Origin of the sequence: Gilliamella bombi, assembly GCF_900103255.1 — a bacterium.
In the GTDB taxonomy this organism is placed as follows: Bacteria; Pseudomonadota; Gammaproteobacteria; order Enterobacterales; family Orbaceae; genus Gilliamella; species Gilliamella bombi.
On the sequence record NZ_FMWS01000014.1, the window covers coordinates 57,672 to 115,342 of the forward strand.

Below are 57,671 nucleotides of genomic sequence, written 5' to 3' on the forward strand. Positions count from 1 at the left end.
TTAAATTATCCACTTTTTGCCAATTGAGTTGTTGTAATTCTAATTGGGTATTGCAATTTTGCGTTAACATAATCGAATATTTACTCCATGTTGTGCCAAATATTGTTTAAGTTCACCAATATTAATAATTTGTTTATGAAAAACTGAGGCAGCTAATGCTCCATCAACTTGTGCTTGATTAAATGCCTGTAAAAAATGCTCAATAGTACCAGCACCGCCTGAAGCAATTAGTGGCACGTTGCATACTTCTCGAACAGCGTTTAGTTGAATAATATCATATCCATTACGAACACCATCTTGGTTCATCATATTAAGAACAATTTCACCTGCACCACGTTTTTGTACCTCTTGTACCCAGTCAAGAGTGTTCCATTTTGTGGCAACGGTACGTTTTTCGTCACCAGTAAATTGATAAACATGATAATTGTTTGACTGTTTGTCATACCAGCTATCAATGCCAACTACAATGCACTGTACTCCGTAACGATCTGCAAGCCGTGTAATTAAACTAGGATCAGCAAGGGCAGGGGAATTAATCGAAATTTTATCAGCTCCAAAGGTTAATATTTGACCTGCATCTTCAACCGTTTTAATACCACCAGCAACACAAAAAGGGATATCAATCACTTCGGCAACTTTTGCGATCCAACTTTTATCGACAACACGGCCATCTGACGAAGCGGTGATATCATAAAAAACGAGCTCATCTGCGCCTTCTTCTGCATATCTTTTTGCTAAGGGGACTATGTCTCCAATAATTTCATGATTACGAAATTGTACACCTTTAACCACTTGTCCATCGCGAACATCTAAACAGGGAATTATTCTTTTGGCCAACATGAAATTGCCTCCTGAACTGTAAATTTTTCTTCAAGTAAAGCACGGCCAACAATGACACCTTTAACACCACTGTCTTTCAGTGCTTTGACATCACTCAATTGACCAATTCCGCCAGACGCTTGAAAAGCAATCTGTGGGTATTTACGACTAATTTCCTGATACAACTTAACGTTTGAGCCACTGAGTGTGCCATCTTTGGAAATATCTGTACACAATACATGCCTTAAGCCATAAGGAAGGTAATCATCAATCACTTGTTCTAGTGTCTGACAGGAATCTTCTTGCCATCCATGAATAGCGACATATTTATTTCCTTGGTTGTCAATGCGGACATCAAGAGCCAATACTAGCCTTTCTGCACCATATTTTGAAAACCACTGTTTGACCAATTCGGGTTGCTTAATAGCTGTCGAACCAATTACTATGCGAGCAGCGCCGGCAGATAGCAATGATTGTATATCTTTTTCAGTACGAATTCCTCCACCAACTTGAACTGGTATTTGCACACCATTAATCAGATTTTGTATTAGTAAAATTTGGCGTTTTTGGGGATCTTTCGCACCTGTTAAATCAACAAGATGTAACAGTTTAGCACCTTGTTTTTCATAATCCTGTAAGCGTAAAAGTGGATCGTTGCCATAATCACGTTTTTGCTTATAATCACCTTGATGTAATCGCACAACGGAACCATCGATTAAATCAAGTGCAGGAATGATTATTGGAAAAGCTGTCATAGTTACATCTCCAAAAAGTTTTTTAGCAATTTTGCACCGGCTAAGCCAGAACGCTCGGGATGAAATTGCACGCCGTAAAAGTTTTCTTTTTGTACGGCTGCGGTAAAGCTTTCGCCGTAATTGGTTTCTGCTATTGTTGCTGAGCATAATGGCATCGCGTATCCATGTACAAAGTAAAAATAAGCATCATCAGGAATATCTCGAAATAGATGATGACCGGCTTTAGGTGAAACCTGATTCCACCCCATATGTGGTAGAGGTAAACCACAATCAGGAATTTCTCTAACTTTTTCGTGAATAATTCCCAATGTGTTAACATTTCCTTCGGTACTATAATCGGCTAGAAGTTGCATACCAAGGCAGATCCCTAATACAGGTTGAGTACAGACTTTGATAAGTTCAATTAAATGACGCTCTTTTAATTTTTCCATTGCTGAACTTGCGGATCCTACTCCAGGTAAAAACAACTTATCTGAGCTGAGCACGATATCAGGGTCAAGGCTAATTATTGGATCATAACCTAATCGTTGCACGGCATATTTGACCGAAGATAGATTAGCACAGCCAGTATCGAGGATGACAATCTTCATTTATAGCACTCCTTTTGAGCTTGGTAATCGGTCACTTTCAATTTTGATGGCTTGTTTTAATGTTCTAGCAAAAGATTTAAATAAACTTTCTACTTTATGATGATCATTATCGCCTTCTGTTTCAATATGCAATGTAATAGCCATAGCATAACTTATTGAGTAAAAGAAATGTTCTACCATTTGCGTGCTCATATCGCCAACTTTAGGGTGAGTAAACTCTGCTTTAAATTTTAGATAAGGGCGTCCTGAAATATCTATTGCACATCTGGCCAAACACTCGTCCATAGGGATAACAGAGGCATAACGGGTAATACCACGTTTATCACCGAGTGCTATTTTTAGTGCCTCTCCTAAAGCTAGTCCAGTATCTTCTATGGTATGATGATCATCAATATGTAAATCACCATCAACTTGGATATTGAGTTTAATTCCACCATGAGTCGCAATTTGATCGAGCATATGATCAAAAAAACCAATTCCAGTATTAATTTGACTGTCACCTTGGCGATCAAGCCACACTTCAACAAGTATTTTAGTTTCTTTGGTATTGCGTTCAACTTTTGCATAACGATCTTTAGTGGTTAATCGTTGGGCGATTTCGCTCCAATTTAAATTTTCAGGATGATATCGTAATCCTTGGATTTGCATGTTTTCAGCCAATTGAATATCTGTGACCCTGTCACCAATAACATAACTGTTTTGTTTATCTAATTTGCCACTAGTAAGATATGGCAAAACTAATTGGATTTTCGGCTTACGACACTCACAATTATCTTCTGGAAAGTGTGGGCAAATTAAGACATCCTCAAAATTAATACCTTGCGATTTAAAAATCTGCATCATCAAATTGTGTGGACCATCAAAATCAGCCTGTGGATAGCTACTAGTCCCGAGCCCATCTTGATTGGTGACCATCACTAAATGGTATCCCGCAGTTTGTAGCTTGAGTAGGGCTGGGATCACATTAGGTTCAAAAGCCAATTTTTCAAACTGATCAACCTGAAAATCAACTGGAGGTTCAGTAATTAGTGTGCCATCTCGATCAATAAATAAGTACTTTTGTAACATTTTTGCTCCTATTTAATTGTTTTGAGCGCAGAAATGACTGCCTCGCACTCGGCTTGGGTTCCAATGGTAATACGAATAATATTTTGTTGCCCAATAGATCTACTTTGATCTCGTAAAATAATACCTTGGCGCCATAAAATATTAAATACATCTTTATCATGTTGAAATTTAACACACAAATAGTTGGAATAACTTGGATAAACTTTTTCGACAATTGGCAATTGTCGAAGTAAATTGGCAAATTTTTCCTTTTGATTATTTAAATTTATCACATGTAGCTTCATGGTATTCACACCATCTTTACTCAATGCTTGAGCTGCAATATCAGCAACAGGGGTTGCTAGAGGGTATGGTGCAATAACCTTCTGTAAGGCTTCGATCACAGGTTTATTAGCAATGGTGAAACCGCAACGTAATCCAGCCAAAGCAAAGGCTTTGGATAATGTTCGTAAAATCACCAAGTGAGGATAGTCATTAAGCCAATTAACGACACTAGATTCAGGCGAAAACTCAATATAAGCCTCGTCAATAATGACCAAAGCACGATTTTTAGCAATATCAAGTAAAGCTTTGATATCATCAGAATCGATTAAATTACCGGTCGGATTATTTGGTGAACAGACATAAATTAGTTTTACAGTATCAATATTTTGTTTTATACCCTCAAGATCAAGCTGCCAATCAGAAGTGGTTGGCACAGTTTTGGTTTTAATACCTAATGTCTCAGCACTTACTTGGTACATACCATAAGTTGGTGGACAGTACAAAATGCTGTCTTTTTCAGGCTCACAAAATGCACGCATTAAAAGCTCAATGGCCTCATCAGCTCCTCGGCTAACAATCACTTGTTCAGTTTTAACCCCTGCATATTGTGCATAACGCTGAATTACTTTTTCAGGCTGTGGTTCTGGATAACGGTTTAAGGTTTGATCGGTCAAGTCAAAATGTGGAGCAACGGGGTACTCGTTGGCATTTAGCCACACATCGCCTTGACCACCTATTCGCCGAGCAGATTGATAAGGTGTTAATTGCTGAACATTTTTTCGAACTAATTGATTGATATCCATTTAAGCCACCTATTTTTGATTTGTTGAATTTAATACCGATAGACGAAGACTAACTGCTTGTTTATGAGCGGTTAGTTGTTCAGCCTCTGCCATAAGCTCAACGGCATTACCTATTGCTTTTAATCCTTCTGGTGATAATTTTTGCACCGTCATACGTTTTTGAAAATCTGCAAGCCCAAGGCTAGAATATGTGGCTGTATAACCATAAGTTGGTAATACATGATTGGTTCCTGAAGCATAATCGCCTGCTGACTCTGGTGACCAATCGCCTAAAAATATAGAGCCAGCACTAGTAATTTGTTCAACTAATTCATCCGCATTCGCAGTTTGAATAATTAAGTGTTCGGGACCATAGCGATTGCTAATAGCAACACATTCATCCAAATCTTTAGTTACAATAAGGCGACTTTCTTGTAATGCTTTTTTAGCGATATTTTGGCGCGATAGTTGCGTAAGTTGCTTATCGACTTCAATCGATACTGCTTGTGCTATTTTTTCATCAGGTGTTAACAAAATAACTTGTGAATCAGGACCATGTTCAGCTTGCGACAAAAGATCGGCAGCAATAAAAGCAGGATTTGCTGAACTATCTGCAATCACTAATACTTCAGACGGACCAGCTGGCATATCAATGGCTGCGCCATCAAGTCGCTGACTGACTTGTCGTTTGGCTTCGGTAACGTAGGCATTTCCTGGACCAAAAATCTTATCGACTTTAGGAACCGACTTGGTGCCAAGCGCCATTGCGCCAATGGCTTGTGCACCGCCTAATTGATAAACCTCGCTAACACCACATAATTGTGCCGCATATAAAATTTCGTCAGCAATGGGCGGTGGTGAACATAAAATAACTTGACGACAACCAGCAATTTTAGCAGGTGTTGCAAGCATTAACACAGTAGATAATAAAGGGGCAGAACCACCCGGAATATAAAGCCCAACTGAATCAATAGGGCGCGTTACTAACTGACATTTTACGCCCGGCATTGTTTCGACCATAATGGATTGATAGGCTTGTGCTTGGTGGAATTTTTCAATGTTGGTAACCCCTAATTGCATGGCTTGTTTTAATTCAGGATTAACACGATTTGCGGCGGCTTTTATGTCTTCTTTTGTAAGCTTTATTTGCTCAATTTGGACTTTATCAAATTTGCGACTTAAAACCTTTAAAGCCTCATCGCCGTGCTGTTTTACTTGTGCCAAAATATCGGCTACTGCCTTGCTAATCGAATCCGAAGCATTAATTGCTGGGCGAGTAAGTAGTTTCCTGCGTTGATCGTCATCACATTGTTGCCAATAAGAGAGTTTCATATTATTACTCCATCATTTTTTCAATTGGTAATACAAGAATTGAACTTGCGCCTAATGTTTTTAATTTTTCCATGGTTTCCCAAAAAAGAGATTCACTACTCACCATATGTAGCGCAACTCGATTTTGCTCGCCTGTTAACGGTAAAATGGTTGGATTTTCGGCACCCGGCAATAGCGCAACAATATCATCTAACACCTCAGTAGGGGCGTGGAGCATAATATATTTGGATTCACGAGCTTGAATAACGCCTTGAATGCGTGTCATGATTTTATCGATTAACGCCTGTTTTATTGGTGACATTTCGCCTTGACGTTGAATTAAGCAGGCTTTTGATTTATAGATAACTTCGATCTCTTTTAGTCCATTGGCCTCAAGCGTTGCACCACTCGAAACCAAATCACAAATTACATCGGCAAGCCCAGCACGGGGGGCAACCTCGACCGAACCATTAAGCAAACATGTTTTAAAAGTAACATTATATTGAGCAAGATAACGGCGGAGCAGGTGAGGGTAAGTGGTGGCAATACGCAAATCATTTAAACATTCTGGTCCTGTATACTCAAAATCACGAGGTGCTGCGATCGACAACCGACAGCCACCAAAATCTAAACTGCGCAATTTTTTAAATTGTGGATCTTCGCCTTCGGCCTGCCTATCTAATACTTCCTCTTCTAAAACATTTTCGCCGACAATCCCAATATCGACAACGCCATCAATAACCAATCCGGGGATATCATCGTCACGAACACGCAAGATATCAATGGGCATATTTTCAGCAAAAGCAATCAAACGCTGTTCTTGAAGATTAATTTTAATACCACATTGGGCAAGTAACTTTTTTGATTCGTCACTTAATCGACCTGACTTTTGCATAGCAATGCGTAAACGCGAATTATCCAACATATCTTTCTCCAAAGTTATCTAAAAATTTATAAACTACAAACAAAAAACCCTCGGAAGTTTGATCTTCCGAGGGTTTCTGCTTGCTTTTGCGACATCACCGGAAGACCAAAGTCTTCCAGCACCAATTGCCCGAAGACTATTCAGGAATGATGGTGATGATGTGTACTAATAGCATTAGTAATAAAAACGCAAAAACAATTCATAAAAATAAAAAACCTTTAACTGAGTTGATAATTAAAGCTACTGAACAAAATATAACAGAATTTATTTGCTCGCAACTTTTTTTTGTTTTTTATGTAAAAAAATCTTTATACAAAAAATAGTCAACAAGTTTAGGTGTAAATTTTTAAAATAGCGTTATTTAATCACTTTTGACTGATGACTAACTTTATAACGGCAATAGAGCTCAAGTTTGTCTAAAAAATGTGGTAAGTTTTGGTCTGTAAATTCACTTTTTATAAAATAACACCCATCGCCTGTGATTTTATAAAATTCGATGATTTCTTTAAACGACATGACCATGTTTTCGAACGAGGTGAATTGATTTGAATTCATATAAATCGTTATAAACTGAAGCTGATTTGTTTTTTCTTTAATAGTAAATTTTTCAATAATATGATTATCATACAATTCTTGAACTCGCTGTCCAACAGCCTGTCCTGACAAATATACTTTTTCGCCAATTTCTTTCCATGATTGACGACTATTTTTTTTAAGTTCATCTAAAATAGCGCGATCTTTTTTATCCATACTTGTTTAGCTTTTTCATTTTGAAAGTAGGTAAGTAATAATACTTTCAATTCATTATGTAACAGATAGCGTAATTATCGCATAATTATCAACTCAAACATAATTTAAGGACAAAACAATGAAACAAGGGTTAATAATTATCGACGTACAAAATGACTATTTCCCAACGGGTAAATTTACTTTAAACAATACAGAATTAACTTTACAAAATACCTTAAAACTACAAAAACACTTTAGAGCACAACAATTACCGATCTTTTATATTCAGCATATAAAGTCTGATCCACATGCGGATTTTTTTGCTAACGGAAGTTTAGGCGCTGAAATTCATCCAAGTTTGTTACCGCTTGGTAACTTGCATGAGTATCTTGTCAAAAAAACATTCCCTAATAGTTTTTATCAAACTGAGCTACAAAAAAAATTACAACAAGAACAGATCCATCAGATGGTTATTTGTGGAATGATGAGCCATATGTGTGTTGACTCAACAACACGTCACGCATCCGAACTAGGTTATCAACCGATATTAATCCACGATGCTTGTACAACTTGTGATCTCGAATTTGATGGTAAAACGATTCCATCCCAAGTGGTACATAACAACTTTATGTCTGCCTTAACCAATTTTGCATCGGTTGTAAGTTGTGAAATGTTTGTTCAAACCAAACTGGCTATTTTATAAATTATAGCATTGTAATTAAATGATTATGGATAATGGATGCCAAAAAAGCGATAACATAATTATAAACAATCTAAATTGGCTCGATCACAAACCGAGCCTTTTACTCTTCTAACCCACTCAACCCTAAGTAAAGATCAGTCAGAAAAAGTATTTATTTTATTGAGGTTTTTATTCAACTGTTTTGTCAAAAAAACAACTAATATCTCCCACTCTAATACGCCAAATATTTAGCTAATACACTAAAGCGACCACTTCCTAGCAATGCTAAACTGAGTGCTGTTAGCGCCATAAAGGCAGGATATTCCCAACCGCCACCTGCGTTACTAAATGACCAACCATTCACTGAGTGAATAAATGTAATAACAATCATTTGAATCACTGCCAATAAACTAACAATGCGGGTTAAAATACCTAAAAGCAATAACAAACCGCCGCCAATTTCAAACATAATGGCTAAATAACCAATGAACCAAGGAAAGCCAAGTGATTGAAAATATTGCGCATTACCTGAGGGAGTAAAGACGAGTAGTTTAGTAAAACCATGCGCCAAGAACATGACACCCAAGGCAATTCGTAACATGAGTGAAGCTAGATCTGTTTGATATTGTTTCATTTTATTTTTCCTGTAAGTTAATTATTGTGATTGGTTAGCACCATTTGTTTATGATAATGGTTATTATTTTGTAGATAAATAAGCTATTATGTGACTTATTGTCAAAATAAGTGGGACAATTGTTTGGTGTTGGTGAAAGGCAGATGGATAGATCTAATAAATTACTAGAAATGATGGTTTTTGTGGCGGTAGTTGATTGTAATAGTTTTGTTGATGCGTCAGTTAAGTTAAATATGTCTAAGCAGGCAGTGTCACGTTATATTCAAGCATTAGAAAATCGCTTGCAAGTTCGGTTGTTACAACGTACAACTCGCAAAATGGTCATTACCCATGAGGGGCAAATTTTTTATTTGCAAGCTAAAGCCATTATTAATGCTACTACAGAAGCAGAAAATAGCCTCACTTTAGATCATGCAAGTCCACAAGGTATTCTTCGGGTTAATGTGCCTGTTAGTTTTGGTATTTTGCATTTGGCGCCTTTATGGCAAAAATTTATCAATAAATACCCTAAAATTGAGCTAGATATTACATTGTCAGATCGTGTGGTTGATCTGCTTGAGGAGGGCTACGATCTTGCTGTTCGAATTGGTCGGCTAGAAAGTTCGTCGCTGATTAGCCGTAAGTTGGCAACTACGCAAATCATAGCCGCCGCGTCGCCTGATTATATTGCTAAATATGGCATGCCGAATGATCCTGATGATTTGTTGAATCATAAAATTGTGATGTATAGTCAGTGGGCTAAAAAAGAGCAATGGCATTTTTATAAAGACAATGCCCATTACTCGGTGAATTTAAAAGCGAATATCTATTGTAATAATGGCGATACTTGCCGCCAAATTATGTTACAAGGAGGTGGTATTTCGTTGCAACCTGATTTTATTATTGGTAAAGATATTAAAATAGGCCGTTTAGTTCGTGTTTTGTTGAATTATAAAGTCGAGGATTTGAATATTTATGCCGTTTATCCAAGTCGTAAATTATTACCGCTCCGAACTCGATGTTTAATCGATTTTTTAGTTAGCGAACTAAAAAATTATCAATGATCAGTTAGTTAAAACATAACAGTTATTATTTGATATGTAAAAAATCTTTAGACAAAAAATAGTCAAATGTATTACTGATTTTACAATAACACAGAAATGATTTACATTATGCTAGTTATTAATTGATTATTCAGAAACAATCTTTACTATATATTGTTTTCAAGATTTATTGTCATTATATGAATATCAATAATAAGGCTTTGTGGCAGCAATTCTATATAAATAAAGTAAATCAAATTATTATCTATAATAGGTATGTTTTTTTATAATGAATAACACGTTATAAAAAAACATCATTTAAGAAATTTTAGTGCAATATTAATTTTTACTATAATTTAACACTCATGTTTTATATTTTCTTATTGATTGTTTTTTAAAGAAATAAAACTCTATTATTAACAAGCTTAGAGCAAAGTTTTAATGTTTTTTTGAGTTTTTAAGACAGTTAGTAGATCTTGATTTACACAAGATCGAAAAGAATAAGTATAATAATACCTAAGTTACTATATTTTACATTTGAATATAACAAAGGTTTTCATTAAAGAATGTCTTTAATTAAACATAATGAGTGCGAAATCGCATTTAATAATATCAAGTTTCAACAACGAAGAATATCGTTTTACATGTAATAAATATATTCGATTTTGTTACCCACTTATTTTAGCTAGGTCTATAAATATAATATCTAATCTGAAGTTACCGACCATTTACCGAATTTGTATTTTTAGTAATATTATTTTAGGAGTTTTAAAAAATGAATCTGATCTGGTCAGCAGTTGGGCAAGTTGTTAGTTCTTGTCTTCCGGTTTTTTTGTTAATTTTTCTTGGTTGGTTATGTGTGCAGCAAGGGATCTTTTCGAAGGATTCTAAAAAATTATTATCAGGACTGGTATCAAACTTTGTCTTTCCTGCTTTACTTTTTGTGCATACGTCTCATGCTAAGCCATCGCAAATATTCAATGGCATTTGGATGATTGCATTTTTCTGTACTATGTCATTTTTATGGATAATTTGTTTTTTAACCAATAAATACATTTTGCATAAAGAGTTAAAGTCAACAGCTATGAATGCAATGCTATGCTGTTTTCCAAACATGGGCGGGATGGGTGTTCCTTTCTTGACGTTAATGTTAGGAGCCGCATCAACTATTTCCGTTGCGATTGCTAATTTTGTTGTTGCATTATCATTGATTCCAATGACAATATTTTTATTAGAACTTTGTGATACTAAATTGTCTGGTGGTAAAGTCACCGGTGGTATGATTTTTAGTGCAGTAAAAAATTCACTTATGAAGCCAATGTTTTTAGCCGTTATTTTAGGGTTAATTGTGAGCGTTACCGATGGAACTAAATGGCTACCACATTTTGTGTTTAACACTTTTGATATTATGTCAAATGCCTGTAACTTCATTTCACTTATTGCGGTCGGTGTTGGTATTCATGGTGTTAAATTGAAATTATCTAAACCATTAATGATTAATGTTGTGTTGAAAAGTTTTATTACACCAATTGTTGCACTTATTTCCGTATATCTATTTGGCATAACAGGTATGGAAGCAGAAGAATTAGTTTTCTTATTGGCAATGCCAACGGCATCAACAGCGGTTATTTTGGCTTACAATTGGGATGTTGAGCAAGAACAAGCATCAAGCATTTTCTTTGCATCAACAGTTTTATCTATCTTCATTTTACCAACCTTATTGCTTATTATGGACTTCACCATTCCAGGTGTTGCTTAATTAAAAGCTAAATATAAATGCTCTCATTTAATTTTAGATGAGAGCTTTTATTATCAATTACACGTTTCTTTGGCAAGCCATGCTGGAATTACTCGGGTTGTTTACAGTAATAATAACCACCGTATTTCAAAAATCAACTAAACTTGCTGCTTACAAATGAATGGAAAAGTAAAAAGAGTAATACCAACTTTGGATTAAAATACGGCATAATCAACAAGTATATAGTGATTCAAAAGGTGAAGACTAAGTCTTAATTGATTAATTATTATAATTTTGTTAACCCCCATAAGGTGATTTTAGAAAAAACGCCTTATGGGGTTTTGGAGTGGTTACTTAACCATGAAGTGTAAATAACCCAGTTTTTTTCTACATATTAACAGTAGCAAGAAATGTAGCGATAATATTGGTAACTAAACTAAAAAGAGCCATTGTTTTTTTAGTTTATTAATTAGAAGCTATAGCGAACACCAGCTAATAAATCAATTGAACTTAGCTCAGCACTAGCATTAGTTCGATAGTATTCATTATGTTTTTTGATGTTTACTTTCCCTGCATCCACATAACGAGCAGTGAAATCAACAACCATATTATTATTCAACTTATAAGCTACGCCAGCAGCAACATTCCATGCAAACTTTGTTTTTGTTTTTGATAATGAACGTTCATAATCAACGCCATCAACAGAAACGTTATATTTTTCCTTATGGCTATTTCCTAGTTTAGTGAAGGCAACACCAAATCCCGCACCAATAAATGGAGTAATTGGTGAGTCAATATCAATATCATAATAACCATTTAACATTAATGTATTCATGCGGGCTTTGACTTTTTGAGTAGTACGAAGACGATATTCTTCATAATCAGTGTATCTATTTTCTTTTTTATCTGTATTGCCACGTAAGGTAAGAGATAATTCTACACGTGCAGGAATATCATAATTAGAAAAGTTGTAACCTAAATTTAAAGCGCCTGCTAATTTAGTTTTATGCATTGAGTCAAAAATACCATCGTTGATAACAGTGCCGCGACTATGATGTAAGGTATCCTTAATATTTTTCACTTTTATTATAGAAGCTCCTAATTGACCTCCTAGGTAAAGTTCATTTGTTTCAGCATAAGCAAAATTTGAAAAACAAGCAAAAGTTGTTAATGCAATTAATGTCTTCTTCATTTTTATTTCCTTTATTATGGTTGTTTAAAACTTGCTGATTATAAAGCAAATAAATTAAAAATCAATTTTAGGTATTAGGGAATTATTTCAACGAAAAACAAAAGCCGTAATTGTAACTATCCCTTAAAATAGTACAGTAAGAAAGTAGAAAATTCTCTATAGTAACAGATACTTGCCGAGTTAAATCTAAAATCGCAGCCTCAGGGAGAAATCATAAAAAAGCTGTAGTGCCCACAATGCAACGAAAAACATGGGCAAGAGAGCTACAAGCCACTAAATTAATCTCAATTGCCATTAGCTGTCACATTGTGTAATTAAGTCGTTGTGTCTGTTATTATCAATCTCACACAGTATCACCATATTTTATACTTGAATCTTGTACTAAATTTGGGGTATTCACAATAGTTACAAACTTACAAATATACAAAATTTAGGGTGGGTTTAGTTTACTATGAAGTGTAAACAACACGTTTTTTTCTACATATAAATTGATTTACAGGGGCTTTTATAATTAACAGACTACAATCGATAGTTTCCAATCCTCAATTTCTTTCCAATATTTTTTTTCTTGTTCTAAATCAAATAATATCAATTTATTATTTTCAACAAATTCCCGATTAATTTCTATAGTCACTTTAGTTAGTTTATTTTTTATTAATTTTAAACGAAATGCTTGTAAATTAATTTCTGTATTTCGCTGATTATTGATGAGTATAGATAATCTTAGGATTTGCATTAGCGGTATTATATGTTTGTATTCGAACAAACTAAAATAGGGTAGTGTATCTATATTGATAGTCTTTCTATGGTAACGTACAAGAGTAGACAAAAGTAATTGCTGTTCTTCGTTAAATCCGGGTAAATTACTATTTTGTAAAATATAGCTTGAATGTTTATGAACTGAAGAAAAGTTAATTTTTAACCCTACCTCATGTAACAAAGCAGCCCAATATAAAATAGATTCAAGGCTTGCCGGAATAGATGTTGGTGCTTGTTGTTGCCATTGAGAAAATAAATATTTTGCAGTTTTAACAACTTGCGTAGCATGGCGTTGGTCTATATTGTAATGTTCAGAAAGAGTTTGCGCGGTATTTTGTCTAATATCTCGGAAATTAAGACCTCCAACCAACTCATAAAGCACCCCTTCACGTAATGCGCATGGGCTAAATTGTAAAGTATTTAACCCAAATGCGTTAAAAACCCCACTAAATATAGCTAGTCCGCTGACAAATACACTTTTTCTTTCACTAGAAAGTGAAGGGTAGTCAATATCTTGAAAAGAGTTGAATTCTAAAACATAACTAATTAAATCATCGAGCCTTTTTTGGGTAATAATTCCATCACAAACCCCAATATCTAATAAGATACGATAAATAGACTTGATGGTTCCTGATGTACCAAATGCAACAGTAATATTTTGTTTTTTTATAATATTAATCAAGCTTTCAATTTGTTGTTCGGCGGCAAGCTTTGCTTGTTCGAATGAAATAGCGTTAATTTTTTTTTCATGAAAAAACTGTTTAGCATAAGTTATGCATCCCATAGGGCGACTAGCAACAATCAACGGTTTTAGATCATTTCCTCTACCTATTGCAATTTCTGTAGATCCTCCACCGATATCTATTACAAATTTAGTATCATTTGACGATGTTGGTTCTGATGTCATAGTACCTAAATAAATAAGACGTGCTTCTTCTTGTCCCGATATGATTTCTATAGGAAATGGAAATACTTTAGCCGCAGCCATTAAAAATTTATATCTATTTTTTGCAACCCGTAATGTATGAGTTGCTACAACACGAACATTTTCGGGAGGAAAGCCAATTAATCTTTCGGAAAATAGTGTAAGACATTCCAGACCTCGCATAATGCTTGATTCACTTAGATGGTTATTAGCATTAAGCCCTGTGGCAAGATGAATATTTTTTTTATTTTTATAAATGATCTGTATAGCACCATCTATAATACGAGCAATAACCATGTGAAAACTATTTGAACCAAGATCAACTACCGCATATTCATTGAATTTATTCACTTTAAATCCCTTATTCAACCGTTTCTAACTGATTCAAATAATCATAAATGGCATATTGTGCTCTAATTTTTTTCTTATTACCTCTTTGTACATAATTATTAGTTGCATCTTTATCAATAATACGAGCCTTTACATTATCATTGCATTGAATATTAAAAATATTATGGATAGTTGATTTTATTATTGGATCGAAGATTTTTACACCTACTTCAATACGATTATCTAGGTTACGAGGCATCCAATCAGCAGAAGAAATATAAGTATCTTTTTTTCCATCATTTTCAAAAATATACACACGAGCATGTTCTAAAAACTGATCAACAATACTTGTGACAGTAATATTTTCGCTTAAATTAGGAATTTGTGGTACCAAGACACAAGTTCCTCTTACTACAATTCTGATTTTTACGCCAGTGCAAGATGCACGATATAATTGATCTATCATATCTTTGTCGGTTATTGCATTAAGCTTTAAATAGATACCTGCTACTTTACCTGCTTTGGCATTATTTATTTCTCGTTGAATAAATTCATAAAATCTCAATCGGGTATTTTGTGGAGAAACAAGTAAATGATGGAATGAAACTGGTTTAAATGGGTTTTCAATGAAATTAAATACATTTTTAACTTCATCTGTAATTACAGGATCTGCAGTTAATAACGAAAAATCGGTATAAATTCTTGCAGTCCTTTCATTAAAATTACCTGAACCAATATGGGCGTAACGAACAATTTCATTATTCTCTTTACGATCAATCAAAAATAATTTAGCGTGGATCTTTAGTTTTGGTTGTGAATAGATAACTTTAATTCCACTACTAATTAATCGTTTTGCCCATTTTATATTTGCCTCTTCATCAAACCTTGCTTGCAATTCAACAACTACAGTGACCTTTTTACCATTATTGGCAGCATTAATGGCCGCATGAATAAAGCGGGAATCTTTTGCAACTCTGTAGATATTCATGCGAATATGCGTAACAGATGGATCAAACGAAGCTTGGCGCATAATCTCTAATACATGTCCAAAAGAGTAATAGGGATAATAAAGCAATACATCTCGATCTTTAATCGCATCAAACGAATTACGAAATTGTTTAAATCGATTATAGCTTAGGCTTGGAATTTTTTTATTTAATAGCTTTTTTTGACCAAAATCAGGAAATTTCACAAGATCTTTAAAATTAGGATAGCGTCCACTTGGCATTGCGTCTTGTTCAGTTAATAACAATTTATTAATCAATAACTCAAATAATGCTTTTGGCATATCTTTTTGGTAAGTAAAACGAACTGGCTGAGCAGTCAAACGTTGTTTTAAACCTTGTGACATAAGTTCAAGCAAACTGTCTAATTCTGTGTTTAATTCGTATTCAGCATCTCTATTAATATTAATAGAATAGGCATTTAATTCTTTGGCATCAAAAAACACTTTAAAAATATCGGGTAAACAGTAACGTAATATGTTATCCAAAAAAATGATCGATTTATTTTTAGTTGAAACTTCTGACGGTAATAAAACAAAACGAGAAATATTATCCGTCGGTAACTCAAGTAACGCATAATTGGTTTTATCTTCACAAATAATTTCTACAGCCAAATAGGCATGATCATCTTTTAAAAATTGAATAAGTTCGGTATGACTATCGAGTAAAATAGGGGTAATATATTGTCTAAGATTTTGTTTATAATAGTTTTTTATCCAACCTTCTTGATAAGAAGAAAGTTGTCTTTCGTTAATCAAAAAGATTTGATTTCTCGCCATTTCTAATAATAGTTCATTATAAAGCTGGTCAAACTGTAATTCTAGTTGAATAACTTTTTGGTTTACTTGGCGTAATAAGTTTTTAGAGTTAGAAGATGAGTTGGCTTGTTCTTGTTCAATAAGTACATATTTTTTTAAGTTGGCAAACTGTACTTTATAAAATTCATCAAGATTACTTGAGTATATACCTAAAAAATGTATCCTCTCTATAAGTGGATTACTTTTATCAGCAGCTTCTTGTAAAACTCGCTGATTGAAAGATAACCAACTTAGTTCCTTAGGTAAATATACTTTTTCTTCAATCATTTTAATCTTTCAAATTCTATTAATAGTATTTTATACAGGATATCTTATGTAAAAAAAAAAGCTAGCATGTAGCTAACTTTTTTATTTCAGGACAAATAATAAGTATGCCGTTTTAAATACGGTGAACAGATGTTGTGTTAGTAGTTCCACTTGGTACTAAAGCACCAGATACCATCACAATGATATCACCTTGTTGTAAACCGCATACTTTCACAGCCATCTCTTTACCTAAACGATAAAAATCGTCAGTTGAGTTAATTGAATCAATTAAAATAGGCTCTACACCTTTTGTCACGGCTAACTGATTAACTGTCTTTTGACTTGAAGATAATGCTAAAATACGAGCTCTAGGAAAATAATGACGAACTTCCCTAGCTGATTTACCGCTACGAGTTGCTACAACAATTAATGGAGCATTTAAACGCTCAGCAATTTCTACAGCACCACAGCAAACAGCTGAAGTTATACTCAACTTTTCTTCTTTTGATGTCAATTCTAACGATGCTGGAATTGTGTTATCAGTTCGGTTACAGATAGTTGCCATAACATTCACAGTTTCGAGCGGATATTTACCTTTAGCACTTTCACCCGAAAGCATAACTGCATCTGTACCATCAATAATTGCATTAGCTACATCACCAGCTTCCGCACGAGTTGGACGTGGGTTTTTAATCATTGAATCAAGCATTTGTGTTGCTGTTATGACTGGTTTAGATGCTTTATTACATTTTTTGATCATCATTTTTTGAGCAAAAATAACTTCTTCAACAGCGATCTCAACCCCTAAATCACCACGTGCAACCATAATACCGTCAGAAGCATCAAGAATTTCATCAAAATTATCTAAACCTTCTTGGTTTTCAATTTTAGATATAATTTTAATGTTTTCACCACCATGAGCTTTTAAGTGAGTACGAATATCATCTACATCAGAACGTTTCCGAATGAATGATGCAGCAATAAAGTCAACACCTTGTTCACAACCAAAAATCAGGTCATTTTTATCTTTTTCTGCTAGTGCTGGCAATTTAATTGAAACTCCAGGTAAATTAATACCTTTATTTTCACCAAGTTCACCGTTATTTAAAACAGTACAAATAACCTCATTACCTTTAATTTCTTTAACGTCCATAGCAATTAAGCCATCATCAACTAAAACACGATTACCTGGTTTAAGGTCATGCGCAAAACCATCGTAAGTTACGGCTACACGGTCTTTGTTTCCGATAACATTTTTGTCTGTAGTAAACGTGAATGTTTGACCTGCAACTAGGGATACATCATTACCGCCTTCTAATTTAATAGTGCGAATTTCAGGGCCTTTGGTGTCTAGCATAATAGCTGCTTTTAAACCTGTTTCTTGCATTACTTCACGTAAATTTTTGATACGGTTGCCATGTTCTTCGTAATCACCATGCGAAAAATTTAAACGCATAACATTCATGCCTGCATTTAATAATTTTGCTAACATTTCTTTTGATTCAGATTTTGGTCCGATCGTACAAACAATTTTTGTCTTTTTCATAATAGTATCTACTTAGTAATTTATTTAATGTTAAGGTTAATGTTTTAATTCAATTTAAAAAATTCGATAAACCAACTTTTTGCAAAAAAAAAAAACCAATGGCAACGCATTGGTAGTTTTGTTGGTTAAAAAAGGTATTTGTAGCTCAATATGGCTACCAAAATCACATAAAATCTTTGAAGAATATAATAATTTCATCAATAAGTTAAACCCTTTAAAATTCTTCTTATTATATTCTTAACAGTATTTTAAATAAAGTATTTTATCTTTAATATATTTTGTTATTTATAATAACATACTAAATTATAGCAACTAAACATTTGGCTTACATTAAGTCTTTAAGTTGATAAATTAGTTCATTATTGTTATTTTTTAAGGTTAGTTGATTATTTTTTAAATTGATTTTTGTACCTTCAGTAATTAAGTTCTCAATAATATAATCTAATTGATTTAATTGATCATCATTACAAAGCATTTTAGTCATCACAATACCACTACCTTTTATGCTACCGTTGTCTAAAGTAACTTTACCAGAAAAATGGTTACACATTTTACCTGTAATTGTCATATTTTCCCCAAATATAAGCTCTGCTTGATCATCTAACGGAATATCTTGACCATTTACTTTTGTGAGTACAAAACGGTGGTGCATGAGATCGGTCTCTTGTAAAGTACTTGAGTCACTACATCCTGATAAAGCCAGTGAAGCCGTAAATAGAGCAGTTAACAAAAACGTTTTTTTCATTTGAACTCCTAATAATAGATTAAATTTGTTATAATCGTGTATTAATGTAACTTTAATTGAAATATCTGACACGCTATGCTATCTCAACAGCAATTAAAAAATCTTGATTCAACGACTTTCTTAAATAAGCATAAAATAATTAAATTAGCTAAGAAAAGTCAAACTATAGCTGATATAGATTCCGCCATACAAGATGCTAACTTACATTATCAAAGCAGACTAGAATCGTTACCGAAGTATATTGTTTTTCCCCAAAATTTGCCTGTAACTGAAAAAAAACAAGAAATTTATGATGCTATTAAAAATAATCAAGTAGTTATAGTTGCAGGTGAAACTGGCTCGGGAAAAACAACACAGATTCCCAAAATCTGTTTAGAATTAGGCTTAGGTGTCAAAGGCTATATTGGTCATACCCAACCAAGACGATTAGCAGCACGTTCAGTAGCTAATCGTATCGCTGAAGAGCTAAAAACAGAAATAGGGCAGTTAGTTGGTTTTAAAGTAAGATTTTCCGATCATGTCAGTGACACAACCCTGATTAAATTAATGACTGACGGTATATTGCTTGCTGAAATTCAGAAAGATAAACTTTTACTACAATATGATACTATTATTATTGACGAAGCTCATGAACGCAGTTTGAATATTGATTTTATTTTAGGCTATCTTAAGCAATTATTATCTAAACGCCCAGACTTAAAAGTCATAATAACATCAGCGACTATTGATGTAGAACGTTTTTCTAAACACTTCAATGAGGCTCCAATTATTGAAGTATCGGGTCGTACCTATCCAGTTGAGGTTAGATATCGTCCCCCAATCCTGAAAGAAGATGATAATAATGATAAAAGTTGTGATTTTCAACCGATTATAGATGCCATTGATGAATTATCAACTGAAAGTCTTGGGGATATATTAATCTTTTTAACAGGAGAACGAGAAATTCGAGATCTTGCCGATACACTTAATAAGTTAGAACTTCGTCATACGGATATTTTGCCATTATATGCAAGGTTATCAGCATCAGAACAAAATCGAATTTTTCAATCACATACTAAACGTCGAATTGTCCTTGCTACTAATGTGGCAGAAACATCATTAACTGTTCCAGGCATTAAATATGTGATCGATTCGGGATTAGCCAGAATTAGTCGTTATAGTTACCGAACTAAAGTTCAACGTTTACCTATTGAACCAATATCACAAGCCTCTGCCAATCAGCGTAAAGGACGTTGTGGACGAACATCTAATGGTATCTGCATACGTTTATATGATGAACAAGATTTTTTATCTCGCCCCAAATTTACCGAACCCGAAATATTGCGGACCAATTTGGCTTCAGTAATATTACAAATGACATCATTAGGCTTAGGAGATATTGCCGCTTTTCCTTTTGTTGAAAAACCTAATTCAAAATATATTCGTGATGGACTTCGCTTATTAGAGGAACTTGGGGCAATTCATACCATACAGAATAGATATCATTTAACTGAAATAGGTAAAATTTTAGCACAATTACCAATTGATCCAAGATTAGCTAGGATGCTGGTTGAAGCAAGGCGCCTAGGGTGCATTAAAGAAATAATGATAATTACTGCTGCTTTATCGATTCAAGATCCAAGAGAAAGACCTTTTGATAAACAGCAAGCTTCGGATGAGAAACATCGTCGTTTTGTTGATAAGGAGTCAGATTTTATTTCTTTAATTAATTTATGGAACTACATTAAAGAACAACAGAACGTATTATCAGGGAATCAATTTAGACGATTATGCCAAAAAGAGTTTTTAAATTATCTTCGAATCCGTGAATGGCAAGATGTCTATACGCAAATTAGACAAACAATTAAGCAATTAGCGTTTCCGATTAATAGTAAAGAAGCTGATTATAATTCATTACATATTTCGTTACTAAGCGGTTTACTATCTCATATTGGAATAAAAGAGCTTGAAAAGCGTGAGTATATAGGTGCACGTAATATAAAATTTGCAATTTTTCCTAATTCAGCACTTTTCAAAAACCAACCCAAATGGTGTATAGCTAGTGAACTTGTTGAAACAAATAGATTATGGGGAAGAACAGCAGCAAAAATTGAAGCTGAATGGATTGAACCTATAGCTAAACATTTAGTGAAATATGACCATAACGAACCTAGGTGGTCTAAAAAGCAGGGCACAACAATAGCAAACGAAAAAGTAACTTTATTTGGGTTACCAATTGTTACTAATAGAATAGTAAATTACAGTAAAATTGATCCTATTCTAAGTCGCACTCTGTTTATTCGACATGCATTAGTTGAAGGTGATTGGTTCACAAGTCATAAATTTTACAAGCAAAATCAAAAATTGATTAATGAAGTTGAAGATTTAGAACATAAATCACGTCGTCAGGATATTTTAATTGATGATGATGAATTATTTGATTTCTATGATAAACGCATAGATAAATCCGTTATTTCATCTAGACATTTTGATAAATGGTGGATGCAGAAACAAAAATCTGATCCTGATTATCTTAATGTACAAAAAGAGATGCTGATCAGGCAATCAGCACAATTAATTAACTTAAATGATTTTCCTGATTTCTGGTATCAAGATCATTTTAAGCTAGCACTTAGTTATCACTTTGATATTGGTCATAACCGTGACGGCGTCACTATAAAAATTCCACTTGATATCTTAAACCAAATTAAAAACAAGGGATTCGATTGGCAAGTGCCAGGTTTTAGAAAAGATTTAATAATTGCATTAATCAAATCATTGCCTAAATCTTTACGACGAAACCTTGTCCCTGCACCAAGTTATGCAGATGCATTTTTAGATAGGGTAGATACTACAGAAAAACCGCTTCTTGAATGCTTAGAAAATGAATTTCATAAAATGACTGGTGTGAAAATTACATCAGAAAATTGGCAATTAGAACAAGTCCCTGAACATTTAAAAATGAATTTTAGTATTATTGATAGTAATAATAAGGAAATTGCTTCGAGTAAAGATCTTGATATGCTAAAACAGCAACTCAAAACTCAACTTCAACAAGCTTTATCATCTATTACTATTAATAAAAAAGATAACTCAATTGAGCAAAATAATTTGACAGATTGGACATTTGGAAAACTTCCTGATGTTTATGAAGAAAAACAAAAAAACTATACTGTTAAGGCTTATCCAGCAATTATTGATAATCAAAATTCCGTAAGTATAAAGTTAGTTGATAATCAATCAGAACAACAAAGATTAACTAAATTAGGTTTAAGACGCTTATTAATGCTTAATATTCCCTCTCCAATCAAGTACTTACATGAAAAATTACCCAATAAATCGAAATTAAATTTATATTTTAATTCATTTGGTAACGTGTTAATGCTTATTGATGATTGTATAGCTTGTGGTATTGATTATTTAATTGAAACAAATAATAAAGCAATACATTCAACTGATGATTATCAGCAATTACTTAATTATACTAAAACTCATATTAATGAAATAGTTGTTGATATTGCTAAGCAAGTCGAATCAATACTAACTTTGCATTTTAGCATTAATAAAAAGTTAAAAGGGCGCGTTGATTTATCTTTAGCATTTGCCTTGTCAGATATCAAACATCAACTTAATAGATTAGTTTATAAAGGATTTGTTACTCAATCAAGTTATAGAAGATTGAATGATATCTCTCGATATTTATCGGCAATTGAGAAAAGAATTGAAAAATTATTTCAAAATATGGCAAGAAATAGGCAATCAATGAGTATTATAGAAGATGTTCAGAATCAGTATGATAATTGGATTAATAGTTTACCAAACAATCAACGATCGGACACTAAAGTGACAGATATCCGTTGGATGATTGAAGAATTAAGAGTAAATTTATTTGCGCAACAGCTTGGTACATCATATCCAATTTCAGCAAAACGCATCAAGCAGCAAATTGATGTAGTTAAATCACAACTATAGCTTCATACAAAAAAATAGGGCGCTTATGCGCCCGATTGTCTATATAAACTATCGATACAGATCTACAAAAACAGTTATATTTGGACCATTTGAATCATGGGCAATTCTAGCAATATGATAATACTTGGCCCCAGCATCAATAGCTCGTTTACCCGCTTGATAAGAAATTTCCTGATCAGTTACATAGTAACCTCTGAATTTAATTGTATCAAACGCAACCATTTTTGCTGCAGTTGCATCATTCAATTCTTGGATCTTTCGTCCATCGGGTAGAGTGACAGTGTAACGTGTAATGCGTTGTGGCTCAGTTGTTATCGTCGTAACTTGAGATGCAGAAGCATTAGTTGTTGCAGAAGTTGTTGCTTTTTGTGTGGCTTGATTAATGACTTTTACTTTATTATTAAATTTATCGGCATAAAATTTTTCATTAAAAGCTGAAGGAGAATAATAGCCAGGTTTTTCTACCTGCATAGCCGCATCACCACCTTGTGCAAGAGCTTGTTGACCAGCTTCAGAGTCATATGGAATTGCATCCTCAGGTTGAAGTTTACGTTCAGGTGCATCTTTCTTAAACAAATAAGCAGCAACTTGTATATTACTACCTAATTCACTACGTGAATCAATATAATAAGCATAAGCACCTTTTGCTGATGCTTCTCTAGCAATTGCTTGGTTAATATCATATTCACTGGGAAAATAACCACGAATACGCACAATGTTGAAAGGCTCTAAACGTATGGCTTTAGATTTTGGATATTCATAAATACCTTCAAACTTGCGAAGGCTTTCAGCTTGTTCTTCTGCTTTAGGAGCATCGGCTTTATATAATTTCGCATAAACAATCCTTAAAGTATCATTAGAAGGACTGATATTAGTTGTGGTTATATAAAAAGAAGCAGCTCCTTCTTTATCCGCAGCTCTCGACATTGCCATGATATAATCACTATCAGTATAAAAAGCTCCGCGGATAGTTATACTTTTAAATGACTGTAAACCTTTAGCTTGTTGCTCCGTTAATTGTTGAGCAGCAAACGAAGAAAAAGAGGTTAGGGACATAGCAACTACAATAAGCGTGTTCTTTAAACTTGCCATATATTAAGACCTTACGAAATTTATTCTGATTATTTTAACATAAATAAATCTAATTACCTAAATCTATTAAACCGTTTAAATTTTTGATAAATAAATATTTTCCTCTAGCTAATAAAATATTTTGTTCTTGCAACTTTGATAAATTTCTGCTAACTGTTTCAATTGTTAAACCTAAATAATTAGCGATATCGGCTCGGCTCATCATGAGCTTAATATTCAATGAAGAATGACCTTTCTTTTCATAACGCTGATAAAGTGAATAAATAAAAGTTGCTACTCGTTCATCAGCCTTTTTTTGAGAATAGCATAATACTAATTTTTGGTAATTATAAATATCAGAGCTTAACAAATTAAACACAAGTTCTCTAATATTTTTTTGGGTATCAACTAACGACATCAGCTCATCATAATAAAGCTCACAAACCAATGTATTACTAAGAGCTTGAATATTATTATTATACACTTGAGTTGCAATTGAATCTAAACCAACAATATCTCCTGGTAAATAAAAGCCATTAACTCGTTGATGATTATCAGAAGTTGTAACAAAAGTTTTTAATGCACCCGAATGAATAATATAAAATTTAGTAAAGGGCGTATTAGATTTTGCTAGGATTTCATTTTTAGCATAAGATATTTTTCTTTCTAATATACTGTTTAATTTATTGTTAAGCAACATGGGAATGCAGAAAGATCCCATACTACATAATTCACATGGAACGGAATAACTTTTTGAACGTAATGTCTTAAAAATATTTTGCATATTAACGAAAGGAAATAATTAAAATTTATTAATTTATTAGAGTAGCATATTTTATAATAAAACAACAATTGCTCATTAATTAATATTTATATTTATTCGTTATAAAATATTATGTTAAATAATATTTGGTATTATGAACTTAAACCACCATTTTTAAATACCTTATTTTTTTGCCATAAATATAATCTCACTTCCAGGAAGTGGCTTTTTTAAAATGTGTTTTTTTATTTTACCCCATACTTGCATTTCGCAAGCTTTACAATTGAACTTTAGCAATAATTCTTCATTATTTTGAATTAACTTCATTGGCGTAACTTTAGTTTTAACACCTTGAATTCCTTTTGCTTGTTTTGGACATAAATTAAACGCAAACCGTAAACAATGTTTGGTTATCATTAAGGGCGCTTCTTCTTTAACTTCATGTGCTTCATAAGCACTTTCAATTAATTCAACTCCATGTTGTGTATAAAATTCTCTTGCTTTATGATTATAAACATTTGCCAAAAAGCTCAAATGATTTTCAGGATAAAACGGAACTGGGTTTTGTTCTGGTTTACGTTTTTGGCGACAATAACTTGTTAATCTTTTAGCCGTCAATTCATTAGTGGCATTCCTTCGAAGCTGATTTAGTTGACTACTTGGAATAAAATAAATTTTTGATAAATTTAAATCAAAATCAGTAAGATAATATATAGTTTTTCCTAATTTAGATAAATTATCTCTAATATTTTTTAATGATTTATCTGGTTGTTCCGCAAGTTCGAATTCCCCATTAAGTTCTACCTTGACACAAACGCCCTCTTCGCTTTTTGCAATTAGCTCTATACCTTTTTCAATATTATATAGTTTAAATGACACACCAATTCTGCGATTACTTGATGCTTTCAATAAATTTTGTTGCCACACATGATCAAGATTTCGATTCACTATATAAGGTAATTTAACTGAAAAAAGCGGCTTAGGAATTTCATTTGGATAAATTCGATATTGATTAGCCGAAAGTTTCTCCACCTTATCAGCTCTAAACCCAAAGATCTCTCGTTTTATTAGTACATTTAAGCCATCTCCATTAGTTAATATTTTCTCAGATTTAATATCGATAGTTTTAGGTGTAATTTGAGTTATCTCACCAATTTGCAAACCAATGAATTTAGGTGAATCGAATGCACCTATATTGGATTTTCTTCCATGTACAAAATAATCTGTACTTCCTCGATGAAATGTTTGGTGAGGATCTGGTATAAAAAAGTGCTCAGTTCGACCACTTGACGCTGATTGTAAATTAGACGAATTTGACAAAATAGTATCTAATTTTTGACGATAAAAGGCTGTAATGTTTTTAACATAACTTAGATCTTTATAACGTCCTTCTATTTTAAAGGAGCGTACACCTGCTTGAATTAATTCGTTCAAATTATCTGATTGGTTATTATCTTTCATTGATAATAAATGTTTTTCATAAGCAACAATGCGCCCTTGATCATCTTTTAAGGTAAAAGGAAGTCGACAAGCTTGAGAGCAATCTCCTCGATTTGCACTACGCCCTGTCTGTGCATGTGAGATATAACACTGTCCTGAAAATGCCACACAAAGCGCACCATGTATAAAAAATTCTATTTTTGCATCAATTTGCTCATGAATTTTAGCTATCTCAGTTAAATTAAGCTCACGAGCTAATACTATTTGTGAAAAACCAACATCAGATAAAAATTTGGCTTTTTCAGGTGTCCTTATATCCATTTGAGTGCTAGCATGTAAATCAATAGGAGGAATATCCATCCTCAAAATGCCCATATCTTGCACAATTAATGCATCAACACCTGCATCATAAAATTGCCATATAAGTTGTCTTGCTGGTTCAAGTTCATTATCGTGAAGAATGGTATTTAAGGTTACAAATACTTTTGCATAATAATGATGAGCAAATTCAACTAACTGGGCAATATCACTAACCGAATTACCAGCATTATGCCTAGCACCAAAATTTGGCCCGCCAATGTATACAGCATCTGCGCCATGTAAAATAGCCTGTTGTGCAATCTCAATATTTTTAGCGGGACTAAGCAATTCTAATTTATTATTGGTGACAAGATTTGACATTATAAACTCTTTGAAAATCTAACTAGTGAATAATTTGGTTTTTATTTTACAAGCATTATTATAAAATTAATAATACTTGTAAAAAACTTTCAGGAAAGTATGTGTTTGAATATAAATTTGATATAGATCATCTAGCCTTAGTTGCGATAAGTTTCATTCCTTAAAGCTTCTATACGTTTTTCTAATGGCGGATGAGACATAAACAATTCAGAAAATTTTGCTTTTTTAGCTCCATTAATGCAGAATGCTAAAATTGAAGTATCTTCACTTGGTTCATGGCTAGTTTTTAGTTTTTCTAACGCGGCAATCATCTTTGTACTGCCTACTAATTTAGCCGAACCAGCATCAGCGTGAAATTCTCGATAACGAGAAAACCACATAGCTATAAGGCTTGCTAAAATACCAAATACGGTTTCAAAAACCATAACTATCAAGAAATAGGTTAACTGTGATAAACCACGATTACGATCATCCAATGCTTGAGCTACAACGGATGCTAACATTCTTGAAATAAAAATAACAAAAGTATTAAGAACTCCTTGTAATAGAGTCATTGTGACCATATCACCATTAGCAACATGACTCATTTCATGACCGATTACTGCTTCAGCTTCATCTTGAGTCATAGTATTTAATAAACCAGAACTTACTGCAACAAGAGAACTATTTTTAGTTGCGCCGGTTGCAAAAGCATTAACATCTTGAGCATGATAGATGGCAACATCTGGCATTTTTATATTAAGTTCCGTTGACAATCGACGAACAACATCAAGTAACCATTGTTCTTGACTATTACTAGGTTGAGTAATGATTTGTCCCCCTACTGACCTCAAAGCCATTCTCTTAGATAATAGAAGAGATATAAAAGATCCTCCAAAACCGAAGATTGCTGCAAATATGAGTAATCCTAAAGTACTATGCGCATCAACGCCTAAAATACTTAGAATGATTCCAAATACAAACATAACGGCTAAGTTAGTTAAAATAAATAATCCAATTCGCATCATTATCTCCTCTCTTTATTTATACTAATTTTCAAATGATTAAATTAAGTGAAATCGCAATATCCCGATTGTTAAATGCGTATGATCGCAAAAATAATATATATATACAACTATCAATAGATAGTATATTTAATATATTATTTGATATGCGCTCATTTATTAAACAAAAATATTAATAATATATGTTTATAAGACATTTGATAATAAATTGGTGAGGCTGGTGGAGACCCTATCAGCTACATCCCACACACATGTATTTTACTTTGGCTGCTTCCTTCCGGACCTGACCTAGTGAGCAAAAAAATGTTGCAAGAGAACTCATAGAGCCTCCATTGAAGCGGAGGTATCATACTTGAATTATTAATTTTTTACAACTACTTTTTAGTATAACACAACTGTTCGGCTTTTCTTTAGATGCTATATCAAAAGAAAAGCCATTATTTGAAATGATAGTATGTAATTCAGGAATTAGATTACTAGATTTTTCTCAACACGCTCTCTAAATTTTATACCTGGTCTAAATGTAACAACTCTACGAGCTGAAATATCAACACTTTCACCTGTTTTTGGGTTTCTACCTGGGCGTGAATTTTTATCTCGTACTGTAAAATTACCGAATCCAGATAATTTAACTGGTTCACCTTTTTCTAAAGCCACCCGAATCTCTTCAAAAAATAGCTCTACAAGGATTTTAGATTCTTGTCGATCAATATTAAATTTTTCGGCAAGACGATCTGCAATATCTGCTTTAGTTAATGTCATATTATTATTCTCTTAATAGGGCTTTAAAACGATATTGTAAGGCAGTAACACATTTGCTTACAATGTTAGTTATATCTTCTTCTTCAAGCGTACGTGATTTATCTTGTAAAACCAAACTAATAGCAATGCTTTTTTGATCTTCTTTGATATTTTCACCTTGATACACATCAAAAAGAGTAACTTTAATAAGTTGCTCACCACCCGCTTTTTTACACTCTAAAATAATATCCGCTGCTGGTATTGTATTTGAAACAATAATAGCTATATCACGTTTATTTGACGGGTACTTGGATAAATCCTGAGCTACAGGTACCTCTTTTTTACTAATTTTAGCTAAATTTATTTCAAAAACAAGCGTTTTACTATTTAAAGACAATTTTTTTTCAATTTCTGGATGCAAGACTCCTAAATGACCTAATAACTCATCATTTAAATAAATCGCAGCACTTTGTCCAGGATGTAAAGCTGGGAGTTCAGATTTTTTAAATTGTATTTGATCACCACACCTTAAAAGAGAAAAAATTGACTCAAGATCACCTTTAAGATCATAAAAATCTACATTCTTTTTAGGGAGTTGCCAGTGTTCTTCGTATAAATTACCAGTAACAATACCAGCTAACATTAACTCCTGACGTACACCAAATTCACAATTTTCATCAGGAATAAAACGCAAACCAGTTTCAAATAATCGGGCACGCGTTTGCTGACGATTTTGGTTATATAGTATCACATCTAATAACCCAGACCAAAGTGATAAACGCATAACTGACATTTCACTTGAAATTGGGTTAGGTAATTTGATTTCTGAATGTTCAGGATATAATATTTGCTGAACTTTTGGATCGACAAAGCTGTATGTTATCGCTTCTTGATACCCTCTATCGACCAATAAATCCTTTACTCTACGTAATGGGATTTGACTTTCTGGTTTTGGTTTCATTACTGATTCAATTTTCAAATTAGCATTTGGGATATTGTTATATCCATAAATGCGGGCAATTTCTTCAACTAAATCCTCTTCAATTTGCAAATCAAAACGCCAACTTGGTGATTTTACAATCCAAACATTGTCTTTATATTCAACTTTACAACCAAGTCTAATTAAAATGTCGGTGATCTTTTGTGTTTCGATTGTATAACCAATAATGCGATCAATTTTACTACGCCGCAATTGGATAGTTGCTTGTGCAGGAAGTTCAGCCTCATGTGTCACATCAATAATTGGACCTGCTTCTCCACCGCAAATATCAATTAATAATTGGCTTGCTCGTTCCATTGCTGTAAATTGTAATGAAGGATCAACTCCTCGTTCATAGCGGTGTGATGCTTCTGTATGTAAACCGTATTCACGTGCTTTACCTGTTATAACTAATGGATTAAAGAATGCTGCTTCAAGAAATACATCTTTAGTTGTTTGTGTTACACCAGATTTTTCACCACCCATAATCCCCGCTAGCGCTAAGATTTTTTTGTGATCGGCAATTACTAAAGTTTTATCATTAAGTTTAACTTCATTACCATTAAGTAAAGTCAGTTTTTCATCTTTGTTTGCATAACGAACAATTATGCCCTTTTCAATCTGCGATAAATCAAATGCATGCATTGGGTGGCCAATTTCTAATAATACAAAATTAGTTATATCAACAACGGCATCGATTGAACGAATTCCACCACGACGCAATTTTTCTTTCATCCATAGTGGCGTTTGAGCATTAACATTAATATTTTTAATTACCCTACCCAAATAGCGAGGTGATGCTGTGGGTTCATCTATTTTTATTGATACTGTATCGGAAATTGTTGCCTGTACACTGTTAACTTTAAGTGCTTGCATTGGAATATTGTTAACTGCAGAAATATCTCTAGCAATCCCAACAATACCAAAACAATCTGCACGGTTTGGTGTTACACTAATATCAATTATTACATCATTAAGATTTAAATATTCGCGAATATCCATACCTAAAGGAGCATCATCAGGTAATTCAATAATACCATTATGTTCATCAGCAATCCCTAATTCTGAGTATGAACATAGCATGCCTTCTGACGGTTCACCTCGTAACTTAGCTGATTTGATTTCAAAATTACCTGGTAAAACAGCTCCCACTGTAGCACATGCAACAGTCAAACCTTGTCGACAGTTTGGCGCACCACAAACGATATCAAGTAATTCTTCTTTACCTATATCAACTTTTGTTACACGAAGTTTATCAGCATTCGGGTGCTGCATACATTCAATTACTTTACCAATAACGACACCTGTAAAGTCACCTGCTACTTTTTCGACATCATCAACTTCTAAACCAGCCATTGTTAATTGATCAGCTAGCGTTTCGCTACTAATTTCTGGATTGATCCATTCACGTAGCCAACTTTCACTAAATTTCATGTTTTGATCTCCAGAATTAATTAAATTGCTTTAAAAAACGTAAATCATTTTCAAAGAAAGAACGCAAATCAGTGACGCCGTAACGTAACATAGTTAATCGTTCTATCCCCATACCAAATGCAAAACCACTATAAACTTCAGGATCAATGCCTACATTACGTAATACATTAGGATGAACCATTCCGCAGCCTAAGACTTCTAGCCATTTACCATTTTTAGCTTTAATATCAACTTCAGCCGATGGTTCTGTAAATGGAAAGTAACCCGGCCTAAAGCGTATTTCCATATTATCTTCAAAAAAGCAGTGTAGAAAATCATGCAATAACCCTTTTAAATGTGTAAAACTGATATCTTTATCAACCAGCAAACCTTCCATTTGATGGAACATTGGTGTGTGTGTTTGGTCATAATCATTTCGATATGTTCTTCCAGGAGCAATTATTCGAATGGGTGGTTTTTGATTTTCCATTGTGCGAATTTGTACTGTTGAAGTTTGCGTTCTTAATAAGCGTTTTGCATCAAACCAAAATGTATCATGATCTGCACGAGCAGGATGATGAGCAGGAATATTTAATGCATCAAAATTATGGTAGTCATCTTCTATTTCTGGACCGGTTTCAACAACAAAACCCAGTTCACCAAAAAAATCAACTAATCGATTAATTGTTTTTGTAACTGGATGTAATCCGCCTAGTTCAAGTGAGTTGCCAGGCAATGTAATATCAATTGTTTCATTGGCTAGTTTTGCATTAAGAGCCTGACGCTCTAAATAATTGCGCTTTTGATTCAATAGCTGAACAACTTCTTGCTTTGCATCATTGATTTTTTGACCCACAGATGGACGTTCATCGGCAGGAACATCACGTAAAGAAGCCATTTGCATTGTAAAATAGCCTTTTTTACCAAAATATTCCACTCGAATTTGTTCGATCGAATTAATATCATTAGCACTTTCAATAGCGGATTTGGCGTTATTCACCAGTTCAACTAATTGAGACATACAGTTCTCCTGCTTATTGTGTTTATTGCATAAAAAAAGCCTCTTTTGAGGCTTTTATAATTATTTTTTGTTTTTTCTTTGCCTCACGAGTTAGTATTGCTAAAGAAACCAAAAAAGAAACAAAAAATAACTATATTCATAATAAATTTACTCTTAACATATTAAAATTGAATGATAAAAGCCGAGATAACTCGGCTTTTATAAAGCTATTATAGTGCTGCTTTTGCTTTTTCAACTAATGCAGCAAATGCATTTTTGTCAAATACAGCAATATCAGCTAAGATCTTACGATCAATTTCAATTGACGCTTTCTTTAACCCATTGATAAATCGGCTATAAGAAAGACCGCATTGACGAGCAGCAGCATTGATACGAACAATCCATAATTGACGGAATTGACGTTTACGTTGGCGACGGTCACGGTAAGCATATTGTCCAGCTTTAATTACAGCTTGGAAAGCAACACGATATACACGTGAACGAGCTCCATAATAACCTTTTGCTTGTTTTAAAATTTTCTTGTGACGTGCACGAGCAATAACACCACGTTTAACACGAGCCATAAACTATATCCTCTAATAATTAATCAAAACTTAAACGTATGGAACACACGCAGTAACTAAACCTAAATCGCCTTTTGACACAGTAGTCAAACCACGTAAATGACGTTTACGCTTAGTTGATTTTTTAGTTAGGATATGACTCTTGTTAGCTTGCTTATGCTTAAAGCCACCAGAAGCTGTTTTTTTAAAGCGCTTTGCTGCGCCTTTTACAGTTTTAATTTTAGGCATTTTATTAATTTCCACTTCGCATTGTTAATAAAAACAAAATAATGGTGTAGTTTTCAATAGTATCAAAATCTAGCTTGTTGAACCATTATTTCTTCTTCGGCGCTAGCACCATAATCATTTGTCGACCTTCAATCTTAGTTGGATAAGATTCAATAACCGCCAAATCAGCTAAATCCTTTTTAATACGATCAAGCATTTCAGAACCTAACTGTTGGTGAGCCATTTCACGACCACGAAAACGTAACGTTACTTTAGCTTTATCGCCATCTTCAAGAAAGCGAATCAGGCTGCGGAGTTTTACCTGATAGTCGCCTTCGTCTGTACCAGGTCGGAACTTAATTTCCTTAACCTGAACAACCTTTTGCTTCTTCTTCTGCTCTTTTGTTGCTTTACTCTTTTCATAGAGGAACTTGCCATAATCCATAATTCGACAAACAGGTGGCTCTGCATTAGGGCTTATTTCAACTAAATCTAAAGTTGCTTCTTCAGCTTGTTTTAAAGCTTCATCTAAGCCTACTATACCGAGCTGCTCACCATCGACGCCGGTTAACCTCACCTCACGAGCTGTAATTTCATCATTGATTTTATGTGCTCGTGTTGACTGAATTCGTTTACTGACTTTAATATCTCATTCCTCCAAATTAATTTATCATTAATTCATTTGTTCTAATGAACGACTATGAATTTCGTTAAGCAACAATTCTATAACATGTTTCACTTCAAAGCTACCAAGATCTTTACCTTGACGAGTTCGAACTGAAATTGTTCCTGATTCCATTTCTTTGTCTCCACAAACAAACATATAAGGAACACGTTTTAGAGTATGCTCACGAATTTTAAACCCTATTTTCTCATTTCTCAAGTCCGCTTTTGCTCTAATGCCAACTTTTTGTAATTGTGTGGTTAATTGTTTGGCATATTCAGCTTGATTATCGGTAATGTTAATTACTGCAACTTGCAATGGAGCAAGCCAAGTAGGGAAAAAACCTGCACAGTTTTCAGTCAAGATACCCATAAAACGCTCCATAGAACCTAAAATAGCTCTATGAATCATAACCGGGACATGACGTTCATTATCTTCACCTACATAAGTCGCATCTAAACGTTCAGGTAGCATAAAATCAAGCTGAACTGTACCGCATTGCCATGCTCTACCTAAACAGTCATGCAGGGTAAACTCGATTTTTGGACCATAAAAAGCGCCTTCACCTGGTAAATATTCAAATTCAATGCCATTTTCTGTTAAACATTCAGCTAAATCTTTTTCAGCAAGATCCCAAGTTTCATCCTTACCAATTCTTTTTTCAGGACGGGTTGATAATTTAACAGTAATATCATTAAAACCGAAAGTACTATAAGTATCATAAACCATTTTGATACAGCTATTTACTTCACTGCGAATTTGATCCTCAGTACAAAAGATATGTGCATCATCTTGTGTAAAACATCGAACGCGCATCAAACCATGTAAAGATCCTGAAGGTTCATTACGATGACAACTACCAAATTCCGCCATACGTAATGGTAAATCACGATAAGATTTTAAGCCTTGATTAAAAATTTGTACGTGTCCTGGACAGTTCATTGGTTTAATACAATATTCACGATTTTCAGAAGAAGTAACAAACATTAACTCTTTATAATTACCCCAGTGACCTGTTTTTTCCCACAAAACACGATCCATCATAAATGGACCTTTTACTTCTTGATAATCGTATTCTTTCAATTTCGTGCGAACAAAAACCTCAAGTTCACGAAAGATAATCCAACCATCATTATGCCAAAACACCATACCAGGCGCCTCTTCTTGCATATGATAAAGATCTAGTTGCTTGCCGATTTTACGATGATCTCGTTTAGCCGCTTCTTCTAAAAATTGTAAATAGCTATCAAGTTGTTTTTTATCTGCCCATGCTGTTCCATAAATACGTTGTAACATTTTATTATCACTGTTACCGCGCCAATAAGCTCCAGCAATTTTTTGCAATTTAAAATGATGGCAAAAACGCATATTAGGTACATGTGGTCCACGACACATATCAATATATTCTTCGTGATGATAAAGTGCTGGTTTTGAATCTTTTGGAATATTTTCATCTAAAATAGCAATTTTATATGGTTCATGTCGCTCCCAAAAAACTTCTCTAGCGCGCTCCCAACTAACCACTTCTTTTTTTACTTCATAATTTTTTTTAGCCAATTCATGCATGCGTTTTTCTAGTGCATCAAGGTCTTCCTGAGTTAAAGAGTGATCTAAATCAACATCATAATAAAAACCATTATCAATTGTTGGACCAATAGCCATTTGTGTATTAGGCCATAGTTGTTTAATTGCGTGACCCAATAAATGTGCACAAGAATGGCGAATAATTTCGAGTCCATCTTCATCTTTGGCTGTAATGATGGCTAATGTTGCATCTTGATCAATGACATCACAGGCATCTTTACGCACGCCATTTACACGCCCAGCTATACAAGCTTTAGCAAGACCTGCTCCAATACTTTGAGCAACTTCTAAAACAGTAACGGGTTTATCGAATTGACGTTGGCTTCCGTCAGGAAGAGTAATAATTGGCATAACAAATCCTTATAACAGTGGTGCACCACACGAAAGCGCACTTGCTTACTTAAAAAATAGGTCGAATATACTACCACTTATCATCTGGATTTAAAATAGAAAGAATCATATTTATATGAGCTTAATAAATATACTAAAACACATAGTTACCGGAAACTTTTTTACAAATAAATGATTATTTTTGTATAACAAAGGTTATAATCATTAACTAATAAAAGTTTATAATATGAACACATATGCTATGAATATTTGGATTGATGCTGATGCCTGCCCTAACCCAATTAAAGAGATTTTATATCGAGTTGCAAATCGAAAAGCAATAAATACAACATTAATTGCAAATCAATGTTTAACTATCCCCTTGTCACCTTATATTAAAACTTTATTAGTTGAAAAAGGATTTGATGTAGCAGATAGAAAAATAATTGAGTCGGTTCAAAAAAATGATTTAGTTATTACCTCAGACATTCCACTTGCATCTGAAGTTTTAAATAAAAATGCATTAGTGCTCACGCCACGAGGTGAACAATATACACTAGATACAATTAAAGAACGATTAATTATGAGAGATTTTATGGAAACCATGCGAGCAAGTGGAATACAATCTAAAGGTTCAGCTCCATTTTCCAGCAAAGACCGAGAAAAATTTGCTAATCAGCTTGATATATTACTTAATTCAACATCGAAATGAATTTAATAACTCTTTTAAATCGAGCAGCCAAATTAGCAAAACTAAATTTTTAGAAATAGCTCTCTGCTTTTGAATGGTTTTGATCCTACATAAGGTTTCAACGCCATCCTAGTAAAGCGTTTAGCTGCTTTTAACGTATCGATATTATCAAATTGACGTTTTCCTAAAGCTAAAACCTGCTCGCCAGTAAAGCTGATGCTATTTTGTAATAAACTACTGATAAATCCTTTTTCCGATTGATATTGATAATGCATCGATTTAACAATGTCATCGCCAGTTACACAGCAGTGAAAAAAATCAACGTGATATCCTAAATTTTCTAATAACGATAATTCAAAAGCTCGCAACACATTTTCAGCAGGAACCTGTTGGGCTAATTGTTGCAGACTTTTTAGATAATCATCAAAAAGAGTTGGCATTTCTGCTTCTGCAACTAAAACTCGATGTAATAGTTCATTTAAATAAAATGCGCTATACAAAAAAACAGATACCAATGGCAATGCAAGCGACATAGCTTCAACTTGACGCAATGTTTTTATTTCACCTTGACCTGAGTATTGCACAATAAGTGGAGTAAAAGGTTGCAACATACCTTTCAAGGCAGAGCTTTTTCGTTTAGCACCTTTAGCTAATACCTTTACTTTTCCGATATTTTCAACAAATAGATCGACTAATAAACTAGTTTCAGTATAAGAACGAGTATGTAGTATAAATGCTCTTTGCCAATTTTCCATTCAAAATACCTTTCAATCATACTACCGTTTTTTGATTAATAAATTGTATCTGAGTAAAATTTAGATAAATCTATGAAATTTTCAACTGAAATTTAACTAAAGATCCGATATAATCAATGCAAACAATAAGATTATAGGATAAATAAAAGACAAGCTATGGAACTTTTTTCAATAATTTTACTTTTGGTATTAATTGTATCACTTTCTGGTGTCGTTGTTAAAATGTTACCAATTCAAATTCCACTACCTTTAATGCAAATATTATTAGGTTGCATATTGGCGGCATTTAATGTTTATGTAGAATTTGATCCAAAACTATTTCTGGTTTTATTTATTCCTCCTTTACTTTTTGCTGATGGACGCAAAACATCAGTAAAAGACTTCATATACAATGGTAGAGAAATTGTCGGATTGGCTTTAGTTTTAGTTGTTATCTCTATTATAGCATTAGGTTATATTCTGCATTGGATATTACCAAATGTTGAATTAGCTGCAGGTTTAGCTTTAGCTGCTGTATTATCTCCAACCGACGCAGTTGCATTAGGTGGAATTGTTGGTAAAGGCCGTATCGAAAAAGAGAAGATGGAAATCATTGAAGGTGAAGCATTAATGAATGATGCTTCAGGTCTGGTGTCTTTGAATTTTGCTATTGCTATTGCAGTTGGTGATGCAGTATTTAACATCTTTGATGTTAGCGTACAATTTTTTATAGTTGCTATTGGTGGCTTGGCTATTGGCGTTTTATTTACTTGGTTATATGCACGTATTTTGCGTAAAATAAATCAGCTGACTCACAATGATCCTGCTATTCAAATAGTATTACTATTTTTACTTCCTTTTGCCGCTTATATCATTGCTGAGGAATGTCATTGTTCTGGTATTTTAGCAGCAGTAAGTGCAGGTATGACAGTGAACCATTCTGGTATGATGCGAAACGCACCTTTAACTGCACGTTTGCAATCAGATAGTACATGGTCAATGTTAACCTTTGTGTTTAATGGATTTGTATTTGTTTTATTAGGTATTCAGTTACCAAGCATTTTTAATAATACTTTTGTAGAAAACCAGATCGACACTTCGATTGAGGTATGGCAATTATGTTTAATTGTTCTATTTGTTTTTGCTGTATTGATGGGAACTCGATTTGCTTGGTTATGGGCGATGAAGCATATGCCTACAATGCCATTTGGAACCAAAAGACCTCTTGCATTCAGATCCTATTCAAACCGAGACCTGCTTATTTCAACATTTGCAGGAGTTCGAGGAGCCATCACTTTAGCTGGTGTATTGTCTATTCCAATGACGATTAGTGGTCGTTATCAACTTGTTTTTATTGCAGCAGGTATTATTTTAATTTCATTGATTGTTGCTGTGATCATATTACCTATCTTATTACGAGGTAGTGTTATTTTAGATAATTCAGAACAAACAAATGAAATTTTAACTGTAAAAGGTCATATGGCTGAAGAGGCAATTGTAAGCCTAGAAAAAATGCAAAATAATTTGTTGCAAGAAACAGCTGAAGACCGAGTAGATCAAGAAATTATTCATGAAGTCGGCTCACGTGTTATCGGTTCGCTAAGGCGCAGAACCGGCCTTAAAGATTTAGAACAAAAATCTCTTGAAGCAGAAAATCTAGAAAGACGTATGCGTTTAGTTGCTATAGGTGCAGAACGTACTGCTCTTTTACAAATGAAAGTTCGTAATGAGGTTAGTGAAGAGGTTTTTGAACATTTGAATACCGACTTGGATATTTATGAAAAAATGATTTCTGGGGATGCATAAATGATTGGAGAAAAAAGCCAAATTCTAAACAAAATTCATTCACAGTTTGTCAATAAAGCGCCCCATATTTTGGGGCTTACCTTACAATACATTCCTTTTAATGTCAAAAAACAAACCATAGAACAATTATTGAAATTACAATTTGAACATTCTCTACAAGATGGTGATCTAGATTTTTTAGAAAATCGTTGGCTTAAAATTCAAGTTACTGATCTGGAGCTTGTGTGGTTTGTTAGTTTAATCGATAACAAATTAGTTGTTAGCCGGGAAGAAATTGCTGATGTAAGCTTTATAGGTAATGCTAATGATTTGATTATGATAGCAACTAGACGACAAGATCCCGATTCACTATTTTTTCAACGTCGCTTGATTGTTGAAGGTGATACTGAATTGGGGTTATATGTAAAAAATTTAATGGATTCTATTGAGTTAGAAGTTATGCCAAAATTTTTAAGGCTAACACTCGAAAAACTAGCAGATATTATCGAAAGTGCACCAACTAATTAAGAATAAATTATACTCATTTTAAATCATTCAAAATGTTTATTCTGTGTAATGATAGATTTCATTGAAAATTTTGAATTGATTAATTTCTATCTTGTAAATAATAGATTATTCTAACCCCCCATATAAAATGGGGAAAAGAAGCTGATTATTTTGAGTATATATAATGAAATTTATGAGTTTCTTTACAGAAAACATAAAATATATGGTTACAAAATGAAAAATAACCAAGAACAGCCAAGCTTTTACTTCCACGATTATGAAACATTTGGAACTCATCCTGCATTAGATCGCCCTGCTCAATTTGCTGGAATTCGAACTGATGAGAATTTTAATATTATTGAAGATCCTTTGGTTATATATTGTTGTCAAGCTCAAGACTATCTACCCAATCCAGAAGCGGTACTAATTACTGGCATAACACCTCAAGAAACTAATAACAAAGGAGTTTGTGAAGCTGAATTTACTCGACAAATTCATCAAGCTTTTAGCAAACCTAATACTTGTATTTTAGGATATAACAATATTCGTTTTGATGATGAAGTAACGCGTAATCTTTTATATCGTAATTTTTATGACCCTTATACTTATTGTTGGCAACACAACAATTCAAGATGGGATCTACTTGATGTAGTTCGTGCTTGTTATGCGCTAAGACCAGAAGGAATTAATTGGCCAACTAATGATGAAGGTCTACCAAGTTTTCGTTTAGAACATCTAACAAAAGCAAATAACATTAAGCATAAACATGCACATGATGCAATGTCTGATGTTCATGCAACTATAGCAATGGCTAAATTAATAAAAGAAAAACAACCAAAACTGTTTAATTATTTTTTCTCATTACGTAAAAAAAATAAAGTTGCTGAACTTATTGATGTAGTTAATATGACGCCAATAGTTCATGTATCAGGCATGTTAGGTAGCCATCGTGGTAATCTATCTTTAGTTTCACCTATAATTTGGCATCCAGTACAAAATAGTGCCGCTGTTATTTGCGATTTAACTGGAGATATAGATCTCTTAATCGATCTACCTGTTGAGCAAATAAAGGAAAGGCTCTACACCAAAACTAAAGATCTACAATTAGGTGAATCACGAATACCTTTAAAATTGGTTCATACCAATAAATGTCCTGTTATTGCACCATTAAAAACATTATTACCTGAAAATGCTGAACGGTTTAACATTGATATAGAGCAATGTTTAATAAACCAACATAAATTGTTAGAAAATCAAAATTTATTACAAAATAAAATACAGACGTTATTTAATATTGATAATAATAGTCCTATTAATACTATTAACGCTGATGTTGATGCTCAAATTTATGGAAAATTTCTAAATAACCAAGATAAGTTACGCTGCGAGACTATTCGAACAACTCCAATTCATCTATTAGATAGTTTATCATTAACGTTTGATGATCCTCGTTTACCAACACTATTTTTTCGTTATAAAGCGCGAAATTACCCACAAACATTAACAGAGCATGAACAGATTATTTGGAAAGATTATTGTCGCGATAAACTCAACACCCCAAAAATTCAAGATTACTTATTAATATTAGAACAATATGCTGAAACTTATATTCAGCAACCAGAAAAACTAGCAATAATTAAACAACTTTATCATTACTGCCATTATTTAGTTGGTAATTAATTTTGACGAGCGTATCATATAGACAAATAACTTTATGTCACTCTAGCATCCGTCATAATTTATAATTAAGATTAATAGCATTTACGTTATGAAACATTTTCTAGCTAAGCACGCCACCATCAGACATAGACTATATTCTTTATACTATACTTTTTTTAGTTATGGTCGTGGATTGGTCATATTAACTCTTTGTTTATGGGTAGGTAATATTATTTCTAAAATATTACCTATAATAATTCCTGGCAGTATTATTGGTTTATTGATCCTGTTCTTTTTACTTGCATTTCAGTTAATTCCCACTTGCTGGATCAAAAATAGCTGTAATCTATTCATGCGTTACATGACATTATTATTTATTCCTGCAGCAATGGGGATTATGGATAATTATTCACTTTTATTACAAAATTGGGTTCCGATTATATTTGGCTGTGTAGGTGGTTCTCTTATTGTATTGCTTCTAACCGCATTTTTAACAGAACAATGTCATAAAATCGCAGCAAAAAATTCAATTTCATCACCAAAAGATGAGGTCAATCAGCCATGATATGGATGCTACCATTAACGCTTTTTGTTTTCTTCATTATTAGAAAAATATCATTTAAAATAAAAAATCCGTTATTTAATCCCCTAGTGATTACGGTAATAGTATTAATTCCAATTTTACTGATAACAAACACCAGTTACACACAATACGTTGACAACGTACAAATCATTAATAAACTATTGCCTTATTCTGTTGTTGCTCTCGCCTATCCTTTATATGAACTTATTCCCCAAATTAAAGCTCGTTGGAAGTCAATAATGATTATTACTTTTACCGCATCGCTTGCTTCAATGATAACCGGTGTTTGTATTGTATTTTGGTTAGGTGGAAGTATTGAGATTGCTGCATCTGTGCTACCTAAATCTGTTACTACTGCCATTGCAGTAACAATTGCAAGTAATCAAGATGGTGTACCATCAATAGCTGCATTATGCGTGATATTAGTTGGAACATTAGGCGGCATATTTGGACATCAAATATTAAATTTAGTAAAAATAAAATCAGCACCAGCAAGAGGATTAGCTATCGGTGCTGTTTCACATGCTGTCGGCACTGCCCGTTGTATTGAGGTTGATTATAACGAAGGTGCGTATAGTTCGTTATCATTAGTTTTATGTGGTGTTATGACCTCATTGACAGCACCTTTTTTATTTCCAATAATGGTATTTATTTTTAACCGGTTTTAGCATGAATTTAAAAAAGCTTATTGCTTATATTGCTAGTTTTTGCTTGATTCCAATAACTGCTATTGTAGGTTTAGATTATTGGATCAGCTATAAAACGGCTCCTTATATTTATCATGATGAAAACAAACTTCCTTACCGAACTATTGGTGTTGTACTTGGAACATCGAAATATGTTCGAGGAGGAGGTTTAAATGATTTTTATCGTAATCGTATTGATGGAGCAATTGATCTTTATTGGCAAAACAAAGTTGATTATTTATTATTAAGTGGTGATAACGCTCTTTTAAGCTACAACGAACCAATTACTATGAAGAAGGATTTGATAAAAGCTGGAATTCCTAGCGATGTGATCGTTTTGGATTATGCAGGTTTTAGAACTTTCGATTCAGTGGTTCGTGCCAATAAAGTATTTGATGCAAATAATTTTACTATTATCACTCAAGAGTTTCATTGCGAACGAGCCATTTTTATTGCCCTTGCTCAAGACATACAAGCACAATGTTTTGCTGTGCCCTCCCCTAAAAATATGAAGTTAGTCCGTATCCGCGAAATGTTTGCGCGTGTTAGTGCATTTATTGATCTTTATATTCTAAAAAAAGAACCTAGATATCTTGGCCCTGTAATTCCTATTTTATCTAATGCTCAATAACCATCCTAAATAACAAAAAATTGTAAAAACTTTCAGGAAAGTGCATCTTTAAGTATAAAAACCAGACAAAAGAGAACTTGTCTAATAAATTAGATTGCATTTTTATGCAGAAAAAAGTAATATTTAATCAAATTTAGCATCAAGAAAAATGTATAACTAACAATGAATATTGAATTAAACCATATTAACTGTTTTTATGGTAAACATCAGGCTTTAAATGATGTTTCACTCTGTTATCCACTTGGTGAAACCATTGTTTTACTTGGTCAAAGTGGAGCAGGAAAAAGCTCTTTATTAAAAGTATTTAATTTACTTGAAATACCTAAATCAGGGCAGATGACTATTGCTAACACCCATTTTGATTTTTCTGAAAAAATCAGTGAATCAACAATTAGACATCTCCGTAAAAATGTAGGCATGGTATTTCAAAACTATAATTTATGGCCGCATTTGACGGTACTAGAAAATTTGATTGAAGCTCCTTGCCAAGTATTAAAGTTATCTAAAAAAGAAGCTTGCGATAAAGCAATGGCAATATTACAAAGATTGCAAATTGATGATATGGCACAACGCTACCCGCTTCACCTCTCAGGTGGGCAACAGCAACGTGTAGCTATTGCTAGAGCGTTAATGATGGAACCTCAAATACTATTATTCGATGAACCTACAGCAGCATTAGATCCAGCAATTACATCGCAAATTGCCGAAATTATCAATGAGCTATCTCAAACAGGTATTACACAAATTATAGTTACGCATGAAGTTGATTTTGCACGCAAAATTGCTTCACAAGTAATTTATATGGAGCAAGGTAAAATTATTGAGCGAGGACAACTCGAATGTTTTGCTCATCCTAAAACTGAAGAGTTTAAAGCTTATTTGTCACATTAATTAAAATAAAATTAGGTGGATATATGAAAAAAACGTTACTAGCCATTTGTCTTGCAGGAACTGCTTTTGTAGCTCAAGCAGCAGACACCTTAACAATCGGAACAGAAGCAACTTATGCGCCTTTTGAATTTACTAATGAAAAAAATGAAATCATCGGCTTTGATATTGATGTGATTAATAAGATTTGTGATGAAATAAAAGTTTCATGCAAAATTGTCAATCAATCATTTGATGGTTTAATTCCTAGCTTAAAAACTCGTCGAATTGATGCTGCTATAGCCGGAATTGATATTACGCCAGAACGACAAAAACAAGTTGATTTTACTAAAATTTATTATGATGATAGCTCAATCCAATTTGTTACATTGAAAGATACATTGACTAGTCTCGATCAACTAAAAGGTAAACGAGTTGGTCTACAAAAAGGAACAACTTATCCTAAATATTTAAGTGATAAATTCCCAGATATGAAAGCGGTTAGCTATGATAGTTATCAGTACGCTATTTTAGATTTAAAAGCGAAGAGAATTGATGCAATAGTTTCAAGCTCAATCGTAGCTGGCGAATGGCTAGGCAAAGAGGCAGATATTGTTGCTTTAAGCGATAAAATCACTGACCACGACTATTTTGGTGAAGGTTTAGGAATTGCTATCCGTAAGGGGAACGAAAAATTACTTAACCAATTTGATCAAGCAATAGATAAATTAAAAGCTAACGGTGAGTTAGATGCTATCTATAAAAAATGGTTTAATAAATAAACTATATTTTTAAATAAATATAACAATGATAATCTCGCCGCATTATCTTGCGGCGAATTTATTTTTTAAAGTAACCTTGGTTTTTTTATGTTTGATTTTTTTGCAAATAAAATGATATGGATCTCATCGTTAATGGATGGGTATATTTTGCCGCTTATACAAGCAACAGGTATCACATTATCATTGGCCTTTGTATCATTAATTATCGGAATTGTTTTCGCTTTAATTTTCTCAATACTAGAATCTGTTCCATTTAAACCCGTTGCGTGGGCAATGTCCTTATTTAACTTAACAATTCGCGCGTTACCTGAATTATTAATTGTGGTAGCTATTTATAACGGATTACCACTATTATTAATATTATTAAATGATGGTTTCACAATCGATCTTTATTATTTGTCGTTGACGATACAATTAGATATTCAAGATTTTAATATTAGTCCTTTTTTATGCGGTGTTGCAGCACTATCACTTTTATACGCTGTTTATGCCTCTCAAACGTTACGCGGTGCATTTAAAGCAATTTCTAACGGACAAAAACAAGCAGCTCAAGTACTTGGGTTAAGTAAATCACGCACGTTTCTTCGTATTATAATGCCACAAATGTGGCGTCATGCCTTGCCTGGATTAAGTAATCAGTGGTTAATTTTGTTAAAAGACACCGCATTAGTTTCAGCAATTGCAATTGATGATTTAATGATGCAAACCAAAACTATCATCGCGCGAACCAACCAACCTTTTTTATGGTATTTTGTTGCAATGATCATTTATCTAATTATCTCAATTTTAAGTCAAAAGGTTATAACGCGTATTGAAAAACGCTCAACCTATTTTGAACAACCTACATCAGCGAAAAGTTAGTAAGGCCGTATTATGTCTGATAATTTTATTCATTACCTTAACATCATTGCCCAAGGTTTACCCGATACATTAAGTTTAGGTATTTTGGGTATTTTATCTGCTGGATTGATTGCTGCTTGTCTTTCATGTCTATTGTCATTAAATCACTTTATATTAAATAAAGTTATACGCACATATGTCATTATATTTACAGGTACACCTTTACTAGTACAACTTTTACTAATTTATTATGGGCCATCACAATTTAGAGATATTTTAATCAAAATACCGACGTTTTATAACATTATTTCTTCGCCTTGGTTTTGTGCCTATTTAGCATTAACACTCAATAGTGCCGCCTATACAACTCAAATTTTTTATGGTTCATTAAAAGCCTTACCTAAAGGACAGTGGCAAGCTTGTGAAGCACTTGGCATGAATAAAAAACAAACTTTAAAAGTTGTTTTGCCTTATGCATTAAAAAGAGCCCTTTCGACTTATTCAAATGAAGTTGTCTTTGTAGTAAAAGGCACAGCATTAGCGTCAATGATTCCTGTTATGGATGTTATGGGCTACAGCAATGAATTGAATGCGGATTATTATGATTTCACTATTTTTATTGCTGCTGGGTTAATATATCTCTTGATAAATGGTTTACTTAGCACCATTATGAGGATTATAGAGAAAAAAGCCCTCAAATTTGAAAACTAATATGAGCCAATTTGATTCAGCATCTTTTTTAAAAACAGTCCCACATAAGCCGGGAATTTATCAAATGTTTAATGATAAACAGACGATTATTTATGTGGGAAAGGCTAAAGATCTTAATAATCGTTTAAAAAGTTACTTTAATAATAGTAAAAAAACGCTAAAAACGGATATGCTCGTTAGTCATATCCATCATATTGAATTTACAATTACCAATACCGAAACCGAAGCCTTACTGCTTGAACAGACTTATATTAAAAAGTATCAACCACGATACAATGTACTGTTAAAAGATGACAAAAGTTACCCATTTATAAAGTTAAGCAAAGAACAACATCCGCAATTGTCTCTTTATCGTGGTGCGGTCAATCGAAAAAAAGATGAATTTTTTGGCCCTTATCCAAGTGGATATGCAGTAAAGCAAATATTGGCTTTATTACAAAAAACATTTCCAATAAGACAGTGTTTAAATTCAACCTATCGCAACCGAACTCGCCCCTGCCTACAATATCAGATTAAACGTTGCTTAGGGCCTTGTGTGTCTGGATTAGTCAGTGATGAAGATTACCTAGAACAAGTTAACTATGTTAGATTATTTTTATATGGTCAATCAGATCAGATAATACAAAAAATAACTGAAGATATGCAAAAAGCTAGTAGCGAACTCAACTTTGAAAAAGCAGTAGTTTTGCGTGATCAACTACAAGCAATAAAGCATATCAATGAAAAACAAGCAATATACAATAATAATGATAATCTTGATGTTATTGGATTCCATTATGAATTAGGATTAGCTTGTATCTATGTACTGTTTATTCGTAATGGGCAAACTTTTGGTCATCGATCATACTTTCCTAAAGTACCATCAAATACAGAACTAGAAGAAGTTATAGAAACTTTTTTAGGACAATTTTATCTACAAGGTAATCAGAATAGAAATATTCCGAGAAAAATTTTACTTAATTTTTCATTATCAGATAAACAACCAATGGAAGAGACACTGTCACTTATTGCAGAGCATCAAGTTAAACTCATTGATGAACCTAAAGGAGATAATCTTAAATTACTCAATATTGCAACAGTAAACGCTCAAACTGAAGTTAAAAATAAGCTATTAGAAAATTCCACAATAAAACAACGATATGACGCATTAAAATCTTTTTTGGGAATCGATAAAATTAACCGAATGGAATGTTTTGATATCAGCCACTTTATGGGTAAAAACACGATTGCATCTTGTGTTGTATTTGATGATAAAGGACCTGTTAAATCTGAATTCCGTCGTTATAATATTACTGGTATCACACCTGGCGATGATTATGCGGCAATGGAACAAGTCTTAACGCGTCGTTACAGTAAAAAAGAACTACCCGATGAAAAAGTTCCTGATATTATTTTTATTGACGGTGGTAAAGGGCAACTTAATCAAGCTCTAAAGGTATTTGAACAATTAGAGGTAAATTGGAACAAAAATCATCCTATACTAATTGGTGTTGCTAAAGGAGCTGATCGTAAAGAAGGATTAGAAACCCTCTTTTTTGAAGCTCATGGTACAGGACATTATCTTGATGATCACTCCCCTGCACTATTACTCATTCAGCAAATAAGAAATGCATCACATGATCATGCTATTGTTGGTCAACGTAAAAAAGGGACAAAACAATTAACCGACAGCGCCTTAGAACATATTGAAGGTATTGGCGCTAAAAGGCGTCAAGCACTACTGAAACATTTTGGTGGATTAAGAGAGTTAAAAAATGCCAGTATTGATGAAATAGCGCAAGTACAAGGTATATCAAAACAATTAGCTGAAAAAATTTATCTAAATTTACAACAATAACCCATTGAAAAAATAACATATTTCAGGCAACATAATCATTAAGAAAATACTGTTTTTTATTAATCTATAATGCATTGATTAATAAAATAAAAAAAGAGCTTTTGTCACATGAAAATTAATTTTCCAACATTTTTAACACTATTTCGAGTTATTTTAATTCCTTTTTTTGTGCTGGCATTTTATTTGTTCCCTCATGAATGGTCTGGTTTTTTCTCTGCATTAATTTTTTTAATTGCGGCCGTGACTGATGTATTAGATGGTTATCTTGCTCGCCGTCTAGGACAGACAACCAAGTTTGGCGCATTTTTAGATCCAGTCGCCGACAAAATCATAGTAACAATAGCGCTTGTTTTAATTACACAATATTATCAATCATGGTGGATCTCAATCCCTGCAATTATTATTGTTTCACGAGAAATTATAATATCGGCCTTACGGGAATGGATGGCTGAAATTGGTAAACGTAACAATGTAGCTGTTTCGTCAATTGGGAAAATCAAAACGATAGCACAAATGACAGCATTAACTTGGCTACTTTGGCGCCCTTGTGACATTGTTATTTACGCAGGTCTTGCAGCATTGTTTATTGCAACAGTATTAACGCTATTATCAATGTTGCAATATTTATGGATAGCACATAGCGATTTATTAGAAGAATAATAACTTTTAGTTAATATTTCTACCTAAGCATGTTTTTATTCGAGTAATTTTGTTGATAAATTCTAGTAAACAAAATTACTCATCCCCTTCAAAATCAACCAATAACTTCTATTTAAATTGTTAATCAGTCAAACATTGAGCAATTAAACGATTTATTTAAAATTTTTATTGACTGAAACCATAAGATCGGTAAAATGCACAGCATTCAAAACAAATTACTTTTTAGTAATTAATTTTGAGCCCGGGTGGTGAAATCGGTAGACACAAGGGATTTAAAATCCCTCGGCCTTTTTGGCCGTGCGAGTTCAAGTCTCGCCCCGGGCACCACTTTTTACCTATGCGGGAATAGCTCAGTTGGTAGAGCACGACCTTGCCAAGGTCGGGGTCGCGAGTTCGAACCTCGTTTCCCGCTCCAATTAAAAAGTAATAATTAAGACAAGAAGTTAGTGGCAATAATTTTATTTTTAAAGTCCTAATTTAGGTTTAATGATTTTTGTTTTTTGATTCATTTCTGGCATCCCCTTTTGCGTTATAAAATAACTCAAATATCAAATTAAATAAGGACTATTACAAATAATCAAATGTAGACAATTTAATCTCCCTTTAAATTTTCAATGCGTCAATAACAGCTCGTAGCGCAGGAGATATATTTCTATTAGGGTAATAGATATACGATGCTTCGAGCTTAAGACTAAAACGCTGTAGCACTCTAATGAAAACGCCTTTTTCTATATCATCCGCTACCAATTCTTCTGGTACATAGGCTAACCCCAATCCCAAGCGAGCAGCTTTAGCTTCCAAATAACTATCAGCAAAAACCCATTTTCCCTCAGGTCGGTGGGTAATTTTTTCGCCATCTTGATAAAGCTCCCACGAGTACAAACTTCCGTCACCAAACTGATATGCAATGCAAGGATGTGTCACTAAATCTGCTGGTATTTGTGGAAATCCATAGCGACGAAAGTGGTCGGGAGTGCCAACAATTGCCATTTCCATATCTGGGTAAATACGTACAGCAACCATGCCATCGTTAATTTCTGGACCTAGGCGCACACCTGCATCAAATCGCTCAGAAATAATATCAACAAACCTGCTTTCATTGATAAGTTCCAATCGGATATCAGGATAAAGTTGTTGAAATACCGCTAACTTAGGTAATAGCACTTTATCTATAACATGCTGGCTAGCATTGATGCGAACAGTACCTGATGGAGTATTACGATAATAAGCTAGAGAGGTTAGTCCGTCATTTAATGCATCAAATCCAGACAGTACTTTTTGATAAAATTGTCCACCCGCCTGCGTCAGAGATAATTTGCGCGTTGTGCGAACCAAAAGCTGTAAACCAAGGCGCTTTTCAAGCTCACGGATAGAACGACTTATCCCTGATTGTGCAAGCCCAAGCCGTTTTGCTGCAGCGGTAAAGCTTCCTTCCTGTACAACAATCATAAACAGGTAAAGATCATTGTAGTTTTCTCGCTTAGTTAGCAAAGTATTTTTTTACTCTTATTTATAACAATTTAGTATTAATCTTAGCATTTTTTCCCCACTAATCAATACTATTAATATTAATTATAATAATTACTAGTACAATTTCTGCTGTGTTATCTAAATATAACCTAAATCAGTAAAAGAAATGATTAACAAGAGCTTTTAGCAAAATTTGTTCCACCTACTACTATACTATTCACACCAATAAGTGGGGTTATAACTATGAGTACTGATAAGATAAATCAAATTTCACCTTTATCACTGTTCGAAAAATGGGACAAGACCTTTCCTAAAAGGAAAAAAGTTAATCACCGTAAAGTCGCCTTTCAGAACCGTTATGGAATTATATTAGTCGGCGATCTTTATATTCCCAAAAATCAAAATGAATGCAAATTAGCTGCAATCGCAATTAGCGGCCCTTTTGGTGCAGTAAAAGAACAAGCGAGCGGGCTATACGCTCAAACACTAGCCGAACAAGGTTTTATTACGTTGGCTTTTGATCCATCTTATACCGGAGAAAGTGGTGGCTACCCACGTAATGTTGCTTCTCCCGATATCAATACCGAGGATTTTAGTGCTGCAGTTGATTTTCTTGGTCTACAAAAAGAAGTGGATCGTAATCGTATTGGACTGCTCGGCATTTGTGGCTGGGGCGGTATGGCATTAAACAGTGCAGCAATGGATACTCGTGTAAAGGCTGTTGCAACGAGTGTAATGTACGATATGAGTCGTGCAATGGGGCATGGAGTTGGTGATGGGAAAGATCGTTATTCAACAGCTGATCGACATTCTGTTTTACAATATCTGAACGAACAACGTTGGGAAGATGCTAAAACAGGTATTCCTACATTAGGTGGACATGATATTTATGTCGATGAGAAAGGTAAAGTCAGTGCTTCTAAACGTATTTTGCCAGAAACATTACCAGGAAATCCGCCTCCAGTGTTGAAAGAGTTTTATAATTACTACCGAATGCCTCGTGGTTTTCATCCTCGTTCTATTAATTCGGTTGGAGCTTGGAATGCAACAATGCCTCTTTCATTTATGAATATGCCACTACTAAGCTATGCAAATGAAATTACTATTCCCACATTAATTGTTACTGGTGAAAAGGCTCATTCTCGTTATTTTGCTGAGGATGCTTATAAAATGGTCGGCGGCAAGGAAAAAGAATTGGTAATTGTTTCTGAGGCAAATCATGTCGATTTATATGACAATATCACAGGAAAAATACCATTTACTAAATTTGAACAGTTTTTTAAGACCAACTTAAAATTATAAGGATAGATATTAGCCATCCTAACAAAATTAGCTGTATTTACTGATGGCTTTTATTATTATATAAATGACAAAAATGTTATTTATAATATTATGTTTTTATTAACTTTATTACTACTATATCCAGAAACAACATTTGCCCTTAATGCAAATCGGCCGGTTAAAAAGGTATGAGGATAGAGCTATAATGTCTAAAAAAAATCTCAATATACCAAACAATAAAACATACACACACTGGAGCGGTATATTTTCTATGACGCTATGCGTTTTTGTATTAATTGCTTCAGAATTTTTACCTGTAAGCCTGCTGACATCTATTGCCAGAGATTTACAAATTACCGATGGACAAGCAGGTCAAGGTATTGCTATATCAGGTATACTAGCAGTACTAACTAGTCTGACCATTCATAAATTTACAGGAAACTTAGATCGAAAACTACTGTTACTATTTTTTACGTTTTTAATGGCTTTATCCGGGCTAGTTATCGCTATCACATCCTATTACATGGTTTATATTCTGGGAAGAGCACTGATTGGTATTGCTATCGGTGGATTCTGGTCAATGTCAGCTGCAACGGCCATTCGTTTGGTGCCACACCATCAAGTACCTAAGGCTCTAGCTATTTTCAATGGCGGTAATGCTCTTGCGACAATTATAGCCGCACCACTGGGAAGCTACTTAGGAGAAACAATAGGCTGGCGTGGAGCATTTATTTGTATCATTCCCCTTGCTATTTTTGCATTTATTTGGCAATACATTAGCCTGCCTACTATGAAAACCTATAAAGAAAATCAACCTAACAAGCCTATGCTTCAACTGCTAAAAAAACCAATTCTATCTATAGGCTTACTGGCATGTGGATTATTTTTCATGGGACAGTTTACTTTATTCACCTATGTGCGCCCTTTTCTAGAAACAGTGGCTAAGGTAGATAATTTTAATCTATCTTTAATTTTACTTGCTATAGGTGTCGCTGGTTTTATTGGAACAATGGTAATTGCAACCTTTCTGAAAACTAAACTCTATCAAACACTAATGATGATTTCTTTAATAATGACTGTTATTATCATAGGTTTATTTTTAACTAGTAGTCACATCTGGACTGTAGCTACTTTATTCAGTTTATGGGGATTGTTTGCTACGGCCGCACCAACTGGGTGGTGGGCATGGATAGCACAAACATTACCCAAAGATGCAGAAATTGGTGGAGGACTAATGGTTGCAGTAATTCAATCATCAATTGCGATAGGTTCAACGATAGGCGGATTGTTTTTTGATTATCTGGGATGGCAAAGCAATTTTGTATTAAGTGGTATATTATTAATTGGTTCGGTAATAGCAACGTCTATTGTATTTTATAAAAATAAAACAAAAAGTTAAAGAAATTATTTCTCTAATAATCTTTTAGGCTCTATTTTCATCTTTCAGTTGATAAAAGATACCTTAAAGGACAATTCGGGAGTCATAATAACTGTCTACTGGAAAAGATTGCTAAAAAAGCATTATAAGTCATCATTTAACTAAATCATAGCCTAGATATTACTATACCAAAATTAATTACTAGAATGTATAAAAAACTGAATATTATTAACAACAATATTCGACATTTAATTACATAGGCCTATTATATAATTTGCTAATAGTTAAAAATGTAAAGAAATTTTATGATTAATACAAAACATCAACGACTCTAATAAAAAACCAAATTGATGATATTTTATCAATCCGATATAATAGGCCATTAAAAATCATTGACGTATCGAAATAGCTTTATATAATATACAACATCTAAATAAAAAACCTATCTAAGTCTCCTTAGCTCAGCTGGATAGAGCAACGGCCTTCTAAGCCGTAGGTCACAGGTTCGAATCCTGTAGGGGACGCCATTATAAGCAAGATTTTGGTATGATACATTCTGGTGTATGTGTTGATTCTAAAGAAATATCTTAGATTTAAGCTATATTGTAACAGGACTTTGTAAGCTATTAATTTGCGGTAGTTCAAACTTAATCAGATATTTTGCCTAATCAGTCACCGTTATTTTTTCTTTGTGATATAAGCACCATATCTCTTGTCTGTGATAAGGCGTTAGTTTTGTTTTTTTATGTATATTTATTACAGTAGTTTCTCAAATTATTGTAAATAATTCTAGTAAATAATGCGCTTATCAAATACCTAATTTGAAAAAGGGTTTATCCCAATTTTAGAAAATGTAACATACAATCAAAATGGAATTTTTATTTTTTCCTTTTGTTTTACTAATTTAAACTTAGTTTTTGTTAGTGTATTTATTCCTGATTAAAGATACCTCTAAAAAAGTTGAGTCTAAGTGGGATTAAATGAGGTTAAAAAGCCTTGACAAACAAGGCTTAAAATAACAAAAAAAGACAATATGAGATTACGTGATATTAAATACAATTATTCCCATTCAATAGTCGCTGGCGGTTTTCCGCTTATATCATATACGACACGAGAAATACCATTAACTTCGTTGATAATTCGATTTGAAACTCGTCCTAGGAAATCATAAGGTAACTGAGCCCAATGAGCCGTCATAAAATCGATGGTTTCAACTGCACGCAAGGATACAACCCAATCATATTTACGACCATCCCCCATTACACCTACTGAACGAACAGGTAAGAACACAGTAAAGGCTTGACTTACTTTGTGGTATAGATTAGCTTTATAAAGTTCTTCAATAAAAATAGCATCAGCTTGACGTAACAAGTCGCAATACTCTTTTTTAACCTCACCAAGTACGCGCACGCCAAGACCTGGACCAGGAAATGGATGACGGTAAAGCATGTCATAAGGTAATCCAAGTTCTAAACCCACTTTACGAACTTCATCTTTAAATAATTCGCGCAGTGGCTCAACTAAGCCCATTTTCATATCTTCTGGTAATCCGCCTACATTATGATGTGATTTAATTACATGGGCTTTGCCAGTATCAGCAGCAGCCGATTCAATAACATCTGGATAGATAGTACCTTGAGCTAACCATTTTACATCTTTTAATTTTGCCGCCTCTTCATCAAATACAGCAACAAATTCACGCCCGATAATTTTACGTTTTGCTTCAGGATCTGCTTCACCTTTTAGTGCAGCTAAAAAGCGATCTTCAGCATTTACAGCTATGATATTTAAGCCAAATTTATTACCAAACATATCCATAACTTGTTGAGCTTCGTTCAAACGTAACAAACCATGATCAACAAATACACAAGTTAATTGATCTCCGATAGCTTGGTGTAATAACAATGCTGTAACAGAAGAATCAACCCCTCCTGATAAGCCAAGTAATACTTTGTCATTGCCAACCTGTTCTTTAATTCGAGCAATAGCATCGGTAATAATTGAAGATGGTGTCCAAAGTTTTTCGCAGTGACAGATATCAATCACAAAACGTTGCAATAACTCGAAACCTTTAACAGTGTGAGTCACTTCTGGGTGGAATTGAACACCATAAAATTGTTTTTCGTCATTAGCCATAATAGCAAATGGACAAGTTTCAGTACGACCAATTAGTGTAAAACAATCAGGCAAGGTTGTTACTTTGTCACCGTGGCTCATCCAGACATCAAGTTGATTAATGCCTTGTTCGCTTGTACTATCCAAAATACCATCAGTTAATTTTGACGATCCAATAAGATCCACTTTAGCATAACCAAATTCACGTTGGTTAGAGCCAGTGACTTGACCGCCTTTACCAACTTGAATTGCCATAGTCTGCATGCCATAACAAATACCCAAAACAGGTACGCCAGCATTAAAAACATACTCGGGAGCACGAGGACTATTATCATCGGTGGTACTTTCAGGACCACCTGATAAAATAATACCTTTAGGATTAAATTGTTTGATTTTCTCTTCTGATACATCCCACGGCCAAAGTTCACAGTACACACCAATTTCACGAATACGTCGAGCAATTAATTGAGTAACTTGTGAACCAAAATCGAGGATTAATATGCGCTGTTGGTGGATGTCTTTTTTCATCAATTTTATTCCTAAACTATGAACTAATACAAAATCAGGCTGATATTGTACCATTTACCAATTAAATTGAGAGCATTAATTAAAAACAATTATAAATATTTTATATTATTAATAATTTTGAAATCATCTTATTACAGAATTCAATATCATGGTCATCAAATTAACCTTGTAATAGGTCAACAAATCAAAAAAATTAAATTCTCTTTACTTAATTAATAAGTAGACTTATAATAAGTTAACTTATCAAAAGGAGACGCTATGAATACCATTTCAATTTCTTTCATATTACCAACCAAAGCTAAGCCAACTCAAATTTGGCAATACTATACTGATCTTAATTTAAGAAAATTATGGGAAACTGATCTTGAAGACTTTCGTATATTTGGTGACTTAAAAACAGGGTCTAAAGGTATTTTCAAATTACAAAATATACCGGAAATGGAAGTGACTTTATCAAAGATTATTGATAAGCAAGAATTTACAGAGCAATTTGATATGCCTGAAATAGGTTTACTGTTTTTCTCACATCAAATTATTGAAATATCGCATAATCAATATGCATTAAAATCAGAAATTTCTCTAAAACCGGATCCAAAAATGGATACTAAAGCATCCTATGATTTTATAAAACAGATTTCAGATGATATTATAGATAAAACTTACAAATTAAATGGCTTAGTTGAAGGGTAAATTATGACAAAGGACAATAAGTTTTTGACTCAATTCCAAACTGATTCTGAATCTATTGGTTTTATTTTTATGAAAACTTATTCGTCCTGGCATACGAATATCAAAAATTGCTTGAAAAAACAGTCTATCACTCATCCTCAATTTATAGTGCTTGCAACGCTTGCTTATCTATCACAGCGACTAGATGAAATAACACAAATTATTTTATCAAATAAAACAAATATCGATGTGATGACAATTTCCCAAATATTAGAGAATTTAGAAAAAAAGGATTATATAAAACGCTCTTGCTCAATTAAAGATAGTCGAGCAAAATCCATTCAATTAACACAAAAAGGATTGAATAAAGCAAATGAAACTGTACCTTTAGTTGAACAAATAGATAAAGATTTTTTTTCAACATTACAAGGTGATAAAGAACAATTTATGGAAATGTTATTAACACTATTAAAAACCAACATGAAGGGATAACATCATTTATAAATTTTTATTATTTATTGTTTTTATCAACGTTGAATGCATGGAATTGACTTAAAATAAGTTTTTGAAGACCTTGTCTCAAATTTCTAGAACAAAATACTTTAAAACTGAATCTTTATAACTCAAGCTTTTAAAACTCATTACTTGGTTAAATTTAATTAAAAAAGGTGATATTGCATCACCTTTTATAAATCGTTAAAACGTTTTGCTAAACTTATTTTGTAGCATTTTGTTCTTGTGCTGATTGAATTGCGGTTAATGCAATAGTGTAGACAATATCGTCAACTAATGCACCACGAGACAAATCATTCACAGGTTTACGCATGCCCTGTAGCATAGGACCAATCGAAACAAGATCAGCTGAACGTTGTACTGCTTTATATGTAGTATTACCTGTATTAAGATCAGGGAAAATAAATACAGTAGCTTTACCTGCAACTTGTGAATTAGGCGCCTTTGATTTAGCTACATCAGGCATTACCGCTGCATCATATTGTAATGGGCCGTCAATCATTAGATCAGGACGTTTTTCTTGAGCAATGCGAGTTGCTTCTTTCACTTTTTCAACATCAGCACCTTGACCAGAACTACCTGTTGAGTATGAGATCATCGCAACGCGAGGTTCAATACCAAAGGCGATTGCTGTATCAGCTGACTGAATGGCAATTTCGGCTAACTCTTGTGCGTTTGGATCTGGATTAATTGCACAGTCACCATAAATATATACTTGATCAGGCATTAACATAAAGAACACCGATGAAACAAGGGAACTGCCTGGTGCAGTTTTAATTAATTGTAACGGTGGACGAATAGTATTAGCGGTTGTATGTACAGCACCTGAAACTAAACCATCAACTTCATTAGCTTCAAGCATCATGGTACCCAATACGACATTATCAGCCAATTGCTCACGAGCAATAACTTCAGTCATCCCTTTGTTTTTACGTAATTCAACTAGGCGAGGAACATATTTTTCACGGATATTTTCAGGATCAACGATCTCTACTCCTTGACCTAAAGTCACGCCTTGTGAAGCGGCAACTTTACGCACTTCGTCAGGATTACCAATAAGAACACATTTTGCAATGTTACGTTCAGCACAAATTGCAGCTGCTTTAACTGTTCTTGGTTCGTCACCTTCTGGTAATACCACTACTTTTTTCGCATTACGTGCAAGTTCAGTTAATTGATAACGAAATGCAGGAGGAGACAAGCGACGTGCAGAATTCACTACTTCATTTAATGATTTAATCCATTTAGCATCAATATGATCAGCTACATAATTTTGGGTGTTTTCCATACGTTCTTTATCGTCAGCAGGAATTTCTAAATTAAATTGTTGTAGACTAATTGATGTCTGGAAAGTGTTGGTTTTAACCGTAAATACAGGTAAACCAGTATCAAATGCTGGTTGGCATAATTTTGCAATTTTATCGTCGATTTCATAACCACCAGTTAGG

The 57,671-nt window shown here is 33.6% G+C and carries 51 protein-coding genes, 3 tRNA genes, 1 other RNA gene and 1 other annotated feature (2 of these 56 cut by a window edge); of the genes, 24 read left to right on the forward strand and 31 right to left on the reverse strand.

Going from position 1 to position 57,671, the window contains the following annotated elements; genetic code table 11:
• The 9 genes from hisIE to B9N71_RS02860 all read right to left on the reverse strand — a co-directional run.
• On the reverse strand, positions 1-70 hold the 5' end (the start) of the coding sequence (hisIE, locus tag B9N71_RS02820) for a bifunctional phosphoribosyl-AMP cyclohydrolase/phosphoribosyl-ATP diphosphatase HisIE (RefSeq protein ID WP_085164038.1). The gene continues 557 nt to the left of window position 1, outside the view; 70 of the gene's 627 nt are visible here — the first part of the coding sequence; it begins with the start codon at positions 68-70; the stop codon falls past the left edge of the window.
• The gene (hisF, locus tag B9N71_RS02825) at positions 64-840 is read right to left on the reverse strand and encodes an imidazole glycerol phosphate synthase subunit HisF (protein WP_085164039.1); all 777 of its coding nucleotides are present in this window, start codon (positions 838-840) and stop codon (positions 64-66) included. The genes hisIE and hisF overlap by 7 nt, the downstream gene beginning before the upstream one ends.
• Complete coding sequence (gene hisA / locus B9N71_RS02830; RefSeq protein WP_065575555.1) at positions 822-1,559, reverse strand: 1-(5-phosphoribosyl)-5-[(5-phosphoribosylamino)methylideneamino]imidazole-4-carboxamide isomerase; 738 nt, start codon at positions 1,557-1,559, stop codon at positions 822-824. Before hisA ends, hisF begins: the two co-directional genes overlap by 19 nt.
• 17 nt (positions 1,560-1,576) lie before the next feature.
• Positions 1,577-2,164, reverse strand: coding sequence for an imidazole glycerol phosphate synthase subunit HisH (hisH, locus tag B9N71_RS02835; RefSeq protein ID WP_065607227.1), 588 nt, complete (start codon positions 2,162-2,164; stop codon positions 1,577-1,579).
• On the reverse strand, positions 2,165-3,232 hold the full coding sequence (hisB, locus tag B9N71_RS02840; protein WP_085164040.1) for a bifunctional histidinol-phosphatase/imidazoleglycerol-phosphate dehydratase HisB: 1,068 nt from the start codon (positions 3,230-3,232) through the stop codon (positions 2,165-2,167).
• Between the two features lie 8 nt (positions 3,233-3,240).
• Positions 3,241-4,299 carry a histidinol-phosphate transaminase gene (gene hisC, locus B9N71_RS02845; protein WP_085164041.1) on the reverse strand — a complete coding sequence of 353 codons (1,059 nt, stop codon included), beginning with the start codon at positions 4,297-4,299 and terminating at the stop codon, positions 3,241-3,243.
• A 9-nt stretch (positions 4,300-4,308) separates the two neighbouring features.
• Positions 4,309-5,610 carry a histidinol dehydrogenase gene (hisD, locus tag B9N71_RS02850; protein ID WP_085164042.1) on the reverse strand — a complete coding sequence of 434 codons (1,302 nt, stop codon included), beginning with the start codon at positions 5,608-5,610 and terminating at the stop codon, positions 4,309-4,311.
• 4 nt (positions 5,611-5,614) lie between these two features.
• Complete coding sequence (gene hisG, locus B9N71_RS02855; protein WP_085164043.1) at positions 5,615-6,514, reverse strand: ATP phosphoribosyltransferase; 900 nt, start codon at positions 6,512-6,514, stop codon at positions 5,615-5,617.
• A 38-nt stretch (positions 6,515-6,552) separates the two neighbouring features.
• Positions 6,553-6,673, reverse strand: a sequence feature (His leader region).
• A gap of 198 nt (positions 6,674-6,871) precedes the next feature.
• Positions 6,872-7,264: an AsnC family transcriptional regulator gene (locus tag B9N71_RS02860; RefSeq protein WP_065590964.1), complete on the reverse strand. Its 393-nt coding sequence runs from the start codon at positions 7,262-7,264 to the stop codon at positions 6,872-6,874.
• A gap of 118 nt (positions 7,265-7,382) precedes the next feature.
• Between B9N71_RS02860 and B9N71_RS02865 the strand changes: the two genes are divergently transcribed.
• Positions 7,383-7,946, forward strand: a complete 564-nt coding sequence (locus B9N71_RS02865; RefSeq protein WP_085164044.1) for a cysteine hydrolase family protein — start codon at positions 7,383-7,385, stop codon at positions 7,944-7,946.
• Between the two features lie 211 nt (positions 7,947-8,157).
• Here B9N71_RS02865 and B9N71_RS02870 read toward each other — a convergent pair whose 3' ends face one another.
• On the reverse strand, positions 8,158-8,559 hold the full coding sequence (locus tag B9N71_RS02870; protein WP_085164045.1) for a DoxX family protein: 402 nt from the start codon (positions 8,557-8,559) through the stop codon (positions 8,158-8,160).
• 143 nt (positions 8,560-8,702) lie between these two features.
• Here B9N71_RS02870 and B9N71_RS02875 point away from each other — a divergent pair, with 143 nt between their 5' ends.
• Both B9N71_RS02875 and B9N71_RS02880 read left to right on the forward strand, forming a co-directional pair.
• The gene (locus tag B9N71_RS02875; protein WP_065560092.1) at positions 8,703-9,602 is read left to right on the forward strand and encodes a LysR family transcriptional regulator; all 900 of its coding nucleotides are present in this window, start codon (positions 8,703-8,705) and stop codon (positions 9,600-9,602) included.
• 754 nt (positions 9,603-10,356) lie between these two features.
• The gene (locus B9N71_RS02880) at positions 10,357-11,340 is read left to right on the forward strand and encodes an AEC family transporter (protein ID WP_085164046.1); all 984 of its coding nucleotides are present in this window, start codon (positions 10,357-10,359) and stop codon (positions 11,338-11,340) included.
• 448 nt (positions 11,341-11,788) lie between these two features.
• On the opposite strand, the gene B9N71_RS02885 is transcribed toward B9N71_RS02880, so the two are convergent.
• The 5 genes from B9N71_RS02885 to B9N71_RS02905 all read right to left on the reverse strand — a co-directional run bounded on the left by B9N71_RS02885 (position 11,789) and on the right by B9N71_RS02905 (position 18,884).
• Complete coding sequence (locus tag B9N71_RS02885; RefSeq protein WP_085164047.1) at positions 11,789-12,511, reverse strand: outer membrane protein; 723 nt, start codon at positions 12,509-12,511, stop codon at positions 11,789-11,791.
• Between the two features lie 511 nt (positions 12,512-13,022).
• The gene (locus B9N71_RS02890; protein WP_202983904.1) at positions 13,023-14,546 is read right to left on the reverse strand and encodes a Ppx/GppA phosphatase family protein; all 1,524 of its coding nucleotides are present in this window, start codon (positions 14,544-14,546) and stop codon (positions 13,023-13,025) included.
• 10 nt (positions 14,547-14,556) lie between these two features.
• A complete protein-coding gene (gene ppk1 / locus B9N71_RS02895; RefSeq protein WP_085164048.1) occupies positions 14,557-16,614 on the reverse strand; it encodes a polyphosphate kinase 1 in 2,058 nt (685 codons plus the stop codon).
• A 112-nt stretch (positions 16,615-16,726) separates the two neighbouring features.
• The gene (pykF, locus tag B9N71_RS02900) at positions 16,727-18,139 is read right to left on the reverse strand and encodes a pyruvate kinase PykF (protein WP_065590959.1); all 1,413 of its coding nucleotides are present in this window, start codon (positions 18,137-18,139) and stop codon (positions 16,727-16,729) included.
• A 325-nt stretch (positions 18,140-18,464) separates the two neighbouring features.
• Positions 18,465-18,884 carry an META domain-containing protein gene (locus tag B9N71_RS02905; RefSeq protein ID WP_065609538.1) on the reverse strand — a complete coding sequence of 140 codons (420 nt, stop codon included), beginning with the start codon at positions 18,882-18,884 and terminating at the stop codon, positions 18,465-18,467.
• A 75-nt stretch (positions 18,885-18,959) separates the two neighbouring features.
• Between B9N71_RS02905 and hrpA the strand changes: the two genes are divergently transcribed.
• A complete protein-coding gene (hrpA, locus tag B9N71_RS02910) occupies positions 18,960-22,835 on the forward strand; it encodes an ATP-dependent RNA helicase HrpA (RefSeq protein WP_085164049.1) in 3,876 nt (1,291 codons plus the stop codon).
• A 48-nt stretch (positions 22,836-22,883) separates the two neighbouring features.
• On the opposite strand, the gene B9N71_RS02915 is transcribed toward hrpA, so the two are convergent.
• The 12 genes from B9N71_RS02915 to thrS all read right to left on the reverse strand — a co-directional run bounded on the left by B9N71_RS02915 (position 22,884) and on the right by thrS (position 35,317).
• Positions 22,884-23,927: a YdgH/BhsA/McbA-like domain containing protein gene (locus tag B9N71_RS02915; RefSeq protein ID WP_085164050.1), complete on the reverse strand. Its 1,044-nt coding sequence runs from the start codon at positions 23,925-23,927 to the stop codon at positions 22,884-22,886.
• A 49-nt stretch (positions 23,928-23,976) separates the two neighbouring features.
• Positions 23,977-24,690 carry a helix-turn-helix domain-containing protein gene (locus B9N71_RS02920; RefSeq protein ID WP_085164051.1) on the reverse strand — a complete coding sequence of 238 codons (714 nt, stop codon included), beginning with the start codon at positions 24,688-24,690 and terminating at the stop codon, positions 23,977-23,979.
• Positions 24,691-24,852: 162 nt separating this feature from the next.
• Complete coding sequence (locus B9N71_RS02925) at positions 24,853-26,790, reverse strand: peptidase U32 family protein (protein WP_085164052.1); 1,938 nt, start codon at positions 26,788-26,790, stop codon at positions 24,853-24,855.
• A gap of 137 nt (positions 26,791-26,927) precedes the next feature.
• On the reverse strand, positions 26,928-27,797 hold the full coding sequence (gene htpX, locus B9N71_RS02930) for a protease HtpX (protein ID WP_085164053.1): 870 nt from the start codon (positions 27,795-27,797) through the stop codon (positions 26,928-26,930).
• Positions 27,798-28,021: 224 nt separating this feature from the next.
• An RNA gene (gene ffs, locus B9N71_RS02935) (signal recognition particle sRNA small type) lies at positions 28,022-28,117 on the reverse strand.
• A gap of 145 nt (positions 28,118-28,262) precedes the next feature.
• Entirely contained in the window at positions 28,263-28,556 is a 294-nt protein-coding gene (locus B9N71_RS02940) for an integration host factor subunit alpha (protein ID WP_034913150.1), read from the reverse strand.
• A gap of 4 nt (positions 28,557-28,560) precedes the next feature.
• Entirely contained in the window at positions 28,561-30,948 is a 2,388-nt protein-coding gene (pheT, locus tag B9N71_RS02945) for a phenylalanine--tRNA ligase subunit beta (RefSeq protein ID WP_085164054.1), read from the reverse strand.
• 16 nt (positions 30,949-30,964) lie between these two features.
• Entirely contained in the window at positions 30,965-31,948 is a 984-nt protein-coding gene (gene pheS, locus B9N71_RS02950) for a phenylalanine--tRNA ligase subunit alpha (RefSeq protein ID WP_034913145.1), read from the reverse strand.
• A gap of 209 nt (positions 31,949-32,157) precedes the next feature.
• Entirely contained in the window at positions 32,158-32,511 is a 354-nt protein-coding gene (gene rplT, locus B9N71_RS02955; protein WP_024496189.1) for a 50S ribosomal protein L20, read from the reverse strand.
• Between the two features lie 30 nt (positions 32,512-32,541).
• The gene (gene rpmI / locus B9N71_RS02960) at positions 32,542-32,739 is read right to left on the reverse strand and encodes a 50S ribosomal protein L35 (protein ID WP_034913143.1); all 198 of its coding nucleotides are present in this window, start codon (positions 32,737-32,739) and stop codon (positions 32,542-32,544) included.
• Between the two features lie 85 nt (positions 32,740-32,824).
• On the reverse strand, positions 32,825-33,364 hold the full coding sequence (gene infC, locus B9N71_RS02965; RefSeq protein ID WP_085164055.1) for a translation initiation factor IF-3: 540 nt from the start codon (positions 33,362-33,364) through the stop codon (positions 32,825-32,827).
• 27 nt (positions 33,365-33,391) lie between these two features.
• Complete coding sequence (thrS, locus tag B9N71_RS02970) at positions 33,392-35,317, reverse strand: threonine--tRNA ligase (RefSeq protein ID WP_085164056.1); 1,926 nt, start codon at positions 35,315-35,317, stop codon at positions 33,392-33,394.
• A gap of 241 nt (positions 35,318-35,558) precedes the next feature.
• Here thrS and B9N71_RS02975 point away from each other — a divergent pair, with 241 nt between their 5' ends.
• Positions 35,559-36,008, forward strand: coding sequence for a YaiI/YqxD family protein (locus B9N71_RS02975; protein WP_065560286.1), 450 nt, complete (start codon positions 35,559-35,561; stop codon positions 36,006-36,008).
• A gap of 41 nt (positions 36,009-36,049) precedes the next feature.
• Here the strand turns inward: B9N71_RS02975 and recO are convergent, their stop codons facing one another.
• Positions 36,050-36,742, reverse strand: a complete 693-nt coding sequence (recO, locus tag B9N71_RS02980; RefSeq protein WP_034913129.1) for a DNA repair protein RecO — start codon at positions 36,740-36,742, stop codon at positions 36,050-36,052.
• Between the two features lie 156 nt (positions 36,743-36,898).
• Between recO and B9N71_RS02985 the strand changes: the two genes are divergently transcribed.
• The 14 genes from B9N71_RS02985 (at position 36,899) to B9N71_RS03050 (ending at position 48,684) form a co-directional block, all read left to right on the forward strand.
• Positions 36,899-38,527: a Na+/H+ antiporter gene (locus tag B9N71_RS02985; protein ID WP_085164057.1), complete on the forward strand. Its 1,629-nt coding sequence runs from the start codon at positions 36,899-36,901 to the stop codon at positions 38,525-38,527.
• Positions 38,528-38,548: 21 nt separating this feature from the next.
• Positions 38,549-39,034 (forward strand): ubiquinone anaerobic biosynthesis accessory factor UbiT, encoded by a 486-nt coding sequence (gene ubiT / locus B9N71_RS02990; RefSeq protein WP_085164097.1) that lies wholly within the window; start codon positions 38,549-38,551, stop codon positions 39,032-39,034.
• A 213-nt stretch (positions 39,035-39,247) separates the two neighbouring features.
• Positions 39,248-40,693 (forward strand): exodeoxyribonuclease I, encoded by a 1,446-nt coding sequence (gene sbcB, locus B9N71_RS02995; protein WP_085164058.1) that lies wholly within the window; start codon positions 39,248-39,250, stop codon positions 40,691-40,693.
• An 88-nt stretch (positions 40,694-40,781) separates the two neighbouring features.
• On the forward strand, positions 40,782-41,237 hold the full coding sequence (locus tag B9N71_RS03000) for a CidA/LrgA family protein (protein ID WP_081297696.1): 456 nt from the start codon (positions 40,782-40,784) through the stop codon (positions 41,235-41,237).
• Positions 41,234-41,923 (forward strand): CidB/LrgB family autolysis modulator, encoded by a 690-nt coding sequence (locus B9N71_RS03005; RefSeq protein WP_085164059.1) that lies wholly within the window; start codon positions 41,234-41,236, stop codon positions 41,921-41,923. Before B9N71_RS03000 ends, B9N71_RS03005 begins: the two co-directional genes overlap by 4 nt.
• Before the next feature lies 1 nt (position 41,924).
• Positions 41,925-42,572: an ElyC/SanA/YdcF family protein gene (locus B9N71_RS03010; RefSeq protein ID WP_085164060.1), complete on the forward strand. Its 648-nt coding sequence runs from the start codon at positions 41,925-41,927 to the stop codon at positions 42,570-42,572.
• Positions 42,573-42,734: 162 nt separating this feature from the next.
• Positions 42,735-43,463 carry an arginine ABC transporter ATP-binding protein ArtP gene (gene artP / locus B9N71_RS03015; protein WP_065560281.1) on the forward strand — a complete coding sequence of 243 codons (729 nt, stop codon included), beginning with the start codon at positions 42,735-42,737 and terminating at the stop codon, positions 43,461-43,463.
• A gap of 23 nt (positions 43,464-43,486) precedes the next feature.
• Positions 43,487-44,221 (forward strand): transporter substrate-binding domain-containing protein, encoded by a 735-nt coding sequence (locus B9N71_RS03020; RefSeq protein WP_065560282.1) that lies wholly within the window; start codon positions 43,487-43,489, stop codon positions 44,219-44,221.
• Positions 44,222-44,353: 132 nt separating this feature from the next.
• The gene (gene artQ / locus B9N71_RS03025; protein WP_065560289.1) at positions 44,354-45,082 is read left to right on the forward strand and encodes an arginine ABC transporter permease ArtQ; all 729 of its coding nucleotides are present in this window, start codon (positions 44,354-44,356) and stop codon (positions 45,080-45,082) included.
• 12 nt (positions 45,083-45,094) lie between these two features.
• Positions 45,095-45,772 (forward strand): arginine ABC transporter permease ArtM, encoded by a 678-nt coding sequence (gene artM / locus B9N71_RS03030; protein WP_034913109.1) that lies wholly within the window; start codon positions 45,095-45,097, stop codon positions 45,770-45,772.
• Between the two features lies 1 nt (position 45,773).
• Positions 45,774-47,609, forward strand: a complete 1,836-nt coding sequence (gene uvrC, locus B9N71_RS03035) for an excinuclease ABC subunit UvrC (RefSeq protein WP_085164061.1) — start codon at positions 45,774-45,776, stop codon at positions 47,607-47,609.
• A 108-nt stretch (positions 47,610-47,717) separates the two neighbouring features.
• Positions 47,718-48,269 carry a CDP-diacylglycerol--glycerol-3-phosphate 3-phosphatidyltransferase gene (pgsA, locus tag B9N71_RS03040; RefSeq protein ID WP_034913104.1) on the forward strand — a complete coding sequence of 184 codons (552 nt, stop codon included), beginning with the start codon at positions 47,718-47,720 and terminating at the stop codon, positions 48,267-48,269.
• Positions 48,270-48,508: 239 nt separating this feature from the next.
• Positions 48,509-48,596: transfer RNA gene (locus tag B9N71_RS03045), tRNA-Leu, on the forward strand.
• Positions 48,597-48,608: 12 nt separating this feature from the next.
• Positions 48,609-48,684: transfer RNA gene (locus tag B9N71_RS03050), tRNA-Gly, on the forward strand.
• A 188-nt stretch (positions 48,685-48,872) separates the two neighbouring features.
• Here B9N71_RS03050 and B9N71_RS03055 read toward each other — a convergent pair.
• The gene (locus B9N71_RS03055) at positions 48,873-49,760 is read right to left on the reverse strand and encodes a LysR family transcriptional regulator (RefSeq protein ID WP_085164062.1); all 888 of its coding nucleotides are present in this window, start codon (positions 49,758-49,760) and stop codon (positions 48,873-48,875) included.
• A 189-nt stretch (positions 49,761-49,949) separates the two neighbouring features.
• Between B9N71_RS03055 and B9N71_RS03060 the strand changes: the two genes are divergently transcribed.
• From B9N71_RS03060 to B9N71_RS03070, 3 genes are all read left to right on the forward strand, one after another.
• Complete coding sequence (locus B9N71_RS03060; protein ID WP_085164063.1) at positions 49,950-51,041, forward strand: alpha/beta hydrolase; 1,092 nt, start codon at positions 49,950-49,952, stop codon at positions 51,039-51,041.
• A 184-nt stretch (positions 51,042-51,225) separates the two neighbouring features.
• Positions 51,226-52,419 (forward strand): MFS transporter, encoded by a 1,194-nt coding sequence (locus tag B9N71_RS03065; RefSeq protein ID WP_085164064.1) that lies wholly within the window; start codon positions 51,226-51,228, stop codon positions 52,417-52,419.
• A gap of 429 nt (positions 52,420-52,848) precedes the next feature.
• Positions 52,849-52,925, forward strand: a tRNA-Arg gene (locus B9N71_RS03070).
• Between the two features lie 532 nt (positions 52,926-53,457).
• Here B9N71_RS03070 and guaA read toward each other — a convergent pair.
• Positions 53,458-55,041: a glutamine-hydrolyzing GMP synthase gene (guaA, locus tag B9N71_RS03075; protein ID WP_065589135.1), complete on the reverse strand. Its 1,584-nt coding sequence runs from the start codon at positions 55,039-55,041 to the stop codon at positions 53,458-53,460.
• A 258-nt stretch (positions 55,042-55,299) separates the two neighbouring features.
• On the opposite strand from guaA, the gene B9N71_RS03080 reads away from it, so the two are divergent.
• Together B9N71_RS03080 and B9N71_RS03085 are read left to right on the forward strand one after the other, a co-directional pair.
• Complete coding sequence (locus tag B9N71_RS03080) at positions 55,300-55,731, forward strand: SRPBCC family protein (RefSeq protein ID WP_085164065.1); 432 nt, start codon at positions 55,300-55,302, stop codon at positions 55,729-55,731.
• 3 nt (positions 55,732-55,734) lie between these two features.
• The gene (locus B9N71_RS03085) at positions 55,735-56,202 is read left to right on the forward strand and encodes a MarR family winged helix-turn-helix transcriptional regulator (RefSeq protein ID WP_065589137.1); all 468 of its coding nucleotides are present in this window, start codon (positions 55,735-55,737) and stop codon (positions 56,200-56,202) included.
• A gap of 223 nt (positions 56,203-56,425) precedes the next feature.
• Here the strand turns inward: B9N71_RS03085 and pta are convergent, their stop codons facing one another.
• Positions 56,426-57,671 carry the 3' portion of a phosphate acetyltransferase gene (gene pta / locus B9N71_RS03090; protein WP_065589138.1) on the reverse strand. It continues 905 nt past the right edge of the window, so the window shows 1,246 of its 2,151 coding nt (coding positions 906-2,151); the start codon falls outside the window, past its right edge; the stop codon is at positions 56,426-56,428.

Coding starts and splice junctions, on each gene's coding strand:
- sbcB (WP_085164058.1), top strand. CDS start 39,248: ATGAAAAATAACCAAGAACAGCCAAGCTTTTACTTCCACGATTATGAA.
- recO (WP_034913129.1), bottom strand. CDS start 36,742: ATGGAAAATTGGCAAAGAGCATTTATACTACATACTCGTTCTTATACT.
- hisF (WP_085164039.1), bottom strand. CDS start 840: ATGTTGGCCAAAAGAATAATTCCCTGTTTAGATGTTCGCGATGGACAA.
- B9N71_RS02915 (WP_085164050.1), bottom strand. CDS start 23,927: ATGGCAAGTTTAAAGAACACGCTTATTGTAGTTGCTATGTCCCTAACC.
- artM (WP_034913109.1), top strand. CDS start 45,095: ATGTCTGATAATTTTATTCATTACCTTAACATCATTGCCCAAGGTTTA.
- rplT (WP_024496189.1), bottom strand. CDS start 32,511: ATGGCTCGTGTTAAACGTGGTGTTATTGCTCGTGCACGTCACAAGAAA.
- pheS (WP_034913145.1), bottom strand. CDS start 31,948: ATGTCTCAATTAGTTGAACTGGTGAATAACGCCAAATCCGCTATTGAA.
- hisD (WP_085164042.1), bottom strand. CDS start 5,610: ATGAAACTCTCTTATTGGCAACAATGTGATGACGATCAACGCAGGAAA.
- artQ (WP_065560289.1), top strand. CDS start 44,354: ATGGATGGGTATATTTTGCCGCTTATACAAGCAACAGGTATCACATTA.
- B9N71_RS02920 (WP_085164051.1), bottom strand. CDS start 24,690: ATGCAAAATATTTTTAAGACATTACGTTCAAAAAGTTATTCCGTTCCA.
- hisH (WP_065607227.1), bottom strand. CDS start 2,164: ATGAAGATTGTCATCCTCGATACTGGCTGTGCTAATCTATCTTCGGTC.
- hisC (WP_085164041.1), bottom strand. CDS start 4,299: ATGGATATCAATCAATTAGTTCGAAAAAATGTTCAGCAATTAACACCT.
- hisB (WP_085164040.1), bottom strand. CDS start 3,232: ATGTTACAAAAGTACTTATTTATTGATCGAGATGGCACACTAATTACT.
- hrpA (WP_085164049.1), top strand. CDS start 18,960: ATGCTATCTCAACAGCAATTAAAAAATCTTGATTCAACGACTTTCTTA.
- guaA (WP_065589135.1), bottom strand. CDS start 55,041: ATGAAAAAAGACATCCACCAACAGCGCATATTAATCCTCGATTTTGGT.
- htpX (WP_085164053.1), bottom strand. CDS start 27,797: ATGATGCGAATTGGATTATTTATTTTAACTAACTTAGCCGTTATGTTT.
- B9N71_RS02865 (WP_085164044.1), top strand. CDS start 7,383: ATGAAACAAGGGTTAATAATTATCGACGTACAAAATGACTATTTCCCA.
- B9N71_RS02905 (WP_065609538.1), bottom strand. CDS start 18,884: ATGAAAAAAACGTTTTTGTTAACTGCTCTATTTACGGCTTCACTGGCT.
- B9N71_RS02860 (WP_065590964.1), bottom strand. CDS start 7,264: ATGGATAAAAAAGATCGCGCTATTTTAGATGAACTTAAAAAAAATAGT.
- B9N71_RS03010 (WP_085164060.1), top strand. CDS start 41,925: ATGAATTTAAAAAAGCTTATTGCTTATATTGCTAGTTTTTGCTTGATT.
- hisG (WP_085164043.1), bottom strand. CDS start 6,514: ATGTTGGATAATTCGCGTTTACGCATTGCTATGCAAAAGTCAGGTCGA.
- B9N71_RS02870 (WP_085164045.1), bottom strand. CDS start 8,559: ATGAAACAATATCAAACAGATCTAGCTTCACTCATGTTACGAATTGCC.
- artP (WP_065560281.1), top strand. CDS start 42,735: ATGAATATTGAATTAAACCATATTAACTGTTTTTATGGTAAACATCAG.
- pheT (WP_085164054.1), bottom strand. CDS start 30,948: ATGAAATTTAGTGAAAGTTGGCTACGTGAATGGATCAATCCAGAAATT.
- B9N71_RS02985 (WP_085164057.1), top strand. CDS start 36,899: ATGGAACTTTTTTCAATAATTTTACTTTTGGTATTAATTGTATCACTT.
- B9N71_RS02885 (WP_085164047.1), bottom strand. CDS start 12,511: ATGAAGAAGACATTAATTGCATTAACAACTTTTGCTTGTTTTTCAAAT.
- pgsA (WP_034913104.1), top strand. CDS start 47,718: ATGAAAATTAATTTTCCAACATTTTTAACACTATTTCGAGTTATTTTA.
- uvrC (WP_085164061.1), top strand. CDS start 45,774: ATGAGCCAATTTGATTCAGCATCTTTTTTAAAAACAGTCCCACATAAG.
- pykF (WP_065590959.1), bottom strand. CDS start 18,139: ATGAAAAAGACAAAAATTGTTTGTACGATCGGACCAAAATCTGAATCA.
- rpmI (WP_034913143.1), bottom strand. CDS start 32,739: ATGCCTAAAATTAAAACTGTAAAAGGCGCAGCAAAGCGCTTTAAAAAA.
- B9N71_RS03080 (WP_085164065.1), top strand. CDS start 55,300: ATGAATACCATTTCAATTTCTTTCATATTACCAACCAAAGCTAAGCCA.
- B9N71_RS02880 (WP_085164046.1), top strand. CDS start 10,357: ATGAATCTGATCTGGTCAGCAGTTGGGCAAGTTGTTAGTTCTTGTCTT.
- B9N71_RS02940 (WP_034913150.1), bottom strand. CDS start 28,556: ATGACATTAACTAAAGCAGATATTGCAGATCGTCTTGCCGAAAAATTT.
- B9N71_RS02975 (WP_065560286.1), top strand. CDS start 35,559: ATGAATATTTGGATTGATGCTGATGCCTGCCCTAACCCAATTAAAGAG.
- thrS (WP_085164056.1), bottom strand. CDS start 35,317: ATGCCAATTATTACTCTTCCTGACGGAAGCCAACGTCAATTCGATAAA.
- ppk1 (WP_085164048.1), bottom strand. CDS start 16,614: ATGATTGAAGAAAAAGTATATTTACCTAAGGAACTAAGTTGGTTATCT.
- B9N71_RS03065 (WP_085164064.1), top strand. CDS start 51,226: ATGTCTAAAAAAAATCTCAATATACCAAACAATAAAACATACACACAC.
- B9N71_RS03020 (WP_065560282.1), top strand. CDS start 43,487: ATGAAAAAAACGTTACTAGCCATTTGTCTTGCAGGAACTGCTTTTGTA.
- B9N71_RS03085 (WP_065589137.1), top strand. CDS start 55,735: ATGACAAAGGACAATAAGTTTTTGACTCAATTCCAAACTGATTCTGAA.
- B9N71_RS03005 (WP_085164059.1), top strand. CDS start 41,234: ATGATATGGATGCTACCATTAACGCTTTTTGTTTTCTTCATTATTAGA.
- B9N71_RS03000 (WP_081297696.1), top strand. CDS start 40,782: ATGAAACATTTTCTAGCTAAGCACGCCACCATCAGACATAGACTATAT.
- B9N71_RS02875 (WP_065560092.1), top strand. CDS start 8,703: ATGGATAGATCTAATAAATTACTAGAAATGATGGTTTTTGTGGCGGTA.
- B9N71_RS02925 (WP_085164052.1), bottom strand. CDS start 26,790: ATGTCAAATCTTGTCACCAATAATAAATTAGAATTGCTTAGTCCCGCT.